The organism is Virgibacillus salinus (assembly GCF_900102415.1).
Taxonomy (GTDB): domain Bacteria; phylum Bacillota; class Bacilli; order Bacillales; family Amphibacillaceae; genus Lentibacillus; species Lentibacillus subterraneus.
On record NZ_FNKD01000005.1, the window covers coordinates 173,015 to 230,685 of the forward strand.

Here is a 57,671-nt window from a genome sequence, read left to right on the forward strand (position 1 = left end):
TAATCAATCATTAACACCCTTGAAAATGTTATTATTCAGTTTTCATGCTACAAATACAATTATCATAAGCTTCTTGCCATTGTACCTTAACTATAAAGGATTAAATGGTACGGAGATAGGATGGGTACTGGCAGTCGGTCCTTTAGCAGCAATCTTTTCACAACCTTTCTGGGGCTATATGAGTGATAAATATAAAACCGTCAAAAGAATGCTGATAATTTGTATTTTCGGATTACTTATTAGCAGTGTTTTATTTTTCCAAATGAATGGTTTACTTGCAATTATCTTAATGGGATTCGTATTTTACTTTTTTACCTCACCGATAGGGGCTCTTGGTGACAGCTTGGCTCAACGCCGGGCAGATGATTTACGAATTTCATTCGGAACAATCCGAACATGGGGGTCAATCGGTTTTGCAACCTCTTCTTTAATTGTTGGGGCGGTTCTCTCAGAAATTGGTGTTCAATATATGATCTGGCCATACTTATTCTTTGGTGTAACAGCTTTAATTGTCGCGTTTCGCTTAACCGATGTGAAAGTAGAATCTGATCCTATTCAATTAATTGATGTAAAGCGATTAGCCAAAAACAAGCCATTTATCATTTTTCTATTTATGATTATGTTTCTGACAATTTCACACCGCGCAAATGACAGTTTTATTGGATTATACATTACTGAACTTGGTGGTGGCGAAGGATTAGTTGGCATAGCTTGGTTCATTGGTGTTGCAAGCGAGGCAGCAGTCTTTGCACTGGCTGGTCGATGGTTCAGAAAATACCATACGCTATTATTTATTATTTTTGCTGGAACTATCTACAGTCTGCGTTGGTTCTTGTATGCTGCAGTTGACGATCCGATGTACATCCTTGCATTACAGTTTTTACACGGCTTAACTTTCGGCGTATTCTATTTAGCATCATTTGAGTATATCACCAGATTAATACCCAGCATATTACAGTCAACTGGACATCTAGTGTTTTATTCCGTATTCTTCGGCGTATCAGGAATCATCGGATCGCTTACTGGTGGGGCATTAATAGATTCATACGGCGGTGGAACATTATACTTTGTACTGGGTTGTTGTGCATTATTCGGCACTTTATCTCTAACTGCATTTCACCTGTTACCATACGGAAAAAAAGCTTGAGGCTAAGACTAAAGCGCAAGCGCCTGTTCAGCGCCGTATGGACTGCGCCCGTGCATCGCGGGTGGGTCGACGTTGCCGCGCAAAGCGGCGGTCTTAGTCGATCTTCCTTTTCCCTGAGATAAAGGATACACGAAGAGCGTAAGCGATTCGATGTTGACTTATCGTAGACACGGGGAGGGAAGTCCACTAGGCGCTAAGCGCTGGAGCTGGACATGACTGATTCAGAATTCAAGTTATCCACGGCACTTAAATTTTGTGGTTTCCTAACAAACAAAAGCGAAACCACCCTATGAGATGATTTCGCTTTTTTTCAGTGTTTTCTAGCTTAGGAACATAAAATAAAGAATAAATATAACAAATAATACATACATAACCGGATTTATTTCTTTGATACGGCCCTTCAATATCATCGTGATTGGGTAGAAAATAAACCCAATAGCAATCCCGGTTGCAATACTATACGTTAATGGCATCATAATAATAGTTAGAAATGCTGGTACGGCAATTTCAAACTGATCCCAGTCAATATTTTTCAGTGTTGACGACATCAATACCCCAACAATGATCAGTGCTGGTGCAGTTACTTCTGCAGTCACAACACTCAACAGAGGTGAGAAAAATAGCGCGAGAAGGAAAAATCCTGCTGTTACGATTGAAGTGAAACCAGTACGACCACCGGCTCCCACGCCTGCAGTTGATTCAATATAAGATGTTGTTGTGGAAGTCCCAGCAACCGAACCAACAACTGTCGCTGCTGAATCGGCAAAAAGCGCCTTTCCTGCACGCGGAAGCTTATTATCCTTCATTAATCCTGCCTGATTAGCTACCGCCACTAAAGTCCCAGCTGTATCAAAGAAATCAACGAACAAGAAAGTTAAAATAACCACTAGCATTTCAATAGTAAAAATATCACCAAAGTGAGCGATTGCCTGACCAAATGTTGGCGCTAGGCTGGGAACTTCCCCAACAATTCCACCAAGACCTGACGGCGGATCAATCAGATTAAAGATAATTCCTGCGATAGCAGTTAAAATCATACCATAAAAAATGCCGCCTTTAATATTTAAACTTAATAGAATAACAGATATTATAATTCCAAAAATTGCTAGCAGTACAGTTGGTGATGTTAAGTCACCCATTCCGACAAGTGTTGCGTCATCACCGACAATTATTCCTGCATTTTGAAAACCTATAAATGCAATATATACACCAATACCCGCTCCAACTGCCATTTTTAAATTTGCCGGAATAGCATTGATAACTTTTTCGCGAAGTCCCGTTAATGTCAAAACGATAAAAATAAGTCCGGAAGCTAATACGCCCGCTAGAGCAGTTTCCCATGGTATCCCATATCCCAGCACAACGGTATACGCGAAAAATGCGTTTAACCCCATACCGGGTGCAAGCGCAATTGGATACTTCGCAAAAATACCCATAATTAATGTACCGATAGCTGCTGCAATGGCAGTTGCTGTAAATACTGCACCTTGGTCGATTCGTGTAACTCCTTCTGGTAATTCTTCAATTCCTACCAATGCAAGTGTTGATGGGTTAACAAATAATATATATGCCATGGCAAGGAATGTCGTTAGTCCTGCCATAAATTCAGTCTTATAGTCTGTTCCCAACTCTTTAAAACGAAAATACTTTTTCATCACTATTCCTCCTCACTTCATCTCAAATATTAGAAACTTTGCTTATCGCTAAGCCTTTGTTGCATTTATGCAGTAAGAAAGGAAAGATTACTTAACTGCAAATAAAAAACACCCTTGATGGACAAGAGTGCTACAAAACTATGCAGGAAAAAGCAATTTGGCAAAGATATACTCTCTCAGCCTAATTACTATTATCCGCGTAGTCAGACCATTTACGGTAGTCTGGTAGAAACTCTGGGCCCTATCCCCGAAATTATACGCAAGATGCTTATTTAATTACCGAATCTAAGACTATATTACTATCAAAATTCGACAAAGTCAACAAAAAACGAACAATTATTCAACAAGTTAATCTAATGTCCGTTTATTCCCATTCGATCGTTGCAGGTGGTTTGCTGGTTATATCGTAAACAACTCGGTTAATGTGCTCAACATCATTCACAATTCTTGTCGATATTTTCTCCAGAACATCCCACGGAATTCGTGCCCAATCCGATGTCATCCCATCGATTGAGGTGACTGCCCGGATACCAATAGTATAATCGTATGTGCGGGCATCCCCCATCACACCGACACTTCGGATATTAGGAAGGACTGTAAAGTATTGCCAAATATCACGGTCCAATCCAGCTGCCGCTATTTCCTCACGTAGGACGGCATCTGATTCACGAACGATCGCCAATTTCTCGTCTGTTACTTCTCCTAATATTCGAATAGCAAGACCTGGTCCTGGAAACGGCTGTCTCCAAACAATTCCCTCTGGTAATCCGAGTTGTAAACCAAGTTCCCTTACTTCATCTTTAAATAAGGTATTCAATGGTTCAATTAATTCGAACTGCATATTCTCTGGCAGGCCACCAACATTATGGTGTGACTTAATTGTTTGTGCTGTATCTGTACCACTTTCAATAATATCTGTATAAAGTGTACCTTGTGCAAGAAAGTCAATATCCTTCAGCTTTGCTGCTTCATCATCAAAAACATAGATAAATTCATTACCAATAATTTTACGCTTTAGTTCAGGATCATCCACTTTCTTCAATTTAGATAAAAATCGATCAGCAGCATCAATCTTAATAATGTTCATGTTAAAATCATCAGCAAATGTCTTCATAACATCGTCTGCCTCATTTTTCCGCAACAAACCATGATCGACAAAGATACATGTGAGCTGATCTCCTATTGCTTTGTGGATGAGCGCTGCAACAACAGATGAATCAACCCCTCCGCTCAAAGCACACAAGACGTTCCGATCACCTACTTTTGCTTGTATTTTCTCTACTTCCATATCGATGAAATTTTCGATTGTCCATTCACCATCACATTCGCACACATCAAAAACGAATTGCTTCAGTAAATGATTTCCGTACTCAGAGTGACGAACCTCCGGATGAAATTGTACACCATACAATTTACGACTATTATCGCTCATGGCAGCTATAGGTGTTGAAGGACTAGTTGCATCAACTTGGAAAGATACAGGTACTTCCATTACTTTATCCCCATGACTCATCCAAACAGACTGATTTTTTGGTGTGTCTTTAAATAATATTGGGTCATGTGTTAGTTCAATTAGAGCCTTCCCGTATTCACGATTTGTGGCTTTAGCAACATTGCCACCAAAATGTAAAGCCATAATCTGCATGCCATAGCAAATTCCTAAAATGGGGATATCTAATTCAAAGATTTCCTTATCACATCGGAAGCTGTTTTCATCATAAACACTATGCGGACCGCCTGATAGGATGATTCCTTTTGGGTTCATTTTTTTAATAGCTTCTGCTGTTAATTTGTGTGAGTGTAATTCACTGTACACACCGTGCTCTCTAATCCTTCTTGTGATTAGCTGATTATATTGACTGCCGAAATCAAGCACTAAGATCATTTCATTACTTTCCATGTCAATCACTCCTATCCATTTACACGCTATCGATAAAGACAACAGGTTTACCCACATTAAAAACCTGGACCTACCTACTGTGCAGAATATAAAAAACTACACAAAGGCAGAAATCCAGGTCGACAAATGAGCATACCTTTAGAAATTCCGCCTTCATAGTCAGAGCGTTTACGGTGCTCCGGTAGATACTTTCGAACCATATTATCGAGGATATACGAACGGCGTATTTATTTCGTTAAAATTAATATTATCCTATTCTACTAATCAAAAGAAGGACGGTCAAGCCATTATACGTTTAATTAAATTTTTCCACAATTGGCGTAAATTTACTGCTTCCTCAGTATCCAGTTCATTTTTATACAGGATACGTTCATAATGACTAGTTAAACGTTTCATCGTATTTGAACCATAGAGTGAGTCAATTCGTTTGGAATACTCTCGTAAAGTTTGATCAGCATCTTTTGGGAATCCGTTATGTGCCAATACATTGAGTAAATGGTGATATGCGTTTTGATATGTTTTCGCATCACCTTTATTTTTAATTTTCATGTTTAAATATACTGTCTTCCAGCGAAATCTTGTTAGATAAATGATAAATGTGAAAAGAAGTATTACAGTAAGTCCAATTAGAACATACCACCAATTCACTTCAAAATTGCTTGTATTACTAGTAGATGATGATGTTTCTGATTCATTCTCTTCTGGCAGCTGTTCTTGCTCAGACTCGGTTTCTGGTGCCTCATATTCGTCATCATTTTCTGATGTACTATCTGAGTTAAAATGAAATTCTGCCATATTAGGAAATCCTTGTGTCGGTTCGAAGGGAACCCAGCCTTTATCTGGAAAATAAACTTCAACCCATGAATGAGCATTGGAATTTGTTACCTCATATATATCATAGGAATTCTGATTTTCACCTTCTTCAACTATTTCACCACTCGTAAAGCCTTTTACCCATCTTGCAGGAATATCAAGTGATCTGAGCATTACTATCATCGAAGTGGAATAATTGTCACAATACCCTGCCTTGGAATCAAATAAAAATTGATCCACATAATCCTGGTTTTCATTAGGGACAGGAACATCACTTATCTGATACACGAATCCATTTCTGCTAAAATACGATTCTAATGATCTGGCTTTATCATAACGATTATCATCTTCTGCAGTAACTTCTGCCGCCAGTTCACCTACTCGCTCTGGTAATGAATCTGGTAATTGTGTATATCGCTCGTTTAGACTAGCAGGATCCTCATCGCTTACTTTACGTAACTCATCAATAGCAAATGAAGGTCGTTCATAAGTAATCGTGTAGTTATTCAGCCTTAGACTACTTCCTTCAAGCTCTGTTCTAATTTCTCCAAACTGACTATCAAGCATTAGTCCAACATTCTGTGTTGTTTCAACACCGCTAATGCCGTATGGATAGATCAGTTTTTCCATATTGTTATTACCTTGAAAATCCAGTGTGGTAGTAAACTTCTCTGTTTCTACACTGTCAGCAAAAGTCTCAAGTGAGATAGCATTATTTTGCTGTAATTCATACTGTGGATCCTGCGACTTTTCCCAACCTTTTCCTGTATAGACATCCTTCGTTTCTACTCTCCAGTAGTGGTCATCTTTAGCTGCTGCCTGAAATACTGGGGTATAATCTTGTACAAAGGAACCACCAAGTCGTGAATCATTACCACCGTACCCGACCTTACTGACCCCCGAGCCAGCATCTGAACTCCCAGCGTTTTCAGCGGTGCTTTTCAAGAAAGGAACTGGATCAGGCCACTGCGGGTCAAATTTCGGTGCAGCAAATCCTATTAACGTGGAAAATAGTACGATAGTTATTAAAGGGACAACCCATATTGGTGATTTTTTTAACCACGAAAAGCGAATTGCTTCACGGTCAATTTCTTTAAAGAAGTTTGTCATACCTAGTGCAACAAACGATACGATGAATGTACGGACAATTGCTGCATCTGCTTCATATATCGTAAATGTATCCAGAACAGTTATATAAATAATCGTAAGTAGGACAAATAAGAAAATCCGCTTCATGACAATGAACCAATAATGCAACAGATAGCTCATTAGCCAGATTAACAATAAGAATAATACACTGCGGAATAAAGGCGTTAATTCGTACCATTGCTGTGAAAACAATACATTGATATTAAACGATATTTCCATAAATAGTTGATCGAACCATAGTTTACTAAAAAGAAGGTGCGTTAAAAATAGACTATTAATAATAAAAAGTAACCCGAATCCTTTTAAAGGCATTGATATATACCATTCAATTTGAAGCATAGAGATAAAAAAGCAAAATATTGTAAACAAAATAAAAACGGTTAAGTTGTTTACATCACCAATGACATTTACCGGATAAAGCCATTCCAGAAATAAAACAAATGCGCAGATATATAAAATAGAGGTGTATAATAATGGGATTTTCATTTTCATGATACATTCACCTCAATAATTTTCTGGACTAACTGTTTTTCAGTTAAAACATTAATAACAACACCTTCAAAACGAAGCTGCTGGATAATATTGTGTTCACTACGTGAAATAAGTGCAGATGATTGTATGAATAGGATAATTACACGTTTAGAGCGTTGCTTCACCTTCTGAATTGATTCTCTGAACATGTCATCCATTTGAGTTGTAACCAATATCATGTTAGCTCCCGATGAAATCTTCGTTGTTTCCTCTCTCAATACCATCGAAAAGGACCTTGTCCCACCAGGCTGCAGTCTTGTTAAGTGTTGCCTGATTAAATCTTTTTTGGATGGATCATGGTGCATAGGAAAATAAACCACGTTTTCGCCAATTGACAGAAAGCCTACTTGTGAAGCCTGTTTTCGGATCGATTCCACTAACGACATTGTCAGCTCAATTCCTGCTTCAAAAGCCAGATCATTTATTCCACGATTATAGCAACTGTCCAATATGACCATTGTATCTGTACTTTTTTCTTGTTCGAATTCTTTTGTGATTATTGTATTCTTCTTTGCTGTCTGTTTCCAATCAATCCAAGAAAATTTATCACCAGGCGTATACTCACGGATCCCCGTTGCAACATTTGAATTCTTTAAATTCATCGCATAAGCAGAAATAGACCCTTGTTCATAGCTAGTGATACTTTCTGCAATGTGTACCGGACGTTCATTTGGAAATGCTACAATTTGGTCTGACAAGTAAAAAATATGCTCTTTTTTAACAAAACCAAGCACATCTCCAGTTCTTATGCGTAAAGCCTGGAGCTGATGTTCACCACGAGGTACTTGCTCGATATAATATGGCAGTTCGATTTCACGACTGAATCCCGGGAAAACAATCTTCTTTATTTTGCGACTTACTTGTAACTTATTTGGTTTATCCATGTTACGGTACTTCTCGTTTTGATTATCCACTTTTTGAAGAGTATCTGGGAAAATCTCCTCACAAATACAATAATATAAGGGGTAAGGGATAGTTCTCTTTATTTTAACCGTGACAGCTATTCGTCCTCCAGCCCGAATGACATGATGTGACAAGCTTCGTGTGACATGCCATCTTTTGATTGGGTAAAACAATAACCCTAAATGATAAAGGAAAATCGGCAGAAACCCAAAAAATAAGAACCAGCTTACAAACCCGCCCTGGAACATTGCAAATGAAAATAAAAGTAGTAATAAGAAAACGACAAAACTTAATTTTCCTATAAATCTAATAGTGCCAGTCATTAATTAAATTCCTTCCGAATCGGGATATGTGTATCTTTAACAACTTTTTCAATAACCTTATCACTCGTAAGCCCGTCATATTTTGCTTCAGATGTTAAAATAACTCGGTGAACCAATACAAAAGGGGCTAAGTACTTCACATCATCTGGCAATACATAATCACGACCATGAATGTATGCATAAGCTTTGGCAGCCTTCATTAAGGAAATTGACCCACGAGGGCTCACACCTAAATAAATGGCTTTATTGTTCCGTGTTCCAGTTACTAGATTTATAATATATTGTTGGACATTCTTGTCGATATAAACATCCTTGACTTCTTCTTGAATGGATAATAATTCATCTCTATTAATAACAGATGATATAGATTCAATTGGATGATCTTTAGATGTGATCTCTAACATGCGCAGCTCTTCTTCAATTGATGGATAACCCATTTTTAATTTTAAAATAAATCTGTCCAGCTGAGCTTCCGGAAGTGGGTATGTTCCTTCATACTCAATAGGATTCTGTGTTGCCATGACAAAGAATGGCTGTTTTAATGGGATTGTATTACCATCAACGGTAACGTTCTTCTCTTCCATACCTTCAAGTAGTGCAGACTGTGTCTTTGGAGAAGTTCGATTGATTTCATCAGCTAGGACAATATTCCCAAGAATAGGACCACCTCGGAATTCAAACTCCATTTCTTTTGGATTATAAATAGAAACTCCGGTAACATCTGAAGGTAGTAAATCTGGTGTGAACTGAATCCTTCTAAAGTCACAATCCAAAGACTTTGCTAATGTTCGCACAAGCATTGTCTTGCCAACACCCGGTACATCCTCAAGTAAAACGTGCCCCTGTGCCAATAATGCTACCAAACTTAGGGTAGCAGCTTCTTCTTTTCCAATCATAACTTTATTTATATTCGCAAGTACCTTTTCTACTCTTTCATGATATATAGCAGTTTCTTGCATCATCTTGACTGACCCCTTCCCGGCTACGTTACTTTTCTATTAAATTAGTTAGTTTAACTATACTAAAAATGTCCTATGAATAAAAGCATAATCACAGGCATTTTTGATTATTTGAAAAATTTGGCTCATCATCCAAAAAAGGTGCGCCTTCGTTTTACAAAAAAGATATAAACTGCGTCGTAACTTAATCGTGATTTACTTCCATCTTTTATAAGATGAGTGCTATGACAACGATTAGGAAATTCACTACACTGTTTTTTTCACTTTATCCTAATAATTAACAAATATATATCGTGATGGATAAAAACAAGATTTCAAACCATATAATCGTCAGTTTCGAGAAACGCGCAGTTCTTTTTAATTTAGGTACGGAAAAATACTCGCTTTCACATTGTTCTTAGCCAGTGGAGCACTTCAGTCTCTAATTAGAAATTTCTACGAGCGGAGGCAGAATACGTGGACTCCTATGGGAACAGCACGTGTCCGAAGACCCCGGAAGAAGCGTTCTTAGCATAATGAGAAGACTGAGGGCGTCCCATGGCTAATAAGACACTGCAAATGTGCTAGCTTGAGCAAATGTCGCATTGGTACCCTGAACGGTGAAAGCGAAATATTCTGCCGAAACGAACCTAAGCACTCAATCATCATTAGAACAAGAGAAAGCAGCATAAAAGAAAATTCTCATTTGTGTCGCAGTTCAAATCAATTACAATGGTTAAAAAACATCAATCTTTTAAGAAACGTCTTCAGTAAAAAACTTACAATCTAGTATTAGTCGATTTGGGCTGTTTTATACGGTAACATCGGATTTCCATTCATCCCAACCCAAATATTGGATTGCTCCAATTGAAACGCTAACTGCAGGAGCATGTCCTCTTCACCTTTGGACGCCATTACCTGAACGCCTAAAGGAAGACCATTTTCCGACTGATAAACCGGAACGGACATTGCTGGTTGTCCTGTCAGATTCGCAAGCTGTGTAAATGGTGTATAAGTTAAACTTGGCAGAAACATGTCATAAATCAGTTCTTGCTGTTGTGACTTATCTACCTCTCTAATTTGCTTCACAAGATTTCTCTTCTTTGTTTCTGAATGGGACAACTCACCAATTTTCGGTGCTGTAAATGCTGTAGCTGGTGTTATATATAAGTCATATATTTGATGAAAAGTAGCCATTTTTGCTGCTGCGACATCCCATGAAGCCAGACTTGCAGAGAACTCAGCTGCTGAAACAGATTTCCCAGCCTCATTCAGCAACCAAGTTTCAACCTCAACATCCTCAGCAGTCAGTGGTCTGCCGAGCGATTTTTCAAGCTGTTGAATGACAGAAGAGATTTCACCACTATTCATGAGATAGTAATCTTTCATTAATTGAATACCATCTACATCATTTTCTTTTTCCTCAACAATATGCCCTTCATTTTCCAACCATTTAACTGTCTTTTCTACAGCTATGCTGGCATCCTCTGAAACAGGGGTGTCTACAGGTGATTTCGTCGTATAAGCAATTCGAAGTGAATTATTAAATGGCTCTTTCATATTGTCCTTGTAACTTCCACTAAATAGCGGTGTATTAAATGCCGCTGCTGGCTCTACAACTTGAAGATTATCAAGCATTGCAGCACTGTCACGTACACTTCTGCTCAGTACGAAGTCAATTGCCGCACCTTGCCATTGACGCCCTACTCCTGGACCAACAGGGGTACGTCCGCGAGTTGGTTTTAGTCCAAATAAGCCAGTGAAGGAAGCAGGAATTCGAATTGACCCACCACCATCACTTGAACCAGCAACAGGAACAATACCAGCAGCAACTGCAGCCGCAGATCCCCCACTTGACCCTCCTGATGAATGGTCCTTATTCCATGGATTTCGTGTCGGTCCATATAGTTCAGGCTCGGTAATGTTTTTCAATCCAAATTCAGGTGCATTCGTATGCCCCATAAACAATACTCCAGAATCACGAAGCCTTTTCACAAAATTTGAGTCATACTCACTTATTGTAGCCCCTAGTAGTTTAGATCCAGACGTGATCGGCTCACCCTTTAGTGATTGTGAAAGGTTCTTTAATAAGAAAGGAACACCAGAAAAAGGTCGATCTGCACTAAAACTGTTTACTTCATTTCTTACACGTTCTTTTCGATTATGTACAACAGCATTTAAAGTTGGATTAACTTTCTCCAACTGCTGGAAACTTAGATCCATCAACTCAGATGGGTTAACTTTGCTTGCTTTAATTTGTTCTGCCATTTCAGTAGCATCCATTGTCAAGTATGTTTGAAGGTTCATTAACTCACCCCAGATATTTATTATTTATATTGTATCATTTCATTCAACAGTTTCCATTTTATAGCATTTAAAAATCATATATTACTTTCCTTGTTATCCAATCCTCAGATTGAATGTTTCCCATTACTCTAGATTCTTATACTGGATACCTGACTGTTTGTGTATAAGAGTCTTATTTATAGCCAAACTAATAACGAAATAGTTTGAAGGGAGAAAGAAGGCGAACGCAGACCATTAACAGCCCTCGAATGGCCAACCTTTTCTTTAATCTTCTAAGTAATGATTCGGGCATGGATACGTTAACAGGCTTCAGTTAGGTTGTACAATTGAAGTAAGTGAAGAAATAAATCATAAAAGGCATCAAGATTACAGAAAAACATGTTAGTGTGCGGAGTTGCTGCCATTGGTATTAGCTTCTAAGGAACGAGTAAACACCAAACATTAGAAGAGAATCAGCTACACAATATACAAGGCTCAGATCTGAAATCGCATTATTTTCCGAGGATGGTGCAAATATAATTACAGATAATGAATGGCTTGAAGAGCCGCCGCGTATGATGGATCGTGAGGAATTAGTAAAGGAGAAGTGAACATATGGAAAATCTTAAGAAAAATATCCCTTTAACCTCTGCGGAAATCTCCAGCCTATGGACTTCCTATCAAAATGAGACAATGACGATATGTGGATTAAAATATTTTCTGCAACACGTTGACGATGATCAAATACAATCTATCCTTGAGCAAGTACTAGCCGTATCAGAAGAAAATAAAAGTAAATTGACGAACTTCTTTAACACTGAGAACTACCCTATCCCACACGGATATACGGAAAAGGATATAGATTTACAAGCTCCACGGCTTTTCGCAGATAAGCTTTATCTTGAGTACATGCTCAATTTAACAATCTTATTACTTACTGCATATGGGACAGCATTAGGACTTGCTGAGCGGACAGATGTGATTAAGTATTACTCAAATTGTCTAAATACAACACAAGAATTACATTCTAAGATAAAAGAAATGTCAAAGGAAAAAGGGATTTATTTACGCTCTCCAAAAATTCCGAAGCCTAGGCAAATCGATTTTGTGAAGAAACAAAAATTTTTAACTGGTTGGTTTGGTGACCGCAGACCACTTCTAGGCATTGAGATTGCTAACCTTGTTTTCCACGCAAAGCGCAATGCTCTTGGACAAGCAGTTATTGCTGGATTTAGTCAAGTCGCTAAATCCAAAGAAGCAAGACGTTACTTTGAAAGAGGCAGGGATATTTCTGGCAAACACGTTAATATTTTTACTTCCATCCTGCATGAAGAATACTTGTCTAATGGAACATTGATACTATTATCCGAAGTAACTGATTCTACAGTTCCACCTTTTTCAGACAAACTCATGATGTCGCTTGTAACTCTACTTACCGCATCTGGAATCGGTCAATATGGTATGGCCATGTCAGCTAGTCCTAGACACGATTTAGGTGTCCATTATACCCGTTTAATAGCAGAAATAGCACACTATTCCGATGATGGGGCAAACATCATGATTAACAATGGATGGCTAGAACAGCCGCCAATAGCAGCAGACAGAAAAGAACTGGCAGACTAAATAACAATGGAAAAACAATACGGGAAAAACAAAGACAAATTAGAAAAGCTGCTATGGAGTATTGCCCTACCTGGATTTGGACAGTTATTAAATGGTAAGTATCTTAAAGGAATTATCTTAATTACACTCGAATTTGTTGTTAATGTTTTTGGGCATTTTAATCAAATAATCCTACTTAGCTTTAATGGTAATATCAGTGAAGCCATTGAACAAACCAATTACCAATGGTTGATGTTTTATCCATGTCTATATTTCTTCGCGATGTGGGATGCTTATAATGACGCAGAGGGAGAGAGTAAGCCGTATGCATTTATGCCATTCGTGTTTTCAGCTTACTTTGTAACAGTTGGTTTAATCTATTCGCAAACGTTTACTATTTTTGGACATTTAATTGGGCCAGTATGGCTTCCAATAATCTTTTTAAATTTTGGTCTGCTTATAGGTGGGGCTATACGATGGGTGTTGTTGAAGCGACTTGAAAAAGGTCATAATACATAAAGGATTCCATGCAAATGCATATACATAAGCGGGAATCCTTTTTGTTTTATTTCATTTATATTCTTTTCCGACTATAGAACAGGACTAATAAACTTAAAACAATTATGATCGCAGTTATTACTAACATGGGGAAATAATCACCAAACATTGAATTTGTCTTAATATCCTTATTCACAGTACTAGACTCATTAATTTTTACTCGATCAGATAACTTATCAAGATGGTACGAATTAATGATAGTGCCATCTTCCCTTACAATATCCAAAGTCCCATCCTCATTCACTTCTCTATTCACCTGTTCACCCTGCATATGGGTAAATCTCAATTCTTCAGATGTTTTATATGTTTGTTCACCAGCTTTAAATGTAGTCCCTTTGGCAACGCTGGATCGCTCAAAGTTTTCAAATCCATAGTTTAGCAGATTTTTAGTATCATTGTATGAAGCGGACGACAAATTACTATTCAAAGTAATTACTATGAGGTTCAAATCATTTCTCTCTGCTGTAGTTGCGAGGGTGAAACCGGACTTACTTACATATCCTGTTTTACCACCTGTAGCGCCTTTATACGGAATAACTTGCCTAACTAATTTATGATGTTTCAAGAGGGTTGTATCCCAAGATTCACCATTCCATTTCAATTCTACTGTACCAAAAATATCCCGAAACGTTTGGTTTTTCATAGCATATTTCGTAATTTTGGCTAAATCTTCAGCTGTAGTAACGTGATTTGGATCATAAAGACCATGAGGATTTTCAAAATGTGTATATTGTACACCAATTTCATTTTTTAAATATGCATTTAAGTCCGTTGAGAATTGTTCAACACTCCCGCTTAAGTGTTCCGCAATAGCCACACCGGCATCATTGCCAGAATTAATTAATAATCCCTGAACAAGCTTTTTGAGTTTAACTTGTTCCCCTTCATTCAAAAAAACGCTTGTACCTTCTTCATCGCTAGCGTTCTCACTTACAGTTACAACATCATCCAAGTCACCTATCTCTATTGCATAGATTGCGGTTGCGATTTTGGTAAGACTTGCTGGATACATGGATGATTTGGAACTTTTTTCATAAAGTACAGTACCGGTTTCTGAATCCATTACAATTGCAGCTTCGCTAACCACAGATGGCCGCTCCTCACCAGATCCAGCATGTGCATATGCCAGGGATGGTGAGCTTAAGATTACGATGACCACTACGAATAAGATGATTCTATTCACAATTACACCTGCTTCTTAGTTGATATATATTTTTATTGTATATTATTTTCACTGATATTTTGTCCAGATTAATTAATTGTTATTTGATTGTAACAGGAAAATAAAGGGAATATTTTCATTTATTCAGAAAACTCGGCACTTGTTAAATAGATTCTTATGAAAGTGTATTTTGCTTTCTTGGAACCCCTTATACTTTGTACAAGCCTTAATGGTGAATGGCTAAGTTGCACTTATTCAGTAACAAAACCCTCTGATGCCCAGATCACGAAATATTAGAAAACCGTAAATGTATTTCTAAGGTTTACTGACGTTTACTGAACGTCACTGAGTCCACTCAGTGTTACTCACGGTTCTTTACGCCGTTTGGGCAATAGAAAAATGACTGTTAGTGTACTAGTACTAGGAAACAATTGGGAGGATTTAGAATGAATAACAACCAGCAATCGCCAAAAAAAAGAATTATTGACGTTGATATCCATGAAAGTGTCCTGTACAAAGATTTATTCAAGTATTTAGACAATCCTTACAGAAGGTATATAGAGGATGCAAATTGGATTCAGGAGAAACATTTGCCCTATACACAACCCTCTGTGGCGGGTGTGAATCGTGCTGATGCAAAAACACCAGATGGCGGAATAGCAGGGTCTGATCTACCCTTCATGCAGGAACAACTGCTTGATGACATTGGTCATGAGTACGGTATTCTCACCGGTGCCTTGGATCCTTCACCATCATCTATGCACGGATGGTATGAGATGGCGACAGCACTAGCTTCTGCCTATAATGACTGGCAAATAGAGAATTGGTTAGAAAAAGATGAGCGTTTGTACGGTTCTGTACACATTAACGCCGAAGACCCAAGTGGAGCCGTTCGTGAAATAGAACGCGTTGGTTCACATCCGAAAATGGTTCAAATATTGCTGCCTATTGATGATAAGATGTGGGGCGATCCTTATTTCCACCCCATATATGAAGCTGCCGAAAAACACAATTTGATGATCGGCATGCATCACAATGAGCCACCTATTTATTATGGTAAATGGCCAAGATACTTTATAGAATGGCACAGTCTTCTGCCAACAACACACATGATGATGGTCACAAATATGATTTTCAATGGTGTTTTCGAGAAGTTCCCAAACCTTAAACTTATGATGATTGAAGGCGGCTTTACTTTTGTTCCTCACTTAATGTGGAAGCTTGATCAGCAGTATACTGACCTTCGTCACGAAGTACCGTGGATTAAAAGAAAGCCCAGCGACATTATGAAAGAACATGTCCGGTTTTGCACCCAGCCATCAGAAGAATTAAATAAGAAGGATTTCTTATCCGTACTTGATCAGATGGGTTCAGAAGAAATGATCTGCTTTGCAACGGATTATCCGCATTGGGATTTTGATTCGCCACATCGAGCCATACCGAATTTTGACCCTGATTTAAAGAAAAAGCTATTTTCCGAAAACGCCAGAGCATTTTATCCAAAATTAAAATAAAGGAGGGATAACATATGAAGGAACAAACTGTCTGTCACATCGATGATATGCAACCGGGGGAACTTAGAGAGTCTGTAATAGGACGAATTTCTATAGTAGTTTGTAAGACTCTAGATGGAGAATTTTACGCATTTACAAATAAGTGTATTCATCAAGGTGGCCCTTTAGCCAAAGGTAAACTTTGTGGTGCTCCCCAGTCTGATAACCCAGGTGAATATACATTTTGCCAGGATGGGGAAATTCTTCGTTGTCCTTGGCATGGACGTGAGTTTGACGTAAAAGATGATGGCCGCATGCTAGCTAATCCAGAACGTAAACTGCCAAGCTTTCCGGTCAAAATAGAAAATGATTATGTAATCGTATATAAATAATTGGAGTGGTTTTTGTGCATCAAGAACAACACATCCATGACGCGACTATTATCGGAGGAGGTCCCGCTGGATTATTTGCGACTTTCTATGGAGGTATGCGCGGAATGGATATTCACTTAATTGAAAGTCTGCCAGATCTGGGTGGACAGCTAACTGCATTGTATCCCGAAAAGTACATCTATGACGTTGCTGGCTTTCCAAATGTAAAAGCCAAGACGCTAGTTAAACAGCTTGAGGAACAAGCATTAGCATTTGATCCTGATATATCCTTAGATACAGCTGTAACACATGTAGAAAAATTAGACGATAAATTATTCCAAATAACAACAACAAAAGGTTTATACTTTTCAAAAACAGTAATAATCACAGGCGGAGTTGGTGCCTTCCACCCACATCGTCTGCCTATTGAAAATGCTATAGAATATGAAGGTTCACATCTGCACTACAGTGTTAGTGATATCGAAACATTTCGGAATAAAAGAGTTCTGATTTCAGGTGGAGGAGATTCAGCTGTAGATTGGGCATTAACGTTACAGTCTGTTGCCCGCGAAGTCACATTAGTACACCGTCGTGATAAGTTTCGCGCCCATGAACAAAGTGTAGAACAATTACAAGCATCCAACATTACCTTATTTACCCCTTATGTTATTAATTCTTTATCAGGGGAAAATGGAGAACTGAAACAAGTAACAATTGGGAATAAAAATAGTTCAGAGGAAAATAGTTTGGACATTGATTCGCTTATAGTTAGTCATGGATTCAAGTCAAATCTAGGACCTATACAGGACTGGGGAATAGAATTACAGAAGAAATCTATCATAGTGAATTCAAAAATGGAAACGAATATTGATGGTATTTATGCTGCAGGTGATATTACTATCCACGAAGGCAAGGTAAACCTAATTGCCTTAGGGTTCGGTGAGGGGCCGATAGCTATTAATCATGCCAAATCATATATTGATCCCAAATCACGAGTTCAACCAAAGCATAGTACTAGCCTGTTTTGACAACAAAATCGATTATTAAAAATGGCTGGAGGACTCTCAATGTATATTAGAAGGATGTTTATAAACGGAGAATGGATCAAGTCACACAATGACCGAACCCGTGATATTATCAATCCCTTTAACCAGGAAGTCATCGCCACTGCTGCTGAAGGTGATAAAGCAACTGCACAAGAGGCTGTCAACGCTGCTAGAATCGCCTTTGATAGTGGGGATTGGCGGAACATTTCTGCCACAGAGCGTGGAAAGCTTATATTTAAGGTGGCTGATTTTATTGAACGCGACAAAGAAGAACTAGCTGAGCTAGAGACACTTGATACAGGGAAAACAATAGCAGAAAGTCGTGCAGATATGGATGATATTGCTGGAGTTTTTCGTTATTATGCTGGACTAGCTGACAAAGATGGTGGAGAAGTTATTGAATCACCTATCCCTAATTCCTCAAGTAAGGTCGTACGTGAACCAATAGGTGTATGTGCACAAATCACCCCATGGAATTATCCGTTACTCCAGGCTTCATGGAAGATAGCACCTGCACTTGCAGCTGGTAATACGGTGGTATTGAAACCGAGTGAAATCACACCACTTACTACCATAAAAGTTACTGAGTTAATCGAAGAGGCTGGAATACCAAACGGTGTCTTTAATTTAGTACTAGGTGCTGGAGATACGGTCGGCCAAGAGTTAGTTGATAACAAGATGGTCGACCTCGTATCCTTTACTGGAGGTATTCACACAGGAAAGAAAATAATGAAAGCTGCAGCCGATTCCATGAAAAACATTGCTTTGGAGCTTGGTGGTAAAAATCCAAATATCGTTTTTGCCGATGCTGATTTGGAAACTGCATTGGATCAGGCACTTAACGCAGCTTACTTCCATGCCGGTCAAGTGTGTTGCGCTGGTTCCAGGTTAATCGTAGAGGATAAAATCCACGATTCCTTTGTATCTCAATTAGCTGAGCGTGTTAAAAAAATTAAGCTTGGCAATGGGTTTGATGAGACGACACAATCCGGGCCAATGATTTCAGCCGAACATCGTGAAAAAGTGGAAAGCTTTGTAGCAATTGGGAAGCAAGAAGGGGCAACTTTACTCGCAGGCGGAGAGCGCCCTGATTCCCCTGAGTTACAGAAAGGCTTTTTTTATAGGCCAACAATTTTCACAGATTGCACAACAGATATGGAAATCGTCCAAGAAGAAGTATTTGGACCTGTACTAACAGTTGAGCGTTTTACAACCAAAGATGAAGCAATCCAATTAGCTAACGATTCCATTTATGGCTTAGCAGGTGCAGTCTGGACAGAAAATATGCTTAAAGCTAATCATGTAGCTGCTGAACTCCGCATGGGAACGGTATGGATTAACGATTTTCACCCATATTTCGCCCAAGCACCCTGGGGCGGCTACAAACAATCAGGGATTGGTCGGGAATTAGGTAAACCTGGCATTGAAGAATATACAGAAGTAAAACACATCTTCCTAAACACTAAGCCCGAGCCGATATATTGGTTTAAATAAGTTCTTTATTTCAATAACCGATGATTTAAAGGCTGCCACAGAAGGTCGTATCAGAGTCCTTTCTGTGGCAGTCTTGCATGATATTCCAGATATAAGATTAAATAGCATTTGAAAAGTATATCGTTAGCCTATTACCAATTTGGCCACAGAACTTTCATCCCCTTAGGCAAGCAAAAATAACTACCCTCTATCCTTCTAGGCTTATGGGTGGTTATTTTTTTTGGTCTGACAGAACTGCCACAATTAATGACCCAAAAGTGATCATTAGTACAAGCGTTTCGAACACTGTCACCTGCCACCATCCCCTCTCACTTTTAAGTCAGGGTAGTGAATCGCCATTTGTGAAAGCTTTATTGTGTAGATTTGTTGGTTATCTTATTATTAATTTATCATTTTACTCGATATATTCACTCTAAAATTAATTCTATTTCGGGTAATCCATTTGCGACTTAAATACCCTTTCCTCTATCTTGCCATTTATAAATAGTTGTTTATTTTGCAATTCAAGGTCTGTTAAGAATTATTATCCTCCCATAATGTTTTTGATACTTACTTTATAATTTTAATATATATAATGATATGGGCAGACCTGCTCGTCTTATTACATTTATTATTTAAAAACGCAAAAAAAAAAGCCTAAGCGACAAAACACCTTATTCTTCCAAGTAAATACATTGGCTTAACGGCGGGGATCCTAGCACAATCCAAATTTTGATAAACAACTCTAATCGTGGCTGAGACACGTTGTTAAATATTTTGCTTATATTTGGCGGTTGCATGTCCAGTTGGTCAGCCACATCTTTAATATAGATATTTTTATTTTTAGCGATTTCTTTAAATCTGTTCTTCACTTTTGCCTGTGCATTGTTTTTAATCAATGGGTTAACCTTATTAAAATGTTTTATTTGTTCTACTTTATCCACTATACAACCCACAACAAACTCCTCAGTTTTATAATTGTCACTTCTATTTTTGTCTCTGTGGCGATTTATTAAATTTTCCAGTTCTGTTATTTCTCTTATTTGTTCATATGTTTCATCATTTAATTCAATAGTAATTTTTTTCACGTATAAATCACCTCACTTTGGGACAATGTATAGTTGAAAGGATGATAAAAAATGATTAAAAATAATGATAAAGAAGATGTTATAGAAATAATCCATGAAACATTTGATAAAGGTAGAAATGGGTAATATTAAATTCAAGAAATTGTGGAGTTAAGCGAATTAACCTTCTGTTTATTAATACAAGACTGAGGTATAGTTCCTTAACTCCTTTCTGTTTTAATGTAAACTCTTTATAAGAATATATTCTATTTCTTCTGTAAAATTCCTTTGCGATTAATATACAGAAGAGCCTGATTACAACTGTATCACTTAAATGATTTAATATTACCGAGGATCAATCAAGTGGAACTGCATCCTTTCTTCTACCAGGAGGAAGTGCGCCAGTAGTATGAAAAGCATGTCAATATGAACCGACCATCTTGCTCGATCCAAGAATATAACCATTTGACTTCAATTTCGTAAAAGTCAAAGTAGCGGACTATATCTTTTATGTTAGAATATCCATATCAGTCACATTTATGAACAAGTTCCACGTTATTTTTTTGAAATGCAAGATAATTGTTCATTATCCAAATCACTTAACAATACTGAAGCTAGGAATAATAGTTCAATATTTCCTCATTTATTGGGACTTCAATCAACGTTTTGGATACTGCTTGTTCTAATTCAGTTAAGCTACCACTCTCACCTTACTAACAAATCCTTCCTTCCACAACAAGAATTTAAGGGCGTAACCAGCTACAAATCCCATGTTCTCGCTGTATAAGCTCTACAGTGGATGGCAGGAAAATTCTTTCTTCAAGCATTCTTTGCAAAATCAAATTTAATCTTATAATCTTCATCTAGTGTTAAAGCTGTACTAAACGTTTTCTTTCCCTTAAATCCTTTTAGAACTTTCGTCCGCTTCATCTCACACAACGTTTTAATCATATTCTTCGTTAACGTTTTTCCGGCTAACTTTTTCGGAAAAGTTACTTTGCACCCTTCTTTGTAAGCGGAACATCCATAAAATTTGTATCGATCCATAATAGATCCTGTAGGACAGGAAGGGCATTTGGCGATTGGATCATTCCATTTGCTTTTCTCTCCGGTGCTTCGAACGTTAACCTTTTGAATCGAGTCGGGGGTTTCTTGAATTAATGTTTCAATAAATTGGCTTGTCTGTTTGATAAATACTTGTTTCGATCCTTCACCGCTGCCGATTTTCTTTAAGTATGATTCCCATTTCGCGGTCATAGAGGGGCTTGATAATAGCGTTCCTTTAATCGCTTCACAAAGCATAATTCCTTTATCTGTGATAGACACGTTGTTTCTTCTCACTTCAATATATTTCTGCGTCTTAATCGTTTCAATAATACTTGAACGAGTGGCTTCTGTTCCCAAACCTTCAACTTCCTTTAAAATCTCCACATCTTCCTCATCATCCATTAGCTTTCCGCAGGTTTTCATCATATTGATCAGCTGACCTTCTGTGTACGGCTTCGGCGGCTGCGTCATACTTTCCTTAATATGAAGCCGTGCGCCTACCTGCTCACCATTTTGGACATACGGAAGATTTGCTTCCTTCTCCTGTTTTGATTTAGACGGCTTTGGAAATAGCTCTTTCCAGCCGCTTTTCAGTTCTCTTTTGCCCGTAGTTTTAAAGGATAAGTCATGAACATTTGTAAAAATCGTAGTCTCTTCATACACGCAATCCGTATGGAACATCGCAAGGGTCGTGGCCAGAACTTCATGATAAATATTACGTTCTTCATAGCTTAGTCCAGTCAGCTTTTTTTGAGAGGGGACTGATTTTGTCGGAATGACCGCATAGTGTTCCTGAACCTTGCCACTGTTTACATACCGTTTATTGGGTTTTAGGGACGCAGGTTTGAACGAGATGTTCAACACTTCCTGATACGAATTCAAGTTATCCACTAAATAAGCAAATTCATGTTCGGTTATAAAGTTACAGTCTGTTCGTGGATAGGTGACAAGGCGCTTTTCATAGAGTTTTTGCAACGTCTTGAGGACTTGCGACGGTGTATATTTCCAACGTCTGTTGGCAACACTTTGCAGGGTGGAAAGCGAATGCAGTTTAGGTGACTTTTGATGTTTTGTCTTTTTGTCTGTATTTTGGACAATCCCTATTAAATCCACCTCTTCTTTGAGCCCATACTCATCCAAAAGTGCCTGCACCTTTGTCTTATCCTTTTCCTTAATCTCAGCCAACCCTTGATATATACCTGCTTCCGATTGAAAAGACCCCTCAATCTGGTAAAAGGGTTCGGATTTAAAGTTTTCAATTTGCTTGTGCCTTTGATAGATTAAATAAACTGTAGGAGACTGGACGCGTCCAATCGATAAATAGCTTGGGAAACCTTTTTTCTGCAAAAGCAAAGTAAACAAGCGACTAGCATTGATCCCAACCATCCAATCACTGATTTGACGGGCTTTCGCTTCATCAAACAACCGCAAATCCCTTTCGTTGTTTTGTAAATTCTTAAATCCTTTACGTACTTCATCTCTCTCGAGAGAATTAATCCACAAACGTCGAATAGGCTTTCCTTTTACACCCGTTAAGCGAAGAATACTGTAAAAAATATTCGACCCTTCCCGATCGACATCTGCCGCATTCACAAGCACATCCGCCTGCAGGAATAACTTCTTGACCGCTCGAAACTGCTCCCACTTTCCTTTAGAGACCTTCTCATGGAACCTCTCTGGAACAATCGGCAGTTGATCAAGCTTCCACTTCTTCCACTCGGGCTTATAATCATGGGGTTCATTTAATTCAACCAGATGGCCGACTCCCCACGTGATTGTCGCACCATTTGGGAATGTATCATCTGGCTTTAATTGAATGTAAGTTTTCGTTTTTTCCAAAATCGTAAAGGCCTCTGCATATGCTTTTGCCTGAGAGGGTTTTTCCGCTAAGATGACCACTTTCGTCATGGTCTCTCCACTCCCTTCAATGAAACTTAATAGTAATATGAGATGTGATTCCTTGAAACCCTTCTTTAACGAACATATGTTTCCATTTATTATACCCCGTTCAAATACTTAAATCAATGGTTAACGCAAATATTTTTTTATTTTTCAAAATAATTTCGTGTAGCTTGTTCCAGATACTTGAAGTGCCACATAAACCCTTTGTTCATGTGACACTCCGCATCTATCTCATTTTCGTCCCTCACATAAAAGCGATAGCGTGAAAATCTGTAAGGGGGAACCAGCAGACCCTCTTTTCAAACATTTCAATAAAGTTATCGGTTACCTGCTTCTTCTTTTAGTACTAATTTTGCGACCGCTTCGACATGCGCCGTCTGCGGAAACATATCCACCGGCTGAATACCTTCAACCGCATAGCCGTTCTTCTCCAAGTACTTCAAATCCCGTGCCTGAGTCACCGGGTTACAAGACACATACACTACCCGCTTCGGCTGCAGCTTCACCATGCTGGATAAGAACGCTTCGTCACTCCCGCTTCGTGGCGGATCCATTATCACCACATCAGCTTTCTCACCACGTGCTGCCATCTTCACCATGAACTCCCCGGCATCGCCCTGATAGAATCGGGCGTTTTTCACACCGTTGCGCTTTGAATTATGGATAGCATCACGAACCGCATCATTATTCAACTCCACACCAATGACCTTTCCGGCTTTCTTACTGGCAATCAGACCAATAGTGCCGATGCCGCAATACGCATCCACCACAGTTTCCTTTCCAGTCAGCTCTGCCATGTCAATTGCCTTTGCATACAACTTTTCCGTCTGGACCGGATTAATCTGATAGAAGGATTTCGCCGAGATATCGAACTTCAGTCCGCAGAGTGTATCTGTTATGGTACCCTTGCCAAACAGTACTTTTTCTTGCTTGCCCAGAACCATACTGGTGTCCCGGTTATTGACGTTCAGCAGGATAGTCGTAATTTCTGGATGCTCTTTTCTTAGTGCTTTCACAAAATTATTACTGCCCTTGAACATAGGTGAAGCAGCTACCAGCACTACCATGATTTCACCGCTTTTCTTTCCGACCCTCACCAATACGTGTCGCAAAAATCCCTGCCCAGTGTCTTCGTTGTAAGGCTGCATTTTAAAGGACTTCATCATCCCCTTGATGGTTTGAATAATCTCATCCGCTTTTTGATCATGGATGATGGACCTTTCCATTGGTATTATCTGATGAGTATTTTCAGCGTATAGCCCACATATAATCTGCCTTTTTTTATTCAAACCGAATGTCATAACATTTTTGTTACGGTAGTAAAACGGAAGCTCCATGGTTATGATTGGCTCTGGTTTTCCGAAAGGCTTCATTAGTTCATCTATAATTTTCTGTTTGAAACGCTTTTGGGCATGCTCATTCATGTGCTGAATATGGCACCCCACGCCCTCGTAATAAGATGAGCGCGATAAATTGGCACGGTCTTCTGAAGGTTTAATCACCCGCTTCAGCTCTGTATCGAAAAAACGCCCTTTCTTAGAAATGTTCACCTCAGCCGTCTCACCAGGCATTAGATGCGCTACTTCCAGTTGCTTCCCTTTCCACTGAACAATGCCTTTTCCATCATTGGTCAGACCTGAGCAGGTTACCTCTGCGGTTGCGTTTTTCTGGCTACGCTGACGCGCATTATTCGCCGTATGCTTGCCTTTTGATTTGCCGCCTTCCGTTCGACTCCCACGTGCCACGTACTGTTTTTCAGATTTATTGTGCTTTTTTCCCTTTTTTCTAGATTCGCTATTCTTTTTTTTAGTCATAGGCACTTCCCATCTTTCCTTCTTCTTTGACACCTCATTATATAATACACAAAGCCAGCAAGTAAAACGAACTATCGTAAAAATCGCCTTGGTCACTCTCAACACAAAAATTGTACAGAAATCTAACAAGAGAGAGAACAAAAGCGAGCGCCTGTTCAGCGCAGTATGGACTGCGCTCAGCGCTGCGGGTGGGTCGACGTTTCCGCGCAAAGCGGCGGTCTTAGCCGGTCTTCCTGTTCCCTGTTAAAGAATACACGAAGAGCGTAAGCTGCCCCACAGGACGTGGGGTAGTTCGACGTTGCCACAGGATGTGGTGGTTTTAGTCGAACATCCTTTATTTCTTTCTTAGAAACGGGGAGGGAAGTCCACTAGGCGCTAGGCGCTGGCCGGTGAGAACGCCACGTCCTGTGGCATCACCGGCACTAGTACGTCCTGTACGTCGGAGCTGGACGTCGCTGATTCGGAAGTCCAATTATCCACAACACTTAAATTTATAATTTCCTATACATTAAAAAAGAGGCTTCTCAAAAGTTAGATTTAACTTAAGAAAAGCCTCTTATTATATTTACAATGTTAAGTCATACTTTCACTAACATCAAAACCCTTTTATATCAAGGGAATGGAAGTATAGTTCAACTCTCAGGTCATTTTCATTTTTTGGATTACATCATGCCCGGCATAAGATGATATGCTGTAACACCTTTAACATCATGTCTTAAAAGTGCGATATATCAACGTTTTCAATTTTTTGGTTTGTAACATCTTTAACGGGAAATTATGTTTTTAACTTCACTGCGTTAGCAAAATGTTAGCATTTTGTTAGCATTAATTTCTTAACAAGGACCACATTTCTAGATTGGACATAGAATGCTTCCTCATCTTTAGCAAAGAAGTAACTCAGCCAATAATTTAATGAACAAATTGATACAGTTCATATAATGATAACTTTGTGAAGGTTCCTACATTCCACCTGGCATGAGTAGTGATCGCAGACATATTGATGTAGTGGTGTTTACCTTATTTTATGTTTTTTGAGTCCCGAGTTAACAAAATCAAAACTAAACCCAAACTAGTTTATAAAAGTTTTAAAAAATCCGATCTTTTCTCTTTTTCGGTAAGTATATACAGATTTTCCTTAGCTCTTGTCATTGCAACATAAAAAAGCCGTCTTTGATCATCTAAATTATTTTCTATCTCCTCCCCAAAGATTTTGAAAAGTTCGGTATCTGGGTGGAACATAGGAATTATGCCCTGATTTATTTCTAAGAGTATTACTACATCTGATTCAAGACCTTTAGATGCGTGCATCGTTTTAATTGTTACTCTTTCTTTGCACTCTTTTTCAGACTTGATAATTTGTAGCTTAACCAGTACTTTGATAAGTTTATTAAAAAACTGTTCTAAGCCTTTAAATTTAAAATAATTATTTCTGTGTAAGATCAGTATTTTCTTTTTAGGATATTCCTTAATTATTTCTACACATTTTTTTAAATACCTCGCCTTTATTTGGTATTCATTTTCCTTAACTCCATTACCACTTATAAATTGTTCAATATAAATTTTATCCCTTAGAAAAAAATCATTTCCTTCCCGTAGTTCAATATAAACATCATCAACTTCCTTAATATCAACATTAAATCCAGTTCCTTTTCTAAAAGCTTTTGCTGGTGAACCATCGAATAAACTCTCATACATAAATTTATTAGATTTAGAAATTATTTCTTCAGAACTTCTATAATTTGTGGATATTTCCTTAACTATAGCGTTGGCAAAATAACTATTAAATTTGTGGAAATACTCCACATCTGATCCAGCGAACCTATTAATAGCTTGCCAGTCATCACCTACACAAAAGAAGTTCACATTAGGATTCTTGCTTCTAATTGAATTAATCAATCTGAAAAACAGCTCTGAAAAATCTTGATATTCATCAATTAGTATGTATTTTATCTTTAGAATATCTTCATTTATATTTCCGTTCTCTATTTTTTTTATAGCTTCCAATATTAGCTGGTTAAAATCAATTCTATACTGTTCATAATGTTTCAAACTAGATATTTTATTAGCTTGATTTAATTGACATTCATATAATTGCAGTACCTCTTGGCCTAACTTTAAGAATTCATAGATTCTTTCGTCATCATGATACTTTTCAATTTGATCATTAAATAGTAACCCGGAATCAAAAAATCTTTGTTGATATCTATTAATAAAAGATTCAATCATAAACACAAATTTACTAATGACCTTTTCCCATACCTCCTGAATTAGTTCATTTTGATTTCTTTTAATTACTGTAATGTTTTCCGCTTTTAGTAGTTCAATTAAATGAAGCTCAAAGGTCTCTCGGTTGTAGTCTAAATCACTTACAGATGTTTCAATCAATTTATTTACATCTCGAATAGATTTTATAGCCCAATGCTTTGAATTTAGAGACTTCCGCCAAACGCCCCAGAAATCTCTTTTCACCTGCATTTTACTTCGATAATCTTGCCAAGAGGTTTCAAATATTTGGCCAAATTCTTTTTTGCTAATTTCATTAGTTTCTTTTTCATCTATTCCCCAGTGTTCCCAGACCACTTTTTCTTTTATCAGATAGAAATCTGGTTTTATTTCAGAAGTCATATTTTTAAGAATTGCTTTGCATGTTTGTTTGTCTTTTTCACTTTCTTTTATTTCAGAAGGATTAATATACCCTGGATAAAAACTATATTCATAACGATAATCAATCCCATGTTCGAATAGAAAATCTGCAATCCATTTTTCGCCAAGTGATTTTACAATTTCTCCATTTAATGTAAAATACTTCTTGTTTCTAATAAACGTATAATATGCCTCAGGATCTTTGAATTGAGTTCTTTCAACCTTCATGCTCTCATTTCTAAAGAGTTTGTACACTCTTGCAGCAAAATTTGGATCAGATTGTTTCAAATGATCAATAATCAATTTTATAAATATTCGTTTATTCTCTGCTAATACTTTCCCCTCAGGCTTTGCCCATTTTAAGGCTACCTTGTGAAAAGTATGTGCAACATCCACTTCACTATATTTCTGTGAATTATTGCGTAACCTGATTTGGTTCTGTATTCTTTGCGAAATCTCTACAGGAACATTTTTATTGAAAGCAAAAACATATACTGAATCTCTAGGGAGTTGTTCTTTTTCTAAAAGATATAATATTTTGGCTACAATAGTTCTAGTTTTCCCCGAGCCAGCTCTAGCTGACACTAAAGTATTTTGGTTACTTGATGCTACTGCTGCACTTTGCTGTTCATCTAATTTGAATGGTTTACCATCTTCAATATAACTTTCGAAGAAGTAATCCTTTAAATAATCTACTTTATACTTTTTATAAATTTCCTTTTGTAGTGTTGTGAACACATTATTCTGATTAGCTAACTCGTCTGCCTTTTTGAAATTGTACTGCCTTAAATGATTAATAATCTCATCCAATAGGCATTTTGCCAACTCACATTTTTGTTTCTCTTTAACGTATTTTTCTTTATTTATAATATATTGAAATTTATTATATAAGTCTTCTGCTGCTATTAAATTAAATTGCTCAAATTTATCGATGATTTGATTCCAAACTGAACTTTCAATTTGTTTGCTATAATTTAATTTCTCCTTTAAATATTCAGATTTAGGTATAATGTCTTTATGTTTGTTATATTCATTTTCAGCCATTTCAAATTCATTTTTTCCCAAGTAATCTCTAATTCTTTGCCAGGCATTACTTTTAATTTTTACTTGTGATTCTATTTTAACCTTATGATATTCTTTCTCTGTTACTATTTTTCGAAATTTAAGGTATTCTTGTTCAGCAGCTTCAGTCTGAAAATCATCAAGAAGAACTTTAATTTTATTTAGTATTGGAATTTTAATATTCTTGCCATATTGTCGTAGTAATTCATTATATTCTTTATTTGTTATTAAGTCTTGAAAATCACTATGAATTTGTTCTGCGTTTTTTATATCTTGATTTTCTAAATTCTTTGCAATTCTTTTTAGGGTAGAATCTTTAACCCTTTTTTGAGCAGCTTGCTTTGCTTCTTCGTAATCATTATTTGTTATAATATTTTTAAACCTACTATATATTTGCTCCGCTTTCTGAATGTCCCGTCTTTCCACATTTCTCTTGATCTTTTTCAAGACAGAGTTTTTGAGTTGTTTTTGAGCTTCTTGCTTAGCCTCAGCATAATCGGCCTCTGTTATAATATCCCGAAATTTATAATATATTTTCTCTGCTGCTTTAACATCCTGTCCTTCCAGGTATGCTATTATGTCAAAAATAGCCCCTTTTTGTAATGTGCGTATATGTTCAGCATTCTTTTCTTTAGCGATTTCATATTTCTTTTCCGGGATAATATCTTTATGATTTCCCCATATAAGATCAGCCTTTGTAATTTTTCCTGATTTAAGGCAACTGTTAATTCGAGTCCATGCGGATTCTTCTCGGTATGAGTTTTTTAAATCCACGTATTCTTCTTTCTGAAGAAAATCAACATATTTATAATATTCTTGGTCAGCACTTCTATAATCATACCTTTCCAAATACTCAATAATCTTGTTCCAAAGGACATCTTCACTTTGAATATCATTAAATCTAAAACAATACTCAGCTATATTCTGCCTACTAATAATATTCGTCGAAAATAATTTAATTAAAAGCTCATTCTCCCTGTCTGATAAAAGTGAGTCTCTCCCACTTTGAATATTACTAATTATATTTATATAGTCTTTTTTTAGGCTCATTTCTTCATGCCACAATTCAAAATATTGATAAGTCCGTCTTGGCAAGTATGATAAGAATTTATCGCTTTGCCCTTTTTTAATTTCATTTAATTCTTTATCTATGCGTACCTCTTCTTGTTTTCTTTTAAAGAAAAAATCAAATAGACCCATATTTCACCTCAGATTCTTAACCTTTTTGAATTGAATGATATTATTGGTTGATGCTCTTCAATAATATTTCTGCTCGAGATTATCGAACTGCCCAAAATTAGTCTTCCAACAGTCCTTAGAGGCTTCAACAGGAAATATGTGTTCAATTGTGTCAGCATTTTTTTCGAAGGAAGACCAGCTAAGTTTCGCAGAAACTCCTCTCCCTGCTTTACTTTGAACGTGTTGCTCATATTCATAAAGGAAATATTTTAAAGTAGACCATCCATAATATCCATTACCGTCAAACTTAAACTTCTCTTCTATATGTTTTTTGAATGCAGATATATCAATGTATGACTCCATCCATTATTCAATATCCTCAATAACAGATTTTATAGTTACATTTTGATAATATAAGTCTGTAGAAATGACTATCCCCTGTATTTGACCTACGCTGAGACACTCTAAATATCACGAAAACATATCTCTCCATACTTTTGAATAACCTTGTGATTTCTTTATTATCATTACATTTAAGTAATGCAGACATTGCCATAGGAGCAAAAGCACCAAAATGAAGCCTATTTAATTTTCTTAGCCAAAATTTATGACTACTATCACCCACTGTTAAATGGTCGGGATTATTAAGAAAAAACCATATTTTTATGCTACTTTGGATACTCGTTACATGAGTCTGAATATCCTTTGCAGTTATTTTATTATTAACAACACGTTTAGCAATAAAATGTTCGTTTAGTAAAAAATCCGCATATGCATTTGACTTCTCCCTTGAATATTCAAAGTACATTATCCAATGATTCTTTAAAAAAGTGTCATCATCAAGAGGGTTGTGTTTGTTCTTTCCTAAATATTCATAAACTGTCTTCCAACATTCATTTATATTGCTTCGTAAGTTTGTTGAGCTTTCCTGATCTTCTGCATTATTTAATATTGTAGTAAGATAGATCAACCGATTTTTTAATAATTCAAGATTAGATAATTTTTTCCCACGATTATTCATGGTTTCAAATGTTATAAAGATATCAATTTCGTTATCAATCTCAAAAACATTAAATTTTAATTGAAGGGTTACCTTTTAAAAAAATCTTCAATTTCATCAAAAGACAAACTTGTTAATTTCCTTTTAAAGAAGTTTTTTGCATCAATTAAATTCTTTGTATATAGCGTTTCAATACTTTGATCAGAATTTGATTCCTCATTGAAAATCTTCATTTTTAGGTACTCATAGCTTGGGTTATCCTTTTCGCAGCCAAATAAATAAGCCTTTAAAACTCCTCCAGACGTATAATTGCATATGTACTTTTTCTTTATTTCTTCTTTTTCATAGTGATTTAAGGACTGATTATCAGTTAATTGTTCTAATATGGACTGAATAAGAATAATGGTGGGTAGTGGTTAGCCTTTGCTGTCCATCAACCACATAGAAGGCTTTATGTCCTCTTTCTATTATCCAGGATTCCTCTTCCTATTTACTTAGTCTTTCCTGATTTACTTCTTCTAAGGTTAATACCCCTGTATAATGTGGTTTATTAAATTGTAAATTTCTTAGGTCTTCCCAAAAATCATTTAGTTGTGCCTTCTCCCATGCATACCCTCTTTGATAATCAGGAATTCTATACAATCTATTTTCAAAGATATCATTTATTGATTTCAAATAATTTTGGCCCATCATAACTCCCCCTTACCATAAATCTCAAAATAGTTTTCCCTCTAAGTAAGTCAGTAACTGGTTTTTTGTGTTTACGATCTTATAACCTATTAGGATTCACAACACTAACAAAATTACCAATCCATATTAGCTCTCATTTCCGCCTCATATTCTGCCTTCATTTCTGCTTCATACTCAGCTTTCATTTCCGCCTCAATCTCTCTAAGATATTGTTCCTGTTCGTATTTCCATTCTTTAATCGACCCTAATTTCCCATCAGCTCCTCCGAAAAAATTATCTAATTCAGTCATACGGTCTTTGAGATTTACAATATCTAATCTTTCTTCACCCTTTAATAAAGGGTTATTGTTTTTGTCGATGGGATATCTAAATTTAAAAGAGTTTTTATCATAACTATGGTATTGCATGATATAGCTCTCCACCGATAACACAAGTTTTTTTTCTTCTTGGGTATCACTTGCATCTATTAAAACTGGCTTTAATTTGTTCCACATCGAGGATAAATTATGACTTGCTTGTTTTATTGTCTGTATCTTGTCTGACATTTGTTCATCTGAGTATTCAAGGTACAAGGACTTCAGTGATAATTCAATAAACTGCCTATACAAAAATAAAATAGGGAAAATAAAGGTATCTAAAATTGATATTCTTTTAGATCCCAAAGCATATTCAACAAGTTTATCCGCCGAATCCTTATATCCCTTTATATCCATAAAATTGTGAACTAATATTCCCCCAACCAAAATGAGAAAACTCTAAGTAATTACTTGCAGATTCAAAGAGCTTCTTACCCTTCTTTGGGTACTGAATGTCCATTAATATTCCTCCATTCGATTTTTTTCATTTTATTGAAAAGACGAGCAATCCCCTATTAACTTCTCTGCCCATTCAACCACTTCTGGCTTGCCACCTATGTACACTTCCTGATCGCCTCTGCCTAAAGTTTGCATTTCTATCCTACCATTGGGCAATACGTTCCAAGTGTTAATGTTATGTGTGAAATTATCTTGTTCATTTTGAAAACAAGAGGGAAGTTCCCAATAAGATTTATTTTTCTCTCCAGTCTTAGTTAGTACAAGTCTTTTATTAAAATCAAAACATCCCCATCCTGGTTTATCAACATTTTTTGTAAACGTTGGCGTTGCAAAGTAAACGGTATTGCGTTGATTTCCATAAGTATTCCTATCCTTAATATGTGGATGGTATTTCGCCCAAGTGGGAACTGAGTCACCTGTTCTTATGTCTATTGCCTGATCAACTTCTAAATATCCAAAAACGGCATGGATTTCAGGAGCGTTAGGAACATACTTCCATATGCCATTTATTTTACTAACCTCTTTAAACCATCCGAAAAAGAGAAATATATCCCCTTTACCCACATCTCGATTATACAAAGTTCCCTGAGAATTCCCACCTTGCCCAAACAATCCACGCCATTCATTGGATCGATTTCCCATAATCGACTTTAGTAGGTCGGGATCTAAATGGGTTTCAGAATATAACCTTATTCCTAAATCCATCATGATCTTTAAATAACTTTCCTGTGGTGAAATTGCAAGATCTTTATAGAAAAAACCTGAATCCGCTCTGGGGATTGGCAACGACATCAATTTACCATCAATAACGGGACTCGGCTTTCCACCAGTAGTTCCGTCAAAACCCTTTCTACTGAGGATTACTTTTCTAACCATCTCGTTTCCTCCAACCCTTTTAGTTATTTATTATAAAATAACTTCATCTCGTAATCCTATATTCCACTTCATACTTTCAACCATTTAAATGATATACTACAAGGTCTACAATGATTAATACTTTTCATATTACCAATGTTTTATTTGTTTAAGTGTCAGAATAAATAGTATCATAGAAGTAATAACAAATTCTGGGGTGATTGAGTTTTCAAAAAACTTAAAGGGGACAACTTTCTGTTTAGGGAGTGGGAAAGCTATAATTACTATAAATCTTTAAACACTATAATGAGTGATCTATATAATGAATTTTACCATAAATGTATAAAAAATGACCGCACTTTATAAAAAGGAAACAACCATTTATTAAAATAAGGCATAAAACAAAAGTCTAAATTTTATCTATTACTTTTCTACCTGACTACCAGCAATCTACTTTAAACTTTTATTTGCTGATTAGGTCTTCCCACAACACTTTTTTTACTTCTTACCACTTCCACACGGAAATGGATCATTTCTACCAATTTTCTTTACACCATTTTGTCTCTTATACGATAATATGCGTTGTTGTGCATATCTTTCGGTTAATTCACTAAACTTTATAGTTCTTTCAGATGGTATATCATCTTTAGTAAGATATTCAAAACCCACGTTATATAGTTCACTCTTAGAGTTGTAATCTAAATACACAGATAACCTAATAGCATCATTTGGTTTTAACATTGTTGCAAGTACATAATCTTTTGCATGTTCTCCACTAAATCTACTTATACCATCCTGATTACAAATGAAAGTAATTTTGGTTTCCCCAAACAGACTTAAAGGCATGACCCTTTTTACTTCTGCTTTGTGCTTTTTTTATTAATATTTTTAGGTTTACCTCCGATAAAATATAAGTAGGTATGATAATGGAAATCGATTTCAGTTCATTGGAAGAAACTATGGACCGCATGGGGATTAAGTTAATAATATTAGGCATACCTCTGATCAAGATGATTGTAATAGCAGCGTTTTTATACGGTGTAAATCAGATGTTTATGGTAATCTATTATTAACGGGTAATTTTTACTTTTTGCAGGTATTTTCCTTTTTTTGTAGAACCTAAAGTTATGATAGATAAGAATGGAGGTAAATGATGGTTGTAAGATTTTGTGATAGTAATGGTAATGACATTCATGAAATAGAGACTCAGGATATTATAGGTATTATTTCTGCTTGCAAAGGTGAGGCGGTTGTATTCCCCAAAGGTCACTATACATACAGTAATCATATTCTTAGTTTTTATTCAAAAAATGACGACAAAATGAGTGAAGAGTTAATTGTTTACTTAAATAAATCATAAATGTAAGCACCCACAGCGGTGCTTTTTCTTTTGCAGGTTTTTGCCTCCTTTTGTCGAATTAGTTGATGAGAGGGGGGTGAAATTATTATGAATTATTCAGTAAAACTATATTTGACAAATGGTAAAGAAATTGGGTTTAAGCTCGAAACAGAATTGGAAACAATTAGAAAAGTTAAACAACACATTCTTAATCAAGCAGAAGGTGAGTGGTATAAATATCCTTATGGGGCTGGTGAGGGATATTTCAGGAAAGACCACGTTATTAACATCATTATCTCCGAAACTAAAAGTCCGAGAGTACGAGGTGTATAAAAAATATCTAAGCATCCTAACGGGTGCTTTTTCTTTTGAGCAAAACCGCTACACTAGTAACGGCTTCATGTTATTATCTCTAAGTTAATTAGCTTTTATTGAACATATTTGTTAATACTGCTGCTATTTTTTTACCCATTTGTAATCCGCTCCATATTTATTCTTAATTTTAAAAGTGGGAATTCTAACTATCCATAAGGCGGGTTACATACTTAGCGATAAACTTAATTATAATATTATTTGAATCAAGTTACATAGTAAAATCAATAGTAATTAAAAATAAAACTACCTTTGTTAATTTTTACACTTTAGTAATTATCAAAAGAACCCAATGATGGAAAAATAACCAATCATTGGGCTTTAATTTATTTATTAGATTACCGTGATATCAATTTTTAAAAAATGATTAAGAACATAATTTTGAATCTAGTTTCTAACTTAATTTATCAGTAATATATCAGTAAGGAACCAAAATATTAACAGTTATTCAACAATATACTATGGTCTTTACCTACGGTTAGTGAACTAATACCATAACCTTAACTATTAAAAATCGATTGATAGTTAGAAATAATTTAATTAATCTACAGCATTCTTTTGCTTATCTATTATTTGCTTTTTCATCAGATCTTGCTTAATCTTTCCTTTGACACGTTTATCCTTTACATTCTGTTTTTTAACTAATATCTCTGATATTAATGTTACTAATTGTTCTTGTTCATGAGGAGAGATGGTGTAAAAAGCTTGATAATAAAACAACTTTGCTGTTACTATTTCTTTGATCAACAAGGAATTTGTCTGAGATACTAAGTTATCAAATTTAGATATAAAACCATCTAATCTAAGGTCTCCGTAAAGACAGACTAACATTAGTTTTTCAAAATCGGTATCTACTGAATCTATAGACTGTTCAATACTTAATTTAAGTTTAGGTGTTCCCAGGTTTTTAGCAATCATTGATTGAAGTGCTAAAGGTACACCAATGGTTAACAAATTTATTAATTCATTTTTTTCTGTTATACCGAGTAACTCATCATTGTCTTCATCAACCATTTTGTATAGTGTTTTGTATATAAATCCAGTTAATTTACAATACTTTTCTATGGATATTTTTAATGCATCCATTTTTAAATCCAAACTAACCAATTCACAATTTTTCAGCACATTAGAATACAACTCTAAGTTACCAATAAATTCTTCACTAATATTTTTTTTCTTCTTAACATAAGTCTTTTCATCATCTTCAGATTTACCATCTAAAATTAAATCCTTCTCTTCTTCCGATAATTTAACTTCATTAACCTTTTCAGTTACATTTTCATTTTTACTAATCTCACTTAATAACTCTTTTACTGGTAAGGATGCTAACTGTTCTAAATCTACAACTTTATCAATTTCTGTAAATGAATCTAATAATCGTTCTTCTACTAATTTTAATACTTCATAACTTTTCTTTTTCTGATTTAGACCTGTATAATAAATTACTTCATTTGAAAATGTCAGATAATTACTTTTATCCATTATATAATCATATAAATCTCTATCTTCATCCATCTCTAAGGCTATAAAATATTCAAAAAAACAAGTGAATCTAAAATAAACATTATTATTTACCCTTAACAAGATACCTTTTTCAAACAGTGATTTTTTAAGAGTTGAATCTACTTCTAACCCTATTTCATTAAAGTAACTAACAAACAGTTCTTCAAATAAACTTAAATCTATAAAATAGTTATCACCTTTAATCATCTGTTTTGCTAAGTGAGTCAAGAAATCAACTTTTATTTTAAATCCTATAGTTTCGTATTTCGCTTCATCAGGGTTTAATTTTTCTAATAAAGTTTCAATAAAATTATCTATAACTGATGCCTCGTTAACAGGTGTGAAATCGGCTTCTTTCTCAAGAATCCATAGCATTAGTGATACAAACATTGGGGTTCTAGGCACACCAATTTTAGATATACTTTTCATTACATTTTCTAGTATAACATCATCATTTATAGTCTTGAAAGAGAACCAATTCTTCACAAGTTTCCTTATTTGACCTCTTCTTAATGAATTAATGTAATAAGTAGAATATATAAACCCAAGATCAGGCATATCTTTAATCTTCATTGTTTGCAGAATGTCTTCTTTCATTGTGAAAATAAAACGGTTTTTACTATATATTTCAGAGAATTCCTTCAGTCTACTAATGTTTTTATGATTGTTAAGGTTAAAGTTATCAAATAATAAGATACAATTTCCTTCTTTTAGATTACTATTTATATCAAATTCGTTTATATCATAGTTCATTAAATAGTTAGATATTGCCTTTTGAAACACATTTTTACCTTTGGGTATATCATTAAAATCTATTATGATAGGAATCTTCAAATTATCATGCTTTTTCAAATAATAATTACAGGCATAACTTAAAAGGGTAGTCTTACCCATTTCTTTTTTTCCTATAAAAAACACATTGTCATCTGAGTCCAAAAGTTCATGTAAATCCATGTCTTCATTATCCATTATTTCCTGATTTGCTGTACTGCTATTTTCTGGTTTAGTAGTAAGTATTGGTGGAACAAAAATATCGTTTATGTCTTTTGGTGCGAATGAATCAGAAGATGAAAGTAGTTTATTATTTATATCGAGATAAGCCTTTGTTTTTAACTCTTTCTTATATAGAACGTTTTCTTTTATTAGATCGTTATTTTTTTCATTATCCAAATCTAATTTAAATGATAATTTCCCTTCATCTGCTATCCTTTCAGCTTTACCAAATACCCTTCTAGCACCTTCAAAGTATTCTCTGAACCTTATTTCTAGGTCATTAGATGCAAAGTCGAACTTAAGTATAGAGTATCCGTTATATGTTCTGCCTTGAAACAGGGAAGGACTTTGAATAAAGATTGTATTATGGTTATCAAATGCAACTTCCTTATAGTTCTGATTATGAATATGACCAGTTAGAACCATGTTAAATCCAGTTATTAACCTATTATAAACTGCTTCTCTATCATACTCTTTTAACCAACTAAGTGGATGATGAATAAGTGCAATTTTAAATTCGCAACTTGACAAGTTGTCAATTGCGTTATCCACTTGTCTTTCTCCCAAAAGCAACTTTGAATAATCATCGTCACCACCAAAGGACCCCCAAGAAGAGTTTAGACACGCGATACCTACTTTATAATTATCTATTTCTAAAATAAAGGTTGAAAATAGAGGGTTTTTTGAATTCAAATAAAAGTTCTCTTTATGTAAAGAATCAATAAAAGCATGATACTTATCTAAACGTACTAATAACTGTTTATAGTTATCAATCTTATCGATAAATGAATTTAATTTATCTCGATCTCTGAATTTATCCGTTAAATTTCCATCAACGAATTCACTTATTGAATCTCTATCTACATCATGGTTACCAGGAATAATAAAAAATTCATTTGTAGTGAGGCCTGTACATTCCAGTAAAGGACATATAAATCTTTCGTAAGCAATGTCAAAGTTCTCCTTGCTATTCCCCCGATTAACTAAATCTCCATTAAATATAATGTAATCAACTTTAGAACATTGCTTCTTTATGTCCTCCATTAAAGCATCGAGAACAACCTTAATATCTTTTTCATTAGAAATATCATAATGCAAATCTGATAAGTGCAGTATAACTTTTTCCATTATTCACTCTCCAATCTCACAAAAATGTATTAAATCCTTCCTGACAGAAATACTATAAATCAGGTGACTTAAAGGAGGATTTAAATGAAACCCAGTAAAAAAATTAAACAGCTTGACACTATTAAAGATAAGAAAAAAATCAAACGCATTCTAAAAGAAATATCATCTAAGCTAGGTGAAGGAAAAAAACTCTGATATTTGCACTTTTATATAGTCTTCTATGATTTTACCATACAAGGTAAAAGTATATAGGATTTTTATAGTTCATTTGTAATGTTTTGTATAATGAGTATCTAAATTTAGAAAAAATCATCTAAACCTCTTGTTTGTAACTGTTACCCCTTGATAGATTCCCCTTTGTTTCTTCTTCCCCTATAATATTTACATATACTTTTGACCGTTTAAAATAATTTTTTTATCGTGATGGTTACCTCCTCTTACCTCCCTAGACCTTTATTTAAATTCCATTAGGCAAAATTATGATCGATAATGGTTGGCTAGCCCCCCTAACCGTCGTGGGCCGTGATAAACTAGCGAATTAATCAAGTAAAATATACCGAAAGGAAACTCTCCAGACAAAGGCTATCTAATATAGAAATAGCTTTCTTTAATGTAATCTGAATCCTCCTCCATAAATCGCTTTTAAAGTAAACTGCTGCGTTAGTTCGATACCTCCATACTTAAAAAATAACATAATATCCCAAAATTACTATTGAATTTTCCGATAAGAAAAGACAAATCAAATTATCGTCCTATTTAACTCTTGAACCCATTATATGATATTGTAGATACTGCTCTCTGTGTTTTTCTTAATCCGTATAATAAAAACCACTCTCATTGACTTGTGTATCGGCTGATAAGAGCTTACTCAGGCAAGGTAGAACAGTTTGGGACTACATTACGGCACCTAATTAACATTATCCATTTTTATTCTTGTATTTACACGTAATTTCTTTCCATCTTTTTTAGAGGATGATATATAATTTTTGTTTTCTAGTGCAGCAACCAATGCTTTGTCAGTTTTGTTATTTTTAAATTGTAAGCGTCTACCTTTCTCAGCAATTTCTGAATAAGGTTTATCTAGTCTAGTCAAATGTTCTGTGATGGATCCGATTTCAAGATAGTCTATTTGTCCAGTTAGTAACGCCACCCTTTTAAGTTGAGTTACCGTTGTTTCAAGTAAAAAGATTAGTAGATCACCCTTGATTTCTAGGTTATGTTTGCTAATGAAATTAATTAAATCAGTTAGAATTTCTATATGTTCATTTGTTAAAGAGTCTGGATCTAGTTGCTCAACAAAACTTTTCTTATAGTTATTAGGGATTTTATCAGAATCTAATAATTGTTTCACGTCACTGGCATCCAATAAATAGTTAGCTTGTTCAGAAATAAATGGTTCTATATTCTGTTCAACTAATAAGATATGAAGTGGATCAAAATTTGTTTTTAACGATTTAAAATTTGCAGGCGTTGAACAGAACACATTATTTTCAACCATTGTCCTCACTCTTTTCTCAGATAACCCTTCCATCGGATAAGAATTCCAACGAAGAATACTAAGAGACAATACTTCAAACGATTCGTCCGTGATATTTTCACATTTGATAATTTCATCTGAAATTAGTTCCAATATATCCCGGTCGATGTCATCCAACTCATCTAGTTGATTTTTTGCCAGTTCCCTTCTATTTGCAGGGTAGTTCAGAAAATCTACCAATAAGTTAGTAATTGTTTTATCATTATCGTTAAAATACGCGATAACATTTGGCCAGCTTGCAACTATCCTATTTTCACGTATCACGATAGACCATAACTCGTTAACTAAATCACTAATATCTGTAATAGCAACAGATTTGTTCATAACAATTGCTTCTTTAATCTCTTTATCTAGTCCTTCTCTATTTAATAGTTCCAGCAAACTTTCCTCTGGTTCTGCGTGAGTTTCCTCATCAAGTAAAATAACCTTAACAAATGTATCGATATTTTCATCTACGTAATCGATCACAGGCTGCTGACCAAATCTTTTTATGGATGCATACGTTATATTAAGCTCATCTTTTAGAATAACTGATAAGGTATCTTTGTTAATTTCGTACAGATTATGTTGAACAACAAAGTTAAACAACTCTGCTTCACGAAGATGTTCTAATTCATCAAATTTCACGTTAAGTTTTAAAAGTATTTCTTTCAATTTATCCTCATTTGCATTAACTTTTAAAATATTCGGATGTTTGGAGATAGCGAAGGACAGAACAGAATTTTTATCCATTTGGATAATAGTTTCAATTTCAGCGTAAGCAAAAATGCCTTCAAGGTAATCGTCTTTTTCTTGATCTGTATAACTAGACTTTAACGAGACAAAATTCCAAAAATCATTCCAATTTTTACATATAGAACGAATGAAGATAGCTTTCTTCGTTGCTTTCTCTTTAAAAATATGTATGAACTTAACGGAGGTAGCACTTCCGTTCGCCAGTTGTTCGATTATGCTATCGTAATAACTCTGGTATCCAGGATGTTCCATTATATAGTTTAGTAAATGATAATTAAGCACCTCAGCCTGTTTAAATTCGCTACCAACTAACTTCGTCATAATTTTTTCTACATTCTCTAATTTGTAGTCAAAAGGCAATGCTTCATGATTTTTAATACTAAATACAAATTGAATGTCAGAAAGGCTTAAATTTTCTGGATAGAAGTAAGTAATATAATGGTTATACATCTCATCAACATATCCGTTGCGTAGCAAGTAAATAAGTAACTTTTTCTCATAAATCGCATCCGAAAATACCAATTTCGGATCACTTTTGGCAATTATTTCTTGTAAGGATTGTGAGCTTAATTCCTGTTTCCCCATCTTTAATTGCGCGAGTTCTTGTTTGACGTCCTCGATTCCATTTTCTTCTATAAGCTTAATAGCTGCTTCTCTTTCAAAGTAGTTTCTTTTTGCACCAAAAACAGTTGCAATGTCTTTAACTGTCCCCACGTTATTCCTGTGAGGCAAATAATACCTGATAGAATTAGCATTTTTCAATTTCTCGAAAAATGAACTATTTGTTACTGTATTGTACTGATATCTATTATTATCGATTTGAATATAGTAATTGTTTGCCTGCAATCTAGATATCCCTAAATCACTTAAGTAAACATGTTGTAATTCTTCTATAGAGGTTAATGCTTCAACTTCTATGTTCTTTAATTTTGTTTCTAATTCTTGTATCTTTGGATCAATTAATTTAACTTGTTCCTCAATAATCAGCTGTTTCTTTTGAAAGAACTCATAAACTAATCCCTTCTTATATTGCAGCCTAGAAAAATCTACAGGATAAATGTTTTTGTAAATAACCATAGCTAATAACTTGTTCGAATCAAGATCAACTTCCCCTAGTTTTTCTTGGTATACAACAAATTCATTAAAGATATTTTTCAAAATTCGCATGTCATCGATATAAATAGTTACATCATCAAGGAAGTGATTGTATATTTTGTCAGAATAAGGGGAACGCTTTATTTTCTTTGCTAACACATCTCCTGAATTGGACGCATTGATAATAGGGATTACTGGGATAATAAAGTCGAAAAATTTCGTTCGGTTTCTGCTTAACTGTCCGGAATTCTCTTCTCCAAAAATATCATCCTTAATTGCGTAAATGAAAACTACACGGCGACCCACTTGCTCTGAATTATTGATAAGATCATTCAATTCTCGTAAATTTTCAAAGATATCAATGTTATCGAATCGGTCTAAATCTTCAAAGATAACGACATCATATTTGGTTGCTTCAAAAAAATACAAGATCTCATCTAAATATTTATCAAAGATAGATTGGCTTTCCTCACCAACTTTCTTTTCCACCGTTGCATTGGCGATCGTTACCTTATTGAAATTCAAATTTGCTCGGGTGAATCGATAAATACTTTTAATCACCAGTAATGGATATCCAATGAAAAATAGTCCCAAAATTAAAGTTGGCAATATTTGTTGCCATGTACCATTGCCAAATGTTTTAGCTATCGATGTTTTATCATATATCCCTTGAAGTGTATCAGGTTTTAGCAGGTATATACCTGCTACTATGAATGCAATAAAGAAAAGAATATGCAGAATGACACTTCGGGTTCTAACGTGCTTAATTCGCTTAAACCTTGAAAAGGGAATGATTCGATCCTGTACTCGATATATCATTTGTTGTAATATACTTTTCTCTAACTTATTTTCCACTTCAGTTTCGTCTGCATGGAAGGTAGCTAGGGATATATTTAAGAAATGATATTCAGTGCCATGTTGTTCTTGAAAAGTATTTAGTAAGCTACTTTTTCCAGACCCATATGGACCAGTAAGAGCAATGTTCTTTACTTTTTTATTTCTCAGCCCCCAGCTTATTGCCTCAGAATATTTCCCGTCCTTATCAACATCGTTGCTAGGGGTAAGGTCTTCATAAAGGCTTTCTCTCTTAACCTCTGATTCATTAAGTTTAGTTAAGAGTTTTGTTAAAAAACACACTAACTTTTGTTTGAATTTGTCGAGCAAATTGTTTCACCTTCCACGTAATTATTTCTATTAAACTAATTGGATTTCATTTTGGCATTGATTAAAGAAAAAGGTGTCAAACAATTCACAAAATAATCAAGTGGGGGGCATTAAATATCACGTCCACCTTACTATATTGCTTATGCTTCAGCATGTGCAACGGCAAAGCAAAAAGTAATTATTCTAAATAAACAAACCCTTTACCATTAATTGTAACATACAAGGAAAAATTTATTGTCAATGAACCTTTGATTTTACTTTAACCTCTTGCTCATAAGTTTCATAGAGTTCCTCAAAACTGCTTTATTAAATGTTGAGATTCTCTCATTTACTTATCTCCTCCTATTCAATTTAATACTATCTTATGTTACATAAGATATAGTTCTCTTGTATGTAATCTATGGGTGTGAGTCTTGTATTGTAAGTGAATTATTGTGTTTGAACAATCCTTAAATAAATAAGGAAAAAACCTTGTGCAAAATACTAATGAAGATTTTTTACATAGTTTTGTGCGTTTTGTTCTTATCCGTATTCAACGTCTTTTCCGCCTGACTTTTTTGTTTTTTAGATTTAGATCTAGATAGAGTTTTCCCCTAAATACTTTGGTATAAAATTCTCCCTAATACATTAAAATCTGCTGCGGCGATCGAACCCTCTCTTTTACGTACTTATATTCCTATGAACTATACTTTTTTAGTTTTACATCTTTTGTTATTTCTCCTTCTTATTTATCAAATGATGAAATATTTCCGCTTTACGAAGAGGCCCTAATTTTCAACTATATAAAAAAGCTACTTCAAATTGGATTTAGCCTTTTTGCCAAGGCAAGTACATGCTGAGCTTTAAAAAGAATAAGCACCAGTGTCGTACAAATAGATGGAACTATTTTTGAAACCTAATTTATCATCCATCTCTTGTAGAGTACCCGCCAAGTTGAATTCATTCTTTACTTATGTAGGGTGATTCAACATGTCTGCCCTCATTAAAAACTTCTAGTTTAGCAACGTATTGATTGATTCTACATTTCTATTTTATAAATGTAGACACTTTTATGTTGTTGTTTTAGAAATCACTGTGTCTTCTATTTTGGATACATGGTATTATGAAATGAATATGGTAGAAATTGGTGTTGTCCGGTAAATGAATAGTAAAATAAGAGAATTAATGGGTTTTAACCAACGTGAACTAGCTAGGTGAGTAGATTTAAATGTAAGTGTTATAATAGAATAAAGTCTGGAGGCACACCCATAAAAAATTACGGATCAGATAATATAGCGTCTATCTCAGAGGTTAATATTGATTACTTATTAAGGTAGATCAGACAACCCCGAGATGGGAGAAGATGGATCGTTAGAAGCATCAAGAGAAACCCAGATTTACAACTTTGGTACAAAGAACTGCCAAAGACCAAGAAGAAATCTATTACTTATGAGATAAACATCAGGACAACACACCTACTTTTCGGTGTGTTTAATTTATTTTTTAGGAGTGTTTACAAATGGGGATGAGATTTAAAAAAAGTTTTAAAGTTGCCCCGGGTACAAAATTAAATGTTAGTAAACGTGGAATAGGTGCGACGGTTGGAGGAAAAAGACTACGAGTTAACACAAGTTCCCGGGGTGTTTCGGTAGGTTCAAGTATTCCTGGATCTGGTGTTTCGTACAATAAAAATATAAGTTCCAGGACCAAACGCCCCCAACGTACAAATTATGAACGTATTCAGCAACAAAAGGTCAAAGAAGAAAAAGTTGAACAAGCAAAACAGGAAGTTGGAAGATATGAAGCCCATTTAGATATGTTAACCAGTGTTCACGAAGAAGTTAATGACTCTAGCAAAACGAATAACTTATTAAATTAAATGATATTACAACCATGAGAGCAAGAATAATGTATTTTTTCATGGAGGTATAAAGATGCCAGATAAAAAATATATTACTGGTTATGAAATATTTAATTATTGGAAAGACCAACAAGATTTTAATGGCAATTATATTATAATTGATTGGGGAGAAAAAGAATGCTTTGCTTGTAGAAGGTTTGATTATGAAATTTAAAAAAATGAATCTTTAAAAGAATTCTGGAATAAGAAAACACATCTACATAAAGCACATATATTAGCTAAATCATTAGGTGGAACTTATGATCCATCAAACATTGTATTTTTATGCCGATATTGCCATTTAGAATCACCGGATTTTATTAATAGAAATATGTTCTTGAGTTGGTTAACTTCAAAAAGGAAAAATACCATAATGGGATTTGATTATTCTAGATTTGAGTATGAATTGAATAATATTATAGAAGGTTATAATCTAAATCCAAAATATGAATTTATGAAATTGGATAAATGCATGTTGTTTAAAGCTCTCCTCAAAGGTATAGAAAGAAAAGAACCGTTGGGAAAATACATTGAAAGCAATATAACTTACCACCCAGGAGAGATACCATATTCTACATATGCCTCTGCTTTTGTTAGCTATGCATTAGAACAAATAGAAAAAGATTTTTTTGACCATTATAAGGATCTTAAATTATAAACTAGCTTGGGGCTAGCTTACTTCTAACAGTACTTGTTCCCATAAGGGCTGAGTTTAATAACAAATTATAGTTGAACTCATAATTAATGTATTACCTTAGCTGTTTTCTGTAAAATAATTCTTTAAAGGGAACTAATCCGAAGGTACTTAGAGATACGCCCATTAAATCCTTATCATATAAAGCTTTTTGGAATGTCCAATACACGGGAATAGTAATACTACTTTTACATAATAACGTATCAATGTTTTTTAATACCTCTATTCTATTTTGCATATTTTCTTGTTGAAAAACTTTATTTAGAGTTTTTTCTATAATTGCCTTATTTTCAAAATCAATGAGGTTATTTATAACTCCTGTATGAGATTCCAACAAATTATAGAGCGAAACTTCTTCCGATTCTTCTGTTACATACTCTGAAAGAATTAAGTCAGCATTTTTTACATTATCTATAAAATTCGAGAATGAAAGGTATTTAGTTTGAATCGTTATCCCGTGTCTCTTGCACTCCTGCTGTATCCACTTAGCATCATCACTATGGGGTGGAAGATCATATGTCATTAAGGTTAATGTTTCTTTAAAAGTACCATCAGATGATTCCTGATAATTTTTGTCCGATTGAGAAAATGAACGTTGTTTCATAAATGAACTTGCAGGTTCATTCCTTGGATAACCTAGTTCATTTACCATTTTTCTTCTATTAAGTATATCTGACAATTTTCTTCTCAATTCCTCATTTGTTCGTATTTTTTCTTTATTCATATTCCACATAAGATACTTAACAGATAACCTTTTCCTCTCAATATATTGAAACTGTTTATCATGATCTTTCATAGTTGTGAAAGGAATGTAAAATATAGAATCCAAATCAACATATTCTACATTAAGATATTTTTCAATTGAGGGCAGCACAAATATGGCAACCTCATCAATATGAGCACGTTCCTGAAAATAGTCGTTATGAACTTTAAGTTCAAGAAAATTGGTTTCATGTACTTTAATTTTATATGGACCTGTCCCAATGGGGAGCTTGGAAAACTCTTTTGCTGACTTCTTAGCATAATCATTAGGTAGAATTGAGCATTTCGGTGAAGAAAGAAGAAGAAGCCAATGAAAAGAAGGTTTATTAAAAGTAAATTGTACTATGTACTTTCCCATACATTTAATAGCTTTCAAATCTTGAACAATCTATTTTGAAGGTGTTAACTTTAACCTTTCAAAAGTGAATTTGACATCCTCTGCAACAAGACGTTTTGAATGATGAAACAAAACCCCCTTTCTAAGGTAAAAAGTGAATGTCTTTCCGTCTGGACTTATCTCCCAATAATGAGAGAGACACGGTTCCACCTCATTTCGTTCTTCGTTATACCGTACTAATGTATTAAATATTTGTTTTACTATATGTCTTTCCGTTTGTCTTTCTGCTTGTGAAGGGTCTATGGAGTAGAGAGATCGAAAATAAGGTATTTTTAAACGCTCATATTCAGCTGGATCATCTTGAGAAAACTTAATTTTAGTACCAAAAAGCTTATTAATAAACGTATTAATTAGTAGTTGACTTTCATTTGATTGATGATTATTCTCAAACATCGATATGAGACGTTCAATATCTTCAGTTTTTGGTGAATACCTTTCGAAAATCTCAAACATATCTTCGAGTGTTTTTAAAAAAGTAATATTTGTGGTATTTCCTCTTCCTTTTCCTCTAATGATATTAATCCACTGTTTGTCCTCCATTTTATTCAATACATGAATAACATTACGTTCTGAACATTTCAATTCTATGCTGATTGAATGTCTTGATACACTCGTTGGATAATCAATCTTAGTTTCTGCAAAGGTAATAAATAGTTTAATATAGTATTCTACTAACCTCAATGATGAACCTCCTATTTAAAAAGGTGAAATCCCTATCATTAATTTACACTTTTTATTCTCCTTTTTTCAAATATAATTAAAGTAATAAAATGTGATAGCAAATGTGATTGGAGTGTGAACATAATGAATGATTTACAAAAAGGGCATATGTTTAATGTACTCTCAGTTCTCATGTTAGCAGTCGGTCCTTTATTATCGAAATTTGGATTACTGCAAATTTCCCCTGCTAAAGCAGCACTTATAAACGTGCTAACAATTATAACCGCCTGTTTTTTATTAGGCTTTTTTACTAAAAATTATGTGAAATTTTATTTTGAAAAAGATATTATACTGTTAGCTATTTTTAATTCTTTAGGCATTATCTTTCTATTTTTGAGCATTGATTTACTTTCACCAGTGGAGATTGGTTTCCTAGGAAGGTTCTATACGGTGTTTGCTGTAATTTTATCTGTGATTTTCCTCAATGAAAAACTATCTAGAAAAGAAACGTTTTTTATCACCTTTGCTATTCTTGGTGCTTTTCTTTTTGTTGAAGTAGGTGGTGATTACACCAATAATATAATAGGTAGTTTATTCGCTATTACATATACATTCTTCTTTGCATTAACAAATATATTTATCAAAAAATCGATGACTAAACAAAAGAGTTCCAACTCTATCATGTTTACTAATAACTGTATTTCGTTATTCTTTGTATTGATCTATGCACTAATTCTGGGAGAACTTTTTAATGGGAATTATTCATATGAAGGGATCGGGTTTTTAATTATATCAACACTCTTCGGTGGATTCCTTGGAACATTATTATTATATGAAGCGCTAAAGTATTTACGATTTTCTATCGCAAATGTTACCAGAGCTTTTAGCCCAATATTGCTTGCAGTTATTTCTTATCCCTTTTTCCCAATTGAAATAACAATAAAAAATACAATAGGTGCCTTGATATTGATTATCTCGATTCTTTTGCTAACCGTGGGAGAAAAGAAAGAAAAGGTAAAATGAAAAATCAATACATGTCCTAAAACAAATTCTAAAAAACAATAAAACAATCAATTTGTTAAACTAATCTGCCCCAATAGTTTAAGTACATTTCTTCTCAAACTTTTTATTTTCTTATAATTTTAACATAATTTTCTAAGGGGGATTTATTAATTTTATTTATTTTATTTTTTAACATATGTTCACAAGTTTTACGCTCGATAAGGATCAGCTTTAAAATAAAAAAAGCTTCTTACTCTGGAAAGTAAGAAGCTTTTTACAATTTCGGATACTTTTTCGGTCACTAAAATTAATTGTAAGCTCTTAAACCCTTTTATATAAAGGTTTAAATTATATCACTACATCATGCCCGGCATTCCGCCGCCCATGCCGCCCATGTCTGGCATGCCGCCACCGGCACCGCCATCTTCTTCTGGGTGGTCTGCTACTACTGCTTCAGTTGTTAGGAACATTGCTGCAACAGATGCTGCATTTTGCAATGCTGAACGTGTAACTTTTGTAGGATCAACAATTCCTGCTTCAACCATGTTTACCCATTCGCCATTAGCTGCGTTATAACCAATGCCTACTTTTTCACCTTTTAGGCGCTCTACTATGATAGAACCTTCAAGGCCTGCATTGTGTGCAATTTGACGAACTGGTTCTTCTAATGCACGAAGTACAATACTTGCACCAGTAGCTTCGTCATCACCTTTAAGTGATAGTCCGCCTACTTTACTAAGCACGTTAACAAAGGCAGTTCCACCACCTGCAACAATACCTTCTTCAACTGCTGCACGTGTTGAGTTCAATGCATCTTCAATGCGAAGTTTACGTTCTTTTAATTCAGTTTCTGTTGCAGCGCCAACTTTAATTACTGCAACGCCACCTGCTAGTTTAGCAAGACGTTCTTGTAGTTTTTCTTTATCAAATTCAGAAGTAGTTTCTTCAGCCTGTGCACGAATTTGTGCTACACGAGCGGAGATAGCTTCAGGGTTTCCTGCACCCTCGACCATTGTTGTATTGTCTTTTGTAACAACAATTTTGGATGCGCGACCTAGTTGCTCCATTGTTGTACTTTTCAGGTCAAGTCCAAGGTCTTCTGTAATTACTTCAGCGCCAGTTAATGTTGCGATATCTTCTAGCATTGATTTACGACGATCACCAAAGCCTGGAGCTTTAACAGCTACGGCATTAAATGTTCCGCGAAGCTTATTGACAACTAATGTTGCAAGTGCTTCCCCTTCAACATCTTCAGCAATCATTAGAAGTGGTTTACCTTGCTGTACTACTTGTTCTAGTACTGGTAATACTTCTTGAATGTTACCAATCTTTTTATCTGTAATTAGAATGTAAGGATCTTCTAGTACTGCTTCCATTTTATCCTGGTCAGTAACCATATATGGAGAAGCATACCCACGATCAAATTGCATACCTTCAACTACTTCTAATTCAGTATTAAATCCTTTTGATTCTTCAATTGTAATTACACCATCGTTACCGACACGTTCCATCGCTTCAGAAATTAGACCGCCAACTTCTTCATCACCTGATGATACAGATGCAACTTGTGCAATTGACTCTTTGCTTTCAATTGGCTCTGAGATAGATTTCAATTCGCCTACAGCAGCTTCTACAGCTTTTTCGATACCGCGACGAACACCTACTGGATTAGCTCCAGATGTAACGTTTTTCAAACCTTCACGAATCATAGATTGCGCCAATACAGTTGCCGTAGTTGTACCGTCACCTGCAACATCATTTGTTTTAGATGCTACTTCTGATACAAGCTGTGCACCCATGTTTTCAAAATGATCTTCTAGTTCGATTTCTTTGGCGATTGTAACACCATCGTTTGTAATTAATGGTGAGCCATATTTTTTATCTAGAACAACATTACGACCTTTTGGCCCCAATGTTACTTTTACAGCATTTGCTAATGTATCCACGCCATTGAGCATTGCGCGACGAGCGTCTTCACTAAACTTGATTTCTTTAGCCATAGAAATTATCCTCCTTAAATTCGTATGATATATCTTTCTGACATTTTAATTTAGCCTACAACAGCTAAAATGTCATTTTCGCGTAGAATTAAGTATTCTGTGCCTGAATATTTCACTTCTGTTCCAGCAAACTTAGAGAAGACGATACGATCTCCTTCACTTACCTCAAGAGCAACTCTTTCTCCATTGTCTGTTACACGGCCAGAACCAACCGCCACAACATTACCTTCTTGTGGTTTTTCTTTTGCAGAGTCTGGAAGGACAATACCGCTTGCTGTCTTTTCTTCTTGCTCAACAAGCTCGATTACTACACGATCTCCTAGTGGTTTAATCATGTACACAACCTCCTTAATTCCTTTTCTTATTTTTATTATTTATTAGCACTCGAATATAGCGAGTGCTAATTCCAATTATTATAATAAATAAATCAGCTAAAAAATGCAAGTATTCTCTTTTAAATTTTTTCAGTTTTATATTTGTACGTCCATCTAAACCATTCTATTATAACGCATACTGAAATTATGATAAAATATTTATAGAGTCTTTCTATTTAAGCTGTTAAGATAGTAGCCATTAAGGCTTGCACTCCTAAGCATAAAAAGTTTTTAGAAGACTTGGTGTTCGCCAAGCTTTAATGGAGAGTGCTTTGTTAAAGAAAAGTAAGAAAATATAACTGCTATGAAAGCAAAATACGCTTTCATAAGAATTCCTTTAACAATAAGCAAGTTTTCTAATAGAGAAATTATCCAAAGCATACACTATATTAATTATGAATGCTAAAGGGGTCGTTACATTTTGACAAAACGTTATTGGTATGTGATCTTAACATATTTAATTATGCAATTTTCAGGATTACTATTTGTACCAATCCTGCTTATAACATTGCCAATAGGACGGCAAGATGCTGTTATCTATTGGACAATATTCAGCTTTATCATTGCCCTGATTATCGTTTTAGTATTAATGAAACCAGATATGAAAATGGCACAGTCCAGAAATGCCGTATCAATCAGGGGCGTTATTCTATGGTCGTTTGTTGGTGTTTTTATGGCTTATTTTGCCCAAGCAATCGCGGTGACTATTGAAACGAGTGTCTTTAATATTGAACAAGGTTCCCAAAATACGGAGATGATTATGGATATTACACGTGCTGCACCAATATTTATGATTATCCCTGCAATAATTGCACCCATATTAGAAGAACTTATTTTTCGTAAAATAATCTTTGGAGCGTTATATAGCCGTACTAACTTTTTTATTGCGGCCCTACTCTCCGCGCTTATTTTTGGCATCATCCATGGAGAACCACAGCACATCCTGATATATGCATCGATGGGATTTGTTTTTGCCTTTTTATATGTAAAAACAGAACGCATTATCGTGCCTATAATTGTTCACATGGCTCTTAATTCTATTTCTGTAATTGTACAATTTTCATTGGATCCTGAAGATATTGAAAAAATGCAGAAGCAACTTGAACAGATGCAGATGATTTTAATTGGAGGCTAATACAGATATGAAGATCTCACCAAAAGCTATGTTTGTCATTTATTTTATCATGGGGATACTATTCACGTATATGGCAATACAGAGTACCGGAGAATCCGTTTGGAACTTTTCTACTATCATTCTTGCAATAATTGCAACACTTGATTTCGGTGTCGGATTTCGAATGCTCGTCATCCATTTTAGATTAAAGAAAAAGGATTAGAAAACTGGGCATTCGCCGAGCCCTTAGGCGAATACACTTAGTTGCACTTATGCAGTAAGAAAGTAGATATACTTTCTTATTTGCTAAAAAGAAGTAACGCTGCTATGCGTTACTTCTTTTTAATTCATTCAGTTCTTCAGTTCCCTTCATGGCAAATGATACTGGGACCATCAATAAAATGAATACACCGGCAATCATGAAAGCCTCGTTTAATGCCTGCAATGTAGCCTGCTGGGTTTCCATATCCTGAGTAAACAGTTGTGCCCGCCGTACCTCATAATAAATTGAGAAAAAGACGATTCCAAACGATGAAAATATTTGTCGGATAACATTATTCATTGCCGATCCTTGTGCAACCTGATGGTCAGGTATCGTGTTCATCCCGGCTGTAGTTGCAGGCATATTGCACATACCGAGTCCTGCACCTCGAGCAGAGTTCAAAATCAGGATAAACCAAAATGATGTAGACAATGTGTTAAACCCAAGAGCCAGTGTGAATCCTCCAAGAATAACAAGACCAATTGGAACCACGTGTTTTGGGCCTTTTTTATCCAATATTCTTCCACCCAAGGTCATAAACACACCACTTAATAAGGCAGCAGGCAAAAATAATAAACCTGTCTGTATTTCACCTAACCCATAAACTTCCTGAATCAACAGCGGCAACAGGAATATTCCTGAAAATAGCCCGATTGATGCAGTTGCCGTTATAGCAATTGAAACGGTATATGTTGGTATTTTAAAAATAGATAAATCAAGCAATGGCTGTTCTTGTTTGTTCTCATACTTCACAAAGATAAAAATAAGGATTAGTCCAGTTAATATTAACCCGATGCTTAATGGTGAGAACAGTAATTCTAATGTAGCTCCTCGACCCAGCGCATATAGTATTGAGCCAACCCCACTTGAGATTAACAGGAATCCAGGAAGGTCAAATTTAAGATCCTGGTTTTTTTCGGTTGGGGCTAGATATTTAGTAGAAAATAATATTCCTAAAAGAGCAAATGGCAGATTAAATAGAAAAAGGAACTGCCAAGTAAAAAACTCGATAACAACCCCGCCAACGGTTGGTCCAATTGCAGGTGCTACCATTGCTGCAACACCATAAATACCAACGGCGAGACCTCTTTCATTTTTAGGAAATGCGTTAAAGATAAGTGCCATCGCTATTGGCATCATAAGGCCTCCAGCAGTACCCTGAATAGCTCTTGAAATAATTACCATACCTAAATCAGACGATACCGCCCCTGATATCGAGCCAATCATAAATATGATGAGCCCAATTATGTAAATACGCTTTTTCCCAAAACGATCACCTAAGTAACCTGTCAACGGCATTGTCATTCCCATCGACACCATAAAAATTGTCAGCATCCAACTGACCGCTACAGCATCAACTTCAAATAGTCTCATAAAGGTAGGCAGTGTTGGGTTTAGCATACTATTATTTAAAATGACGGTGAATGTCCCAAACAATACTGACATTACTACAAGCCATTTAGAATCTATTCTTCGCATGCAAATACCCCCAGTAACAGAAGTTAGCTATTTGAAATTTAATCTAAGTCCAGTGGATAATGTTTCAAAAAGTAAACCAATGATTGCAATTCTACTGCTAAATCAATATGATGAACACGGATTTTCTCAGGAACCGTAATTCTTGCTGGAGTGAAGTTAAGGATTCCGGAAACGCCATAGTCGACAAGTCTGTTTGTAATGCTTTGTGCTTCATTGGCCGGTACAGTTAAGATTGCTACACTGACTCCTGTCATTTTCTCCTCTAAATCATTAATATGAAATATCGGTACGCCTCCAATATCTGTTCCAATTTTTTCTGCATTAGTATCAAAAGCCTTCACTATCTTTGTATTGTTATTTTTCATAAAATTATAATGTAAAAAAGCAGTTCCAAGATTCCCTACACCAATTAATGCAACTTCAGTTACCTCATCTTGGTCCAATGTCTTTCGGAAAAACCCAAGCAGGTATTCGACGTTGTAGCCATACCCTTTTTTTCCCAATGCCCCAAAGTAAGAAAAGTCTCTTCTGATAGTAGCGGAATCAACTTTTACCGCCTCACTCAGTTCTTTTGAAGATACTCGCTTTTTCCCTTGGTGATTCAAGTTATTTAAAAATCTATAATATAATGGAAGCCTCCTTGCTGTAGCCTGCGGAATTTTATTTTGATCCATGATTATTCCCCCTGATCTTCACGATAGTAATTTCCTGACTTACCGCCTTTTTTCGACAGTACATACGTTGGACCGATTACCATTCCTTTATCAATTGCTTTACACATATCATATACCGTAAGTGCTGTAGCTGAAGCTGCTGTTAGGGCTTCCATTTCAACACCTGTACTTCCTTTTGTCTTCACAAATGCCTGTATTTGCAATACATATGTATTATTAGTCTCCCAATCAAATGAAATATCAATTCCCTTTAATTGTAAGGGATGACACATCGGTATCCAGTCAGGTGTTTTTTTGGCAGCCATTATTCCAGCAACCTGAGCCACCGAAAGTACATCTCCCTTTTTCATCTTATTTGTTGTTATTTTTTGATAGATTTCTTTGGTTACTTGAATACTTGAAATAGCAGTAGCTGTCCGCTCGGTTTCACTTTTATCACTAATATCAACCATTTTTGCTCTTCCCTGTTCATTAAAATGAGTAAAATCTGCCATATGCTCAACTCCCTGCCATGTCTTATTAAGACCTATTCTATCAGAAAAAAACAGATAAGTCGTGATTAATTTCACAATATCATTGCCGAGCCAATTCATTATAAGATACACTTGTATAGGATGAGGTGAACGAAATGATTATTATGCAAATGAATGGTCTCTCCAAATCATTTGGAGCAGACGAGATTTTATCAAATATAAAAATTGAAATAAAAGCTAAAGACCGAATCGCGATTGTTGGCAGAAACGGGGCTGGCAAGTCAACCTTACTTAAAATTATGGCTGGCGAACTTTCTCATGATGTAGGTGAATTGTTTAAACCAAAGGATCTAACCACAGGCTATCTTTCGCAACACACTGGCCTTGAATCTGATAAAACCATTTGGAATGAAATGGTAGAAGTATTTGAGCACTTGCTAATCAAGGAGCAGGAACTTCGTAGTCTTGAAAAAGAAATGGAACGGGCAGCAACGCTTTCTGACGCAAACTATGAACAGCTTCTGCTTGATTATGACAAAAAACAACAAGCGTTTGATGATGAAGGCGGTTATCGATATGAAGCTGATATCAAAGCAGTTCTAACAGGCTTACATTTTCATGATTTCGATTATAATACACCAATAAATGAGCTTAGTGGCGGGCAGAAGACGCGTCTGGCGCTCGGGAAGTTATTGTTGAAAAAACCAGCACTACTGATTCTGGACGAGCCCACAAACCATCTCGACATTGAAACCTTAGCGTGGCTAGAAAATTACTTAGCAAACTATCCCGGTGCTGTAACTATCGTCTCACACGACAGGTACTTCCTAGATAAGACTGTATCAATAGTTTATGAAGTATCTCGTCATAAAACAAAGAAATACCATGGAAGTTACAGTAAATTCCTCGAACAAAAAGCATTGGATTATGAACAGGAATTGAAGGAATTTGAAAAGCAGCAAAATGAGATTAAAAAAACAGAGGACTTTATTCAAAAAAACATTGTACGTGCATCCACAACAAAGCGGGCTCAAAGTCGACGTAAGCAATTAGAAAAAATGGATAAGCTTTACAAACCAAAAGGTGATGAATCATCTGCCTCTTTTTCGTTTCAGATTAACCGAAGAAGTGGCAATGATGTGTTAAAGATTGATGATTTATCCTTTCAATATGATGAAACACCCATTTTTTCCAATCTAAAAATACATGTTAACAGAGGAGAACGCATTGCACTTGTTGGCCCCAATGGAGTTGGCAAAACAACTTTGTTAAAAACAATTCTTGGTCAGATTAATCCAACAAGTGGAACAATTCATGTTGGTACAAATGTACAAATAGGATATTATGATCAGGAACAGCAAACATTATCATCGTCCAAGACAGTATTGGATGAATTGTGGGATGAATATCCCTCTGTAGATGAAAAAGATATTCGTACTGTTTTAGGTAACTTTTTATTTTCCGGTGATGATGTTCTACAATCTGTCCGTTCACTAAGCGGGGGCGAAAAAGCGCGATTATCTCTAGCAAAACTGATGATGCAACAAGCAAATTTCCTTGTACTTGATGAACCGACGAACCATCTGGATATTGATAGTAAAGAAGTACTGGAAGCCGCATTGATGGAATTTCCAGGAACTATTATTTTCGTATCACACGATCGTTATTTCATAAATAAGATTACGGATCAGGTCGTTGAAATGCAAAAAGATGGGGCAACTGTTTATTTAGGTGATTATGACTACTATACAGAGAAGAAACAAGAAGAAGTTGAAATCGAGAAGCTGCAACAGGCAACAGAAGTAGTGCACACTCAAGATCAACGAAAGAACAAATTTAAAGAGGAAAAAATAATTCGTAGTCAAGAGCGTAAACGACAACGCCGTATCGACGATTTAGAATCGATAATTGAAAACCTCGAGAATGAATTGGCCGCTATTGAACAAAAAATGACTGAACCGGAGATATTTCAAGATCACGAAAAGTCACTAGAGCTGACAAAACAAACCAGCAAGCTTAAACAAGAAATCGAGCAATTAATGGAAGAATGGACAGCATTACAAGAGTAAACCACATGATAGGCTCTTCATGTGGTTTTTTATTTAAATAGATAATCCTGTTGAATAGAATATTCTACAGCTACTCGATAGACAAGGCCAAGTCCGATCATCGTTGCCAATACCGAGCTCCCGCCATAACTAATTAATAATAACGGAATTCCAGTTATCGGCATAATCCCGATTGTCATACCTATATTCTGAAATGCGTGTATCAGCAATATGCTCATATATCCTAAACACAGGTAGGCACCAAACGGAGTATGCTGAGAACTAGTTAAACCTAGTTTCACAAGCTTGTATAATAAAAGAAAATATAGGAAAACAACTATTGCAGTGCCAAGGAAACCAAAACTTTCGCCAATTACTGAAAATATAAAATCTGTGTGATTATCAGGAGTTCCCACTTGTAAACTACTCAATCCTTTACCGAATAACTGCCCTGAGCCGAGCGCACGTATTGACCGATCAAATTGAAAGGTGTCATTAGTAGTTTCCTGTGAGGGATCAAGCCAGCTGGTAACACGTTTCACCTGATATTCTTCAAGTCCTAT

General features: G+C 35.4%; 42 protein-coding genes, 2 pseudogenes and 2 riboswitches (2 of these 46 running past the window's edge). Of the genes and pseudogenes, 18 read left to right on the plus strand and 26 right to left on the minus strand.

All coding sequences use genetic code 11. From position 1 onward, the window contains the following. Window positions 1–1,147: the 3' portion of an MFS transporter gene (locus BLS02_RS17955; protein WP_092494404.1), read on the plus strand. It extends 8 nt beyond the left edge of the window; only the last 1,147 of its 1,155 coding nucleotides appear in the window; the start codon falls outside the window, past its left edge; it ends in the stop codon at window positions 1,145–1,147. Window positions 1,148–1,467: 320 nt separating this feature from the next. Here the strand turns inward: BLS02_RS17955 and BLS02_RS17960 are convergent, their stop codons facing one another. The 6 genes from BLS02_RS17960 to BLS02_RS17985 form a co-directional block, all read right to left on the minus strand. Then, window positions 1,468–2,802: an NCS2 family permease gene (locus BLS02_RS17960; RefSeq protein WP_092494405.1), complete on the minus strand. Its 1,335-nt coding sequence runs from the start codon at window positions 2,800–2,802 to the stop codon at window positions 1,468–1,470. A 180-nt stretch (window positions 2,803–2,982) separates the two neighbouring features. Continuing rightward, window positions 2,983–3,083: riboswitch (purine riboswitch) on the minus strand. 83 nt (window positions 3,084–3,166) lie between these two features. Then, window positions 3,167–4,702, minus strand: coding sequence for a glutamine-hydrolyzing GMP synthase (gene guaA, locus BLS02_RS17965; RefSeq protein ID WP_092494406.1), 1,536 nt, complete (start codon window positions 4,700–4,702; stop codon window positions 3,167–3,169). A gap of 136 nt (window positions 4,703–4,838) precedes the next feature. Beyond that, window positions 4,839–4,940, minus strand: a riboswitch (purine riboswitch). 41 nt (window positions 4,941–4,981) lie between these two features. Beyond that, on the minus strand, window positions 4,982–7,156 hold the full coding sequence (locus BLS02_RS17970; RefSeq protein WP_092494407.1) for a transglutaminase TgpA family protein: 2,175 nt from the start codon (window positions 7,154–7,156) through the stop codon (window positions 4,982–4,984). Continuing rightward, entirely contained in the window at window positions 7,153–8,421 is a 1,269-nt protein-coding gene (locus BLS02_RS17975; RefSeq protein ID WP_092494408.1) for a DUF58 domain-containing protein, read from the minus strand. Before BLS02_RS17975 ends, BLS02_RS17970 begins: the two co-directional genes overlap by 4 nt. Further along, window positions 8,421–9,383, minus strand: coding sequence for an AAA family ATPase (locus BLS02_RS17980; RefSeq protein WP_092494409.1), 963 nt, complete (start codon window positions 9,381–9,383; stop codon window positions 8,421–8,423). Before BLS02_RS17980 ends, BLS02_RS17975 begins: the two co-directional genes overlap by 1 nt. Window positions 9,384–10,151: 768 nt before the next feature. Beyond that, the gene (locus BLS02_RS17985) at window positions 10,152–11,666 is read right to left on the minus strand and encodes an amidase (protein ID WP_092494410.1); all 1,515 of its coding nucleotides are present in this window, start codon (window positions 11,664–11,666) and stop codon (window positions 10,152–10,154) included. Between the two features lie 594 nt (window positions 11,667–12,260). On the opposite strand from BLS02_RS17985, the gene BLS02_RS17990 reads away from it, so the two are divergent. Next, the gene (locus tag BLS02_RS17990; protein WP_092494411.1) at window positions 12,261–13,268 is read left to right on the plus strand and encodes a DUF3231 family protein; all 1,008 of its coding nucleotides are present in this window, start codon (window positions 12,261–12,263) and stop codon (window positions 13,266–13,268) included. Between the two features lie 6 nt (window positions 13,269–13,274). Then, on the plus strand, window positions 13,275–13,766 hold the full coding sequence (locus BLS02_RS17995) for a hypothetical protein (RefSeq protein ID WP_092494412.1): 492 nt from the start codon (window positions 13,275–13,277) through the stop codon (window positions 13,764–13,766). Window positions 13,767–13,821: 55 nt separating this feature from the next. On the opposite strand, the gene BLS02_RS18000 is transcribed toward BLS02_RS17995, so the two are convergent. Continuing rightward, complete coding sequence (locus BLS02_RS18000) at window positions 13,822–14,988, minus strand: D-alanyl-D-alanine carboxypeptidase family protein (RefSeq protein ID WP_092494413.1); 1,167 nt, start codon at window positions 14,986–14,988, stop codon at window positions 13,822–13,824. A gap of 425 nt (window positions 14,989–15,413) precedes the next feature. On the opposite strand from BLS02_RS18000, the gene BLS02_RS18005 reads away from it, so the two are divergent. The 4 genes from BLS02_RS18005 to betB are packed head-to-tail and all read left to right on the plus strand — an operon-like array spanning window position 15,414 to window position 19,371. Beyond that, window positions 15,414–16,481, plus strand: coding sequence for an amidohydrolase family protein (locus tag BLS02_RS18005; protein ID WP_092494414.1), 1,068 nt, complete (start codon window positions 15,414–15,416; stop codon window positions 16,479–16,481). A gap of 14 nt (window positions 16,482–16,495) precedes the next feature. Beyond that, the gene (locus BLS02_RS18010; protein WP_092494415.1) at window positions 16,496–16,852 is read left to right on the plus strand and encodes a Rieske (2Fe-2S) protein; all 357 of its coding nucleotides are present in this window, start codon (window positions 16,496–16,498) and stop codon (window positions 16,850–16,852) included. Window positions 16,853–16,866: 14 nt separating this feature from the next. Next, on the plus strand, window positions 16,867–17,859 hold the full coding sequence (locus BLS02_RS18015) for an NAD(P)/FAD-dependent oxidoreductase (protein WP_092494416.1): 993 nt from the start codon (window positions 16,867–16,869) through the stop codon (window positions 17,857–17,859). A 39-nt stretch (window positions 17,860–17,898) separates the two neighbouring features. Further along, window positions 17,899–19,371: a betaine-aldehyde dehydrogenase gene (betB, locus tag BLS02_RS18020; protein ID WP_092494417.1), complete on the plus strand. Its 1,473-nt coding sequence runs from the start codon at window positions 17,899–17,901 to the stop codon at window positions 19,369–19,371. A gap of 211 nt (window positions 19,372–19,582) precedes the next feature. Here the strand turns inward: betB and BLS02_RS19465 are convergent, their stop codons facing one another. The 10 genes from BLS02_RS19465 to BLS02_RS18070 all read right to left on the minus strand — a co-directional run bounded on the left by BLS02_RS19465 (window position 19,583) and on the right by BLS02_RS18070 (window position 34,270). After that, window positions 19,583–19,663 carry a putative holin-like toxin gene (locus BLS02_RS19465; RefSeq protein ID WP_368073030.1) on the minus strand — a complete coding sequence of 27 codons (81 nt, stop codon included), beginning with the start codon at window positions 19,661–19,663 and terminating at the stop codon, window positions 19,583–19,585. Window positions 19,664–20,024: 361 nt separating this feature from the next. Continuing rightward, window positions 20,025–20,438, minus strand: coding sequence for a helix-turn-helix domain-containing protein (locus BLS02_RS18025; RefSeq protein WP_092494418.1), 414 nt, complete (start codon window positions 20,436–20,438; stop codon window positions 20,025–20,027). 798 nt (window positions 20,439–21,236) lie between these two features. Then, window positions 21,237–23,372 carry a type IA DNA topoisomerase gene (gene topB / locus BLS02_RS18030; RefSeq protein WP_092494419.1) on the minus strand — a complete coding sequence of 712 codons (2,136 nt, stop codon included), beginning with the start codon at window positions 23,370–23,372 and terminating at the stop codon, window positions 21,237–21,239. Window positions 23,373–23,683: 311 nt separating this feature from the next. Beyond that, the gene (gene rlmD, locus BLS02_RS18035; protein ID WP_092494420.1) at window positions 23,684–25,180 is read right to left on the minus strand and encodes a 23S rRNA (uracil(1939)-C(5))-methyltransferase RlmD; all 1,497 of its coding nucleotides are present in this window, start codon (window positions 25,178–25,180) and stop codon (window positions 23,684–23,686) included. Between the two features lie 1,074 nt (window positions 25,181–26,254). Continuing rightward, entirely contained in the window at window positions 26,255–30,085 is a 3,831-nt protein-coding gene (locus BLS02_RS18040) for a UvrD-helicase domain-containing protein (RefSeq protein ID WP_092494421.1), read from the minus strand. Between the two features lie 358 nt (window positions 30,086–30,443). Continuing rightward, window positions 30,444–31,085, minus strand: coding sequence for a hypothetical protein (locus BLS02_RS18050; RefSeq protein WP_092494423.1), 642 nt, complete (start codon window positions 31,083–31,085; stop codon window positions 30,444–30,446). 465 nt (window positions 31,086–31,550) lie between these two features. Continuing rightward, on the minus strand, window positions 31,551–31,757 hold the full coding sequence (locus BLS02_RS18055) for a DUF262 domain-containing protein (RefSeq protein WP_092494424.1): 207 nt from the start codon (window positions 31,755–31,757) through the stop codon (window positions 31,551–31,553). A gap of 110 nt (window positions 31,758–31,867) precedes the next feature. Further along, the gene (locus tag BLS02_RS18060; RefSeq protein WP_139180815.1) at window positions 31,868–32,497 is read right to left on the minus strand and encodes a hypothetical protein; all 630 of its coding nucleotides are present in this window, start codon (window positions 32,495–32,497) and stop codon (window positions 31,868–31,870) included. A 102-nt stretch (window positions 32,498–32,599) separates the two neighbouring features. Beyond that, complete coding sequence (locus BLS02_RS18065) at window positions 32,600–33,445, minus strand: Nmad3 family putative nucleotide modification protein (protein ID WP_092494426.1); 846 nt, start codon at window positions 33,443–33,445, stop codon at window positions 32,600–32,602. Between the two features lie 477 nt (window positions 33,446–33,922). Next, window positions 33,923–34,270 carry a YecA family protein gene (locus BLS02_RS18070; RefSeq protein ID WP_092494427.1) on the minus strand — a complete coding sequence of 116 codons (348 nt, stop codon included), beginning with the start codon at window positions 34,268–34,270 and terminating at the stop codon, window positions 33,923–33,925. Between the two features lie 80 nt (window positions 34,271–34,350). On the opposite strand from BLS02_RS18070, the gene BLS02_RS19090 reads away from it, so the two are divergent. The 3 genes from BLS02_RS19090 to BLS02_RS18080 all read left to right on the plus strand — a co-directional run bounded on the left by BLS02_RS19090 (window position 34,351) and on the right by BLS02_RS18080 (window position 35,096). Next, window positions 34,351–34,497, plus strand: coding sequence for a hypothetical protein (locus BLS02_RS19090; RefSeq protein WP_175559531.1), 147 nt, complete (start codon window positions 34,351–34,353; stop codon window positions 34,495–34,497). Between the two features lie 77 nt (window positions 34,498–34,574). Continuing rightward, window positions 34,575–34,784 carry a thymidylate synthase gene (locus BLS02_RS18075; protein ID WP_139180816.1) on the plus strand — a complete coding sequence of 70 codons (210 nt, stop codon included), beginning with the start codon at window positions 34,575–34,577 and terminating at the stop codon, window positions 34,782–34,784. An 87-nt stretch (window positions 34,785–34,871) separates the two neighbouring features. Next, a complete protein-coding gene (locus tag BLS02_RS18080) occupies window positions 34,872–35,096 on the plus strand; it encodes a hypothetical protein (RefSeq protein WP_092494429.1) in 225 nt (74 codons plus the stop codon). 579 nt (window positions 35,097–35,675) lie between these two features. On the opposite strand, the gene BLS02_RS18085 is transcribed toward BLS02_RS18080, so the two are convergent. Further along, entirely contained in the window at window positions 35,676–38,759 is a 3,084-nt protein-coding gene (locus BLS02_RS18085; RefSeq protein WP_092494430.1) for a metallophosphoesterase, read from the minus strand. Between the two features lie 907 nt (window positions 38,760–39,666). Next, window positions 39,667–43,290, minus strand: coding sequence for a YobI family P-loop NTPase (locus tag BLS02_RS18090; protein WP_092494431.1), 3,624 nt, complete (start codon window positions 43,288–43,290; stop codon window positions 39,667–39,669). Between the two features lie 1,498 nt (window positions 43,291–44,788). On the opposite strand from BLS02_RS18090, the gene BLS02_RS18095 reads away from it, so the two are divergent. From BLS02_RS18095 to BLS02_RS18100, 4 genes and pseudogenes are all read left to right on the plus strand, one after another. Then, window positions 44,789–45,148: a DUF4236 domain-containing protein gene (locus BLS02_RS18095; RefSeq protein WP_092494432.1), complete on the plus strand. Its 360-nt coding sequence runs from the start codon at window positions 44,789–44,791 to the stop codon at window positions 45,146–45,148. A 55-nt stretch (window positions 45,149–45,203) separates the two neighbouring features. Next, the gene (locus BLS02_RS19095) at window positions 45,204–45,344 is read left to right on the plus strand and encodes a hypothetical protein (protein WP_175559532.1); all 141 of its coding nucleotides are present in this window, start codon (window positions 45,204–45,206) and stop codon (window positions 45,342–45,344) included. A 42-nt stretch (window positions 45,345–45,386) separates the two neighbouring features. Then, a pseudogene (locus tag BLS02_RS19470) lies at window positions 45,387–45,464 on the plus strand (HNH endonuclease); the annotation flags it as partial. Between the two features lie 78 nt (window positions 45,465–45,542). Continuing rightward, a complete protein-coding gene (locus BLS02_RS18100) occupies window positions 45,543–45,827 on the plus strand; it encodes a hypothetical protein (protein ID WP_254788814.1) in 285 nt (94 codons plus the stop codon). Between the two features lie 91 nt (window positions 45,828–45,918). Here the strand turns inward: BLS02_RS18100 and BLS02_RS19250 are convergent. Then, window positions 45,919–47,703, minus strand: a pseudogene (locus BLS02_RS19250) (ABC transporter substrate-binding protein). Window positions 47,704–47,826: 123 nt separating this feature from the next. Here BLS02_RS19250 and BLS02_RS18115 point away from each other — a divergent pair. Next, window positions 47,827–48,705, plus strand: a complete 879-nt coding sequence (locus BLS02_RS18115) for a DMT family transporter (RefSeq protein ID WP_092494435.1) — start codon at window positions 47,827–47,829, stop codon at window positions 48,703–48,705. Between the two features lie 335 nt (window positions 48,706–49,040). On the opposite strand, the gene groL is transcribed toward BLS02_RS18115, so the two are convergent. Both groL and groES read right to left on the minus strand, forming a co-directional pair. Continuing rightward, on the minus strand, window positions 49,041–50,684 hold the full coding sequence (gene groL / locus BLS02_RS18120; protein WP_092494436.1) for a chaperonin GroEL: 1,644 nt from the start codon (window positions 50,682–50,684) through the stop codon (window positions 49,041–49,043). Between the two features lie 50 nt (window positions 50,685–50,734). Further along, window positions 50,735–51,019, minus strand: a complete 285-nt coding sequence (groES, locus tag BLS02_RS18125) for a co-chaperone GroES (protein ID WP_092494437.1) — start codon at window positions 51,017–51,019, stop codon at window positions 50,735–50,737. 460 nt (window positions 51,020–51,479) lie between these two features. Between groES and BLS02_RS18130 the strand changes: the two genes are divergently transcribed. Together BLS02_RS18130 and BLS02_RS18135 are read left to right on the plus strand one after the other, a co-directional pair. Next, window positions 51,480–52,193 carry a CPBP family intramembrane glutamic endopeptidase gene (locus tag BLS02_RS18130; protein ID WP_092494438.1) on the plus strand — a complete coding sequence of 238 codons (714 nt, stop codon included), beginning with the start codon at window positions 51,480–51,482 and terminating at the stop codon, window positions 52,191–52,193. A gap of 7 nt (window positions 52,194–52,200) precedes the next feature. Next, a complete protein-coding gene (locus tag BLS02_RS18135) occupies window positions 52,201–52,395 on the plus strand; it encodes a YdiK family protein (protein WP_092494439.1) in 195 nt (64 codons plus the stop codon). Between the two features lie 102 nt (window positions 52,396–52,497). On the opposite strand, the gene BLS02_RS18140 is transcribed toward BLS02_RS18135, so the two are convergent. From BLS02_RS18140 to moaC, 3 genes are read right to left on the minus strand one after another with little or no spacing between them, the layout of a single operon-like run. Continuing rightward, complete coding sequence (locus tag BLS02_RS18140) at window positions 52,498–53,913, minus strand: MDR family MFS transporter (RefSeq protein ID WP_092494440.1); 1,416 nt, start codon at window positions 53,911–53,913, stop codon at window positions 52,498–52,500. Between the two features lie 38 nt (window positions 53,914–53,951). Next, the gene (locus BLS02_RS18145) at window positions 53,952–54,587 is read right to left on the minus strand and encodes a redox-sensing transcriptional repressor Rex (RefSeq protein WP_175476832.1); all 636 of its coding nucleotides are present in this window, start codon (window positions 54,585–54,587) and stop codon (window positions 53,952–53,954) included. A 2-nt stretch (window positions 54,588–54,589) separates the two neighbouring features. Then, window positions 54,590–55,081 (minus strand): cyclic pyranopterin monophosphate synthase MoaC, encoded by a 492-nt coding sequence (gene moaC, locus BLS02_RS18150; RefSeq protein ID WP_092494458.1) that lies wholly within the window; start codon window positions 55,079–55,081, stop codon window positions 54,590–54,592. A gap of 134 nt (window positions 55,082–55,215) precedes the next feature. Between moaC and BLS02_RS18155 the strand changes: the two genes are divergently transcribed. Then, window positions 55,216–57,129, plus strand: a complete 1,914-nt coding sequence (locus BLS02_RS18155) for an ABC-F family ATP-binding cassette domain-containing protein (RefSeq protein ID WP_092494442.1) — start codon at window positions 55,216–55,218, stop codon at window positions 57,127–57,129. A 29-nt stretch (window positions 57,130–57,158) separates the two neighbouring features. Here the strand turns inward: BLS02_RS18155 and BLS02_RS18160 are convergent, their stop codons facing one another. Continuing rightward, on the minus strand, window positions 57,159–57,671 hold the 3' portion of the coding sequence (locus tag BLS02_RS18160; RefSeq protein WP_092494443.1) for an FtsW/RodA/SpoVE family cell cycle protein. 660 nt of this gene lie beyond the right edge of the window; the window shows 513 of its 1,173 coding nt (coding positions 661–1,173); its start codon lies beyond the right edge, outside the window; its stop codon occupies window positions 57,159–57,161.

Excerpts from the sequence above, each read along its gene's own strand:
- BLS02_RS17980 (WP_092494409.1), bottom strand. The coding sequence starts at position 9,383 with ATGATGCAAGAAACTGCTATATATCATGAAAGAGTAGAAAAGGTACTT.
- BLS02_RS18155 (WP_092494442.1), top strand. The coding sequence starts at position 55,216 with ATGATTATTATGCAAATGAATGGTCTCTCCAAATCATTTGGAGCAGAC.
- BLS02_RS18070 (WP_092494427.1), bottom strand. The coding sequence starts at position 34,270 with ATGCCTTTAAGTCTGTTTGGGGAAACCAAAATTACTTTCATTTGTAAT.
- BLS02_RS18115 (WP_092494435.1), top strand. The coding sequence starts at position 47,827 with ATGAATGATTTACAAAAAGGGCATATGTTTAATGTACTCTCAGTTCTC.
- groES (WP_092494437.1), bottom strand. The coding sequence starts at position 51,019 with ATGATTAAACCACTAGGAGATCGTGTAGTAATCGAGCTTGTTGAGCAA.
- BLS02_RS17985 (WP_092494410.1), bottom strand. The coding sequence starts at position 11,666 with ATGAACCTTCAAACATACTTGACAATGGATGCTACTGAAATGGCAGAA.
- BLS02_RS18145 (WP_175476832.1), bottom strand. The coding sequence starts at position 54,587 with ATGGATCAAAATAAAATTCCGCAGGCTACAGCAAGGAGGCTTCCATTA.
- BLS02_RS18065 (WP_092494426.1), bottom strand. The coding sequence starts at position 33,445 with ATGGTTAGAAAAGTAATCCTCAGTAGAAAGGGTTTTGACGGAACTACT.
- BLS02_RS18055 (WP_092494424.1), bottom strand. The coding sequence starts at position 31,757 with ATGATGGGCCAAAATTATTTGAAATCAATAAATGATATCTTTGAAAAT.
- BLS02_RS17975 (WP_092494408.1), bottom strand. The coding sequence starts at position 8,421 with ATGACTGGCACTATTAGATTTATAGGAAAATTAAGTTTTGTCGTTTTC.
- BLS02_RS18085 (WP_092494430.1), bottom strand. The coding sequence starts at position 38,759 with ATGGAAAAAGTTATACTGCACTTATCAGATTTGCATTATGATATTTCT.
- BLS02_RS18095 (WP_092494432.1), top strand. The coding sequence starts at position 44,789 with ATGGGGATGAGATTTAAAAAAAGTTTTAAAGTTGCCCCGGGTACAAAA.
- BLS02_RS17960 (WP_092494405.1), bottom strand. The coding sequence starts at position 2,802 with ATGAAAAAGTATTTTCGTTTTAAAGAGTTGGGAACAGACTATAAGACT.
- BLS02_RS19090 (WP_175559531.1), top strand. The coding sequence starts at position 34,351 with ATGGAAATCGATTTCAGTTCATTGGAAGAAACTATGGACCGCATGGGG.
- topB (WP_092494419.1), bottom strand. The coding sequence starts at position 23,372 with ATGACGAAAGTGGTCATCTTAGCGGAAAAACCCTCTCAGGCAAAAGCA.
- rlmD (WP_092494420.1), bottom strand. The coding sequence starts at position 25,180 with ATGACTAAAAAAAAGAATAGCGAATCTAGAAAAAAGGGAAAAAAGCAC.
- BLS02_RS17990 (WP_092494411.1), top strand. The coding sequence starts at position 12,261 with ATGGAAAATCTTAAGAAAAATATCCCTTTAACCTCTGCGGAAATCTCC.
- BLS02_RS18135 (WP_092494439.1), top strand. The coding sequence starts at position 52,201 with ATGAAGATCTCACCAAAAGCTATGTTTGTCATTTATTTTATCATGGGG.
- moaC (WP_092494458.1), bottom strand. The coding sequence starts at position 55,081 with ATGGCAGATTTTACTCATTTTAATGAACAGGGAAGAGCAAAAATGGTT.
- betB (WP_092494417.1), top strand. The coding sequence starts at position 17,899 with ATGTATATTAGAAGGATGTTTATAAACGGAGAATGGATCAAGTCACAC.
- BLS02_RS18010 (WP_092494415.1), top strand. The coding sequence starts at position 16,496 with ATGAAGGAACAAACTGTCTGTCACATCGATGATATGCAACCGGGGGAA.
- BLS02_RS17995 (WP_092494412.1), top strand. The coding sequence starts at position 13,275 with ATGGAAAAACAATACGGGAAAAACAAAGACAAATTAGAAAAGCTGCTA.
- BLS02_RS18080 (WP_092494429.1), top strand. The coding sequence starts at position 34,872 with ATGAATTATTCAGTAAAACTATATTTGACAAATGGTAAAGAAATTGGG.
- BLS02_RS18040 (WP_092494421.1), bottom strand. The coding sequence starts at position 30,085 with ATGGGTCTATTTGATTTTTTCTTTAAAAGAAAACAAGAAGAGGTACGC.
- groL (WP_092494436.1), bottom strand. The coding sequence starts at position 50,684 with ATGGCTAAAGAAATCAAGTTTAGTGAAGACGCTCGTCGCGCAATGCTC.
- BLS02_RS17970 (WP_092494407.1), bottom strand. The coding sequence starts at position 7,156 with ATGAAAATGAAAATCCCATTATTATACACCTCTATTTTATATATCTGC.
- guaA (WP_092494406.1), bottom strand. The coding sequence starts at position 4,702 with ATGGAAAGTAATGAAATGATCTTAGTGCTTGATTTCGGCAGTCAATAT.
- BLS02_RS18005 (WP_092494414.1), top strand. The coding sequence starts at position 15,414 with ATGAATAACAACCAGCAATCGCCAAAAAAAAGAATTATTGACGTTGAT.
- BLS02_RS18075 (WP_139180816.1), top strand. The coding sequence starts at position 34,575 with ATGATGGTTGTAAGATTTTGTGATAGTAATGGTAATGACATTCATGAA.
- BLS02_RS18050 (WP_092494423.1), bottom strand. The coding sequence starts at position 31,085 with ATGAATAATCGTGGGAAAAAATTATCTAATCTTGAATTATTAAAAAAT.
- BLS02_RS19095 (WP_175559532.1), top strand. The coding sequence starts at position 45,204 with ATGCCAGATAAAAAATATATTACTGGTTATGAAATATTTAATTATTGG.
- BLS02_RS18100 (WP_254788814.1), top strand. The coding sequence starts at position 45,543 with ATGGGATTTGATTATTCTAGATTTGAGTATGAATTGAATAATATTATA.
- BLS02_RS18140 (WP_092494440.1), bottom strand. The coding sequence starts at position 53,913 with ATGCGAAGAATAGATTCTAAATGGCTTGTAGTAATGTCAGTATTGTTT.